45 protein-coding genes (1 of these 45 running past the window's edge) are annotated in these 57,671 nt (G+C 35.3%); 32 read left to right on the forward strand and 13 right to left on the reverse strand.

Translation table 11 applies throughout. The features are described 5' to 3' along the window. The 3 genes from dnaA (at window position 1) to PGH12_RS00015 (ending at window position 2,777) form a co-directional block, all read left to right on the forward strand. Window positions 1-1,455 (forward strand): chromosomal replication initiator protein DnaA, encoded by a 1,455-nt coding sequence (gene dnaA / locus PGH12_RS00005; RefSeq protein ID WP_267598017.1) that lies wholly within the window; start codon window positions 1-3, stop codon window positions 1,453-1,455. A gap of 108 nt (window positions 1,456-1,563) precedes the next feature. Continuing rightward, the gene (locus PGH12_RS00010) at window positions 1,564-2,037 is read left to right on the forward strand and encodes a low molecular weight protein-tyrosine-phosphatase (RefSeq protein ID WP_267598016.1); all 474 of its coding nucleotides are present in this window, start codon (window positions 1,564-1,566) and stop codon (window positions 2,035-2,037) included. A gap of 41 nt (window positions 2,038-2,078) precedes the next feature. After that, a complete protein-coding gene (locus PGH12_RS00015) occupies window positions 2,079-2,777 on the forward strand; it encodes an SAM-dependent methyltransferase (protein WP_267598014.1) in 699 nt (232 codons plus the stop codon). 106 nt (window positions 2,778-2,883) lie between these two features. On the opposite strand, the gene PGH12_RS00020 is transcribed toward PGH12_RS00015, so the two are convergent. After that, entirely contained in the window at window positions 2,884-3,045 is a 162-nt protein-coding gene (locus tag PGH12_RS00020; protein WP_420710268.1) for a GxxExxY protein, read from the reverse strand. A 170-nt stretch (window positions 3,046-3,215) separates the two neighbouring features. Between PGH12_RS00020 and PGH12_RS00025 the strand changes: the two genes are divergently transcribed. Together PGH12_RS00025 and PGH12_RS00030 are read left to right on the forward strand one after the other, a co-directional pair. Then, complete coding sequence (locus PGH12_RS00025; protein ID WP_267598013.1) at window positions 3,216-3,593, forward strand: hypothetical protein; 378 nt, start codon at window positions 3,216-3,218, stop codon at window positions 3,591-3,593. A gap of 409 nt (window positions 3,594-4,002) precedes the next feature. Beyond that, on the forward strand, window positions 4,003-5,067 hold the full coding sequence (locus PGH12_RS00030; RefSeq protein ID WP_271286780.1) for a DUF2891 domain-containing protein: 1,065 nt from the start codon (window positions 4,003-4,005) through the stop codon (window positions 5,065-5,067). Window positions 5,068-5,214: 147 nt separating this feature from the next. Here the strand turns inward: PGH12_RS00030 and PGH12_RS00035 are convergent, their stop codons facing one another. After that, the gene (locus tag PGH12_RS00035; protein ID WP_267598011.1) at window positions 5,215-5,688 is read right to left on the reverse strand and encodes an Mpo1 family 2-hydroxy fatty acid dioxygenase; all 474 of its coding nucleotides are present in this window, start codon (window positions 5,686-5,688) and stop codon (window positions 5,215-5,217) included. Between the two features lie 70 nt (window positions 5,689-5,758). Between PGH12_RS00035 and PGH12_RS00040 the strand changes: the two genes are divergently transcribed. From PGH12_RS00040 to PGH12_RS00055, 4 genes are all read left to right on the forward strand, one after another. Beyond that, window positions 5,759-6,604 (forward strand): helix-turn-helix domain-containing protein, encoded by an 846-nt coding sequence (locus PGH12_RS00040; protein ID WP_267598010.1) that lies wholly within the window; start codon window positions 5,759-5,761, stop codon window positions 6,602-6,604. Between the two features lie 88 nt (window positions 6,605-6,692). Beyond that, window positions 6,693-8,003, forward strand: coding sequence for a TolC family protein (locus PGH12_RS00045; protein WP_267598009.1), 1,311 nt, complete (start codon window positions 6,693-6,695; stop codon window positions 8,001-8,003). 26 nt (window positions 8,004-8,029) lie between these two features. Next, window positions 8,030-9,163: an HlyD family secretion protein gene (locus PGH12_RS00050; protein WP_267598008.1), complete on the forward strand. Its 1,134-nt coding sequence runs from the start codon at window positions 8,030-8,032 to the stop codon at window positions 9,161-9,163. A gap of 126 nt (window positions 9,164-9,289) precedes the next feature. Then, window positions 9,290-10,882 (forward strand): MFS transporter, encoded by a 1,593-nt coding sequence (locus PGH12_RS00055; RefSeq protein WP_267598007.1) that lies wholly within the window; start codon window positions 9,290-9,292, stop codon window positions 10,880-10,882. Window positions 10,883-11,882: 1,000 nt separating this feature from the next. Here PGH12_RS00055 and PGH12_RS00060 read toward each other — a convergent pair. The 3 genes from PGH12_RS00060 to PGH12_RS00070 all read right to left on the reverse strand — a co-directional run bounded on the left by PGH12_RS00060 (window position 11,883) and on the right by PGH12_RS00070 (window position 15,867). Further along, the gene (locus PGH12_RS00060; RefSeq protein WP_267598005.1) at window positions 11,883-13,337 is read right to left on the reverse strand and encodes a sigma 54-interacting transcriptional regulator; all 1,455 of its coding nucleotides are present in this window, start codon (window positions 13,335-13,337) and stop codon (window positions 11,883-11,885) included. Between the two features lie 203 nt (window positions 13,338-13,540). After that, on the reverse strand, window positions 13,541-14,683 hold the full coding sequence (locus tag PGH12_RS00065) for a vWA domain-containing protein (protein ID WP_267598004.1): 1,143 nt from the start codon (window positions 14,681-14,683) through the stop codon (window positions 13,541-13,543). A 110-nt stretch (window positions 14,684-14,793) separates the two neighbouring features. Further along, window positions 14,794-15,867, reverse strand: a complete 1,074-nt coding sequence (locus PGH12_RS00070) for a hypothetical protein (RefSeq protein WP_267598003.1) — start codon at window positions 15,865-15,867, stop codon at window positions 14,794-14,796. Between the two features lie 87 nt (window positions 15,868-15,954). Between PGH12_RS00070 and PGH12_RS00075 the strand changes: the two genes are divergently transcribed. Further along, window positions 15,955-16,659, forward strand: coding sequence for a class I SAM-dependent methyltransferase (locus PGH12_RS00075; protein WP_267598293.1), 705 nt, complete (start codon window positions 15,955-15,957; stop codon window positions 16,657-16,659). A gap of 115 nt (window positions 16,660-16,774) precedes the next feature. On the opposite strand, the gene PGH12_RS00080 is transcribed toward PGH12_RS00075, so the two are convergent. Both PGH12_RS00080 and metG read right to left on the reverse strand, forming a co-directional pair. Continuing rightward, entirely contained in the window at window positions 16,775-17,434 is a 660-nt protein-coding gene (locus tag PGH12_RS00080; RefSeq protein ID WP_267598002.1) for a hypothetical protein, read from the reverse strand. A gap of 57 nt (window positions 17,435-17,491) precedes the next feature. Continuing rightward, window positions 17,492-19,525 carry a methionine--tRNA ligase gene (gene metG / locus PGH12_RS00085; RefSeq protein ID WP_267598001.1) on the reverse strand — a complete coding sequence of 678 codons (2,034 nt, stop codon included), beginning with the start codon at window positions 19,523-19,525 and terminating at the stop codon, window positions 17,492-17,494. Between the two features lie 336 nt (window positions 19,526-19,861). On the opposite strand from metG, the gene PGH12_RS00090 reads away from it, so the two are divergent. The 18 genes from PGH12_RS00090 to PGH12_RS00175 all read left to right on the forward strand — a co-directional run bounded on the left by PGH12_RS00090 (window position 19,862) and on the right by PGH12_RS00175 (window position 46,112). Continuing rightward, on the forward strand, window positions 19,862-22,735 hold the full coding sequence (locus PGH12_RS00090) for a SusC/RagA family TonB-linked outer membrane protein (protein WP_267598000.1): 2,874 nt from the start codon (window positions 19,862-19,864) through the stop codon (window positions 22,733-22,735). A 9-nt stretch (window positions 22,736-22,744) separates the two neighbouring features. After that, window positions 22,745-24,313, forward strand: coding sequence for a RagB/SusD family nutrient uptake outer membrane protein (locus PGH12_RS00095; protein ID WP_267597999.1), 1,569 nt, complete (start codon window positions 22,745-22,747; stop codon window positions 24,311-24,313). Window positions 24,314-24,331: 18 nt separating this feature from the next. Then, window positions 24,332-25,444, forward strand: a complete 1,113-nt coding sequence (locus PGH12_RS00100) for a SusE domain-containing protein (protein ID WP_267597998.1) — start codon at window positions 24,332-24,334, stop codon at window positions 25,442-25,444. Window positions 25,445-25,523: 79 nt separating this feature from the next. Next, window positions 25,524-27,683 (forward strand): glycoside hydrolase family 97 protein, encoded by a 2,160-nt coding sequence (locus PGH12_RS00105; protein ID WP_267597997.1) that lies wholly within the window; start codon window positions 25,524-25,526, stop codon window positions 27,681-27,683. Window positions 27,684-27,935: 252 nt separating this feature from the next. Continuing rightward, window positions 27,936-28,922, forward strand: a complete 987-nt coding sequence (locus tag PGH12_RS00110) for a bile acid:sodium symporter family protein (RefSeq protein WP_267598292.1) — start codon at window positions 27,936-27,938, stop codon at window positions 28,920-28,922. 70 nt (window positions 28,923-28,992) lie between these two features. After that, entirely contained in the window at window positions 28,993-30,843 is a 1,851-nt protein-coding gene (locus PGH12_RS00115; protein WP_267597996.1) for a glycoside hydrolase family 13 protein, read from the forward strand. A gap of 97 nt (window positions 30,844-30,940) precedes the next feature. After that, window positions 30,941-31,459 (forward strand): nuclear transport factor 2 family protein, encoded by a 519-nt coding sequence (locus PGH12_RS00120; RefSeq protein WP_267597995.1) that lies wholly within the window; start codon window positions 30,941-30,943, stop codon window positions 31,457-31,459. Window positions 31,460-31,471: 12 nt separating this feature from the next. Then, on the forward strand, window positions 31,472-32,854 hold the full coding sequence (locus tag PGH12_RS00125; RefSeq protein ID WP_267597994.1) for an MFS transporter: 1,383 nt from the start codon (window positions 31,472-31,474) through the stop codon (window positions 32,852-32,854). A 300-nt stretch (window positions 32,855-33,154) separates the two neighbouring features. Then, window positions 33,155-33,883, forward strand: coding sequence for a pirin family protein (locus tag PGH12_RS00130; RefSeq protein ID WP_267597993.1), 729 nt, complete (start codon window positions 33,155-33,157; stop codon window positions 33,881-33,883). Between the two features lie 122 nt (window positions 33,884-34,005). Then, a complete protein-coding gene (locus PGH12_RS00135; RefSeq protein WP_267597992.1) occupies window positions 34,006-34,557 on the forward strand; it encodes an NADPH-dependent FMN reductase in 552 nt (183 codons plus the stop codon). A 253-nt stretch (window positions 34,558-34,810) separates the two neighbouring features. Then, window positions 34,811-35,803 (forward strand): phosphoribosylformylglycinamidine cyclo-ligase, encoded by a 993-nt coding sequence (purM, locus tag PGH12_RS00140; RefSeq protein WP_267597991.1) that lies wholly within the window; start codon window positions 34,811-34,813, stop codon window positions 35,801-35,803. A 152-nt stretch (window positions 35,804-35,955) separates the two neighbouring features. Beyond that, entirely contained in the window at window positions 35,956-36,522 is a 567-nt protein-coding gene (gene purN, locus PGH12_RS00145) for a phosphoribosylglycinamide formyltransferase (RefSeq protein WP_267597990.1), read from the forward strand. Window positions 36,523-37,000: 478 nt separating this feature from the next. Beyond that, on the forward strand, window positions 37,001-38,515 hold the full coding sequence (gene purH / locus PGH12_RS00150; RefSeq protein WP_267597989.1) for a bifunctional phosphoribosylaminoimidazolecarboxamide formyltransferase/IMP cyclohydrolase: 1,515 nt from the start codon (window positions 37,001-37,003) through the stop codon (window positions 38,513-38,515). An 86-nt stretch (window positions 38,516-38,601) separates the two neighbouring features. Next, window positions 38,602-39,840 carry a phosphoribosylamine--glycine ligase gene (gene purD, locus PGH12_RS00155; RefSeq protein ID WP_267597988.1) on the forward strand — a complete coding sequence of 413 codons (1,239 nt, stop codon included), beginning with the start codon at window positions 38,602-38,604 and terminating at the stop codon, window positions 39,838-39,840. Between the two features lie 152 nt (window positions 39,841-39,992). After that, on the forward strand, window positions 39,993-41,522 hold the full coding sequence (guaA, locus tag PGH12_RS00160; protein ID WP_267597987.1) for a glutamine-hydrolyzing GMP synthase: 1,530 nt from the start codon (window positions 39,993-39,995) through the stop codon (window positions 41,520-41,522). Window positions 41,523-41,915: 393 nt separating this feature from the next. After that, window positions 41,916-42,752, forward strand: a complete 837-nt coding sequence (gene pheA, locus PGH12_RS00165) for a prephenate dehydratase (RefSeq protein ID WP_267597986.1) — start codon at window positions 41,916-41,918, stop codon at window positions 42,750-42,752. A 140-nt stretch (window positions 42,753-42,892) separates the two neighbouring features. After that, window positions 42,893-44,536: an ABC1 kinase family protein gene (locus PGH12_RS00170; protein WP_267597985.1), complete on the forward strand. Its 1,644-nt coding sequence runs from the start codon at window positions 42,893-42,895 to the stop codon at window positions 44,534-44,536. Between the two features lie 223 nt (window positions 44,537-44,759). Continuing rightward, window positions 44,760-46,112 carry a DEAD/DEAH box helicase gene (locus PGH12_RS00175; protein WP_267597984.1) on the forward strand — a complete coding sequence of 451 codons (1,353 nt, stop codon included), beginning with the start codon at window positions 44,760-44,762 and terminating at the stop codon, window positions 46,110-46,112. Between the two features lie 35 nt (window positions 46,113-46,147). Here PGH12_RS00175 and PGH12_RS00180 read toward each other — a convergent pair whose 3' ends face one another. The 5 genes from PGH12_RS00180 to PGH12_RS00200 all read right to left on the reverse strand — a co-directional run bounded on the left by PGH12_RS00180 (window position 46,148) and on the right by PGH12_RS00200 (window position 50,230). Beyond that, window positions 46,148-46,579 carry a lipocalin family protein gene (locus tag PGH12_RS00180; protein ID WP_267597983.1) on the reverse strand — a complete coding sequence of 144 codons (432 nt, stop codon included), beginning with the start codon at window positions 46,577-46,579 and terminating at the stop codon, window positions 46,148-46,150. Between the two features lie 155 nt (window positions 46,580-46,734). Continuing rightward, a complete protein-coding gene (locus tag PGH12_RS00185; protein ID WP_267597982.1) occupies window positions 46,735-47,391 on the reverse strand; it encodes a GDSL-type esterase/lipase family protein in 657 nt (218 codons plus the stop codon). 66 nt (window positions 47,392-47,457) lie between these two features. Next, entirely contained in the window at window positions 47,458-47,916 is a 459-nt protein-coding gene (locus PGH12_RS00190) for a lipocalin-like domain-containing protein (RefSeq protein WP_267597981.1), read from the reverse strand. A gap of 187 nt (window positions 47,917-48,103) precedes the next feature. Beyond that, a complete protein-coding gene (locus PGH12_RS00195; protein ID WP_267597980.1) occupies window positions 48,104-49,267 on the reverse strand; it encodes an iron-containing alcohol dehydrogenase in 1,164 nt (387 codons plus the stop codon). Window positions 49,268-49,972: 705 nt separating this feature from the next. Further along, window positions 49,973-50,230, reverse strand: a complete 258-nt coding sequence (locus PGH12_RS00200; RefSeq protein WP_267597978.1) for a hypothetical protein — start codon at window positions 50,228-50,230, stop codon at window positions 49,973-49,975. A 156-nt stretch (window positions 50,231-50,386) separates the two neighbouring features. Here PGH12_RS00200 and PGH12_RS00205 point away from each other — a divergent pair, with 156 nt between their 5' ends. Continuing rightward, window positions 50,387-52,924, forward strand: coding sequence for a phosphoenolpyruvate carboxylase (locus tag PGH12_RS00205; RefSeq protein WP_267597977.1), 2,538 nt, complete (start codon window positions 50,387-50,389; stop codon window positions 52,922-52,924). An 83-nt stretch (window positions 52,925-53,007) separates the two neighbouring features. On the opposite strand, the gene PGH12_RS00210 is transcribed toward PGH12_RS00205, so the two are convergent. Beyond that, window positions 53,008-54,612 (reverse strand): S8 family serine peptidase, encoded by a 1,605-nt coding sequence (locus PGH12_RS00210; RefSeq protein ID WP_267597976.1) that lies wholly within the window; start codon window positions 54,610-54,612, stop codon window positions 53,008-53,010. A gap of 163 nt (window positions 54,613-54,775) precedes the next feature. Between PGH12_RS00210 and PGH12_RS00215 the strand changes: the two genes are divergently transcribed. From PGH12_RS00215 to PGH12_RS00225, 3 genes are all read left to right on the forward strand, one after another. Next, window positions 54,776-55,900: a DegT/DnrJ/EryC1/StrS family aminotransferase gene (locus PGH12_RS00215; protein WP_267597975.1), complete on the forward strand. Its 1,125-nt coding sequence runs from the start codon at window positions 54,776-54,778 to the stop codon at window positions 55,898-55,900. A 470-nt stretch (window positions 55,901-56,370) separates the two neighbouring features. Continuing rightward, on the forward strand, window positions 56,371-57,393 hold the full coding sequence (galE, locus tag PGH12_RS00220; protein WP_267597974.1) for a UDP-glucose 4-epimerase GalE: 1,023 nt from the start codon (window positions 56,371-56,373) through the stop codon (window positions 57,391-57,393). 26 nt (window positions 57,394-57,419) lie between these two features. Next, a protein-coding gene (locus PGH12_RS00225) for an adenylyltransferase/cytidyltransferase family protein (protein WP_050379853.1) crosses the window boundary here: on the forward strand, window positions 57,420-57,671 show its 5' portion. The gene runs 183 nt beyond the window's last position; only the first 252 of its 435 coding nucleotides appear in the window; it begins with the start codon at window positions 57,420-57,422; its stop codon lies off the right edge, out of view.

The following is a 57,671-nucleotide window of genomic DNA, read 5'->3' on the forward strand; positions in this document are numbered from 1 at the left end:
ATGGATGAAAATTTAATGATGATATGGCAGAAGTGCCTTCAGTTTATGCGAGATAATTTAAACGCGGCTGAAGACAATTCTGATCTTAAAAAACTGGAAAAATCATTCGACTTGCTGTTTGATAAAGTGCAGCCAATTTCTTTGGTTGACAACAATCTTACATTGATGGTTCCGAGTGATTTTTACAAAGAATATATCGAGGATAACTATCTGTCGTTGCTTTCTGCTGCCCTGAAGAAAAACATCGGTAAAGGCGTTAAACTTTGGTATTCTGTAATGGAAAACAAGCCTAGCGGTTTGGAAAAGCCTGTTACTATGAATATGAAAGGGAAAACAGTTCCTACACCAAAAATGCAGGAAACAATGCCTCAGGGTTTTTCATCCAATATTGTTAATCCTTTCGTAGTTCCCGGAATCAAAAAAGTAAATATTGATTCTAATCTGAAAGCTGATTTTTCGTTTGATAATTATGTGGAAGGAGAAAGCAATAAATTTGCTTCTACGGTTGCGAGATCTATCGCAAAAAGACCCGGAGCAACCGCTTTCAACCCTTTGTTTTTATATGGAGGTTATGGTGTTGGTAAAACTCACCTCGGTCAGGCAGTAGGTCTGGAAGTAAAAAGTCAGTTTCCTGATAAAGTGGTTCTTTATCTTTCATCCGAAAAATTTATCCAGCAGTTTATTTCAGCTGCTAAAGCTCATAAACAGACAGAATTTGCCAACTTCTATCAGATGGTAGATGTACTGATCATCGATGATATTCAGTTTCTTTCCGGTAAATCGGCCACTCAGGATAGTTTCTTCCATATTTTCGATTATTTGCATCAGAACGGAAAGCAGATTATTCTTACGTCAGATAAAGCTCCTGTAGATATTATGGATATTCAGGACAGAATTGTTTCCCGTTTCAAATGGGGACTTTCTGCAGAGATTAAATCTCCGGATCTTGATACCCGAAAAAGAATTATCGTTGACAAACTAAGCAGAGACGGAATTGTTTTAACAGACGACATGCTCGATTTTCTTGCTGCAGAAGCAAAAACCAACGTAAGAGAACTTATTGGGGTTATCAATTCAGTGATTGCTTATTCTACAATTTATAAATCAGATTTAAGTTTAGAATTATTAAAGGAAACCATTAATAAGATTGCCGCTAACCAGAAAAAAATCATCAATATTCCTTATATTCAGGAGGTTGTATGTGAGTATTTTGGAATTAAGAGAGAGCAGCTTTTGTCTAAAACAAGAAAAAGAGAAATTGCGTTACCGAGACAACTGGCGATGTATTTTGCAAAAGAATTTACCAATGCAACTTTTACGAAAATAGGTGAAGAAATGGGCGGTAAAGACCATTCGACCGTGATGTACGCTTGTGATACGATAAAAGATGTTTCCAAAATCGATAAGGAAGTAAAGAAATATGTAAAAGAACTTACAGAAAAAATTAAACATTAATCTGTAAACGACATCATAAAGAAATGGAGACTATTTGTTCTCCATTTTTTGTTTAATTTTGTCAGCTTAAAATCTTACTATAAATTTTTCAATATTTAAATTAAGTTAATGAAAATACTGATGGTCTGTCTCGGCAATATATGCAGAAGTCCGCTTGCAGAAGGGATTTTAAGATCCAAACTTCCTGATAGTTTTGTGGTTGATTCTGCGGGTACAATCTCTATGCACGAAGGCGAAACTCCTGATAAAAGAGCCGTAAAAACTGCTGCAAATCATCATATTGATATCTCAAAGCAAAAATCGAGACCAATTCAAATGACAGATTTTGATCAATTTGATAAGATCTATTGTATGGATTTGAAAAATCTTGAAGACGTTATCTCGCTGACTAGAACTGAAGAGCAACGTCAAAAAGTTCATCTGTTCTTAGAAGAGGCCGGAAATCATCAGAATTCTGAAGTTCCAGATCCATATTGGGGAAATCTCGATGATTTTGAAAAAGTCTATCAATTGTTGGATCGTGCTAGCAACAAGATTTCGCATCAACTTCAACAACAGGTAATTACCAATAAAATAAGATAACTAAGTTATCGCTCATATTTAAATATCAAAATAACAATACAATGCTTTTCTTAATTCCGGCTTATCTTTCAGAAAATACACCAATCACGCATTTTTCTCCTGTGATAAAAGATTATATCATGCAGACAGATTTTTTCTTTGTTGAGAATGAAAAGACGGCGAGAAAAGTTATTAAATTTTTCGCTCCTGATAAAAAGCAATCAGATTTAAAATTATTTCTTTTAGATAAGTATACAGAAAATTCTGACATTAAAGAAGCTCAAGACAGAATGCTGAATGGCCAGGATTTCGGATTATTATCAGAGGCAGGACTTCCTTGTATCGCAGATCCCGGAAATTTAGTGGTAAAATGGTGTCATGAGAAAAAAATACGAGTTATTCCTATTTCCGGGCCGTCATCGATCATCCTTGCTTTGATTTCCAGTGGTTTCAACGGGCAGGAATTTAGTTTTAACGGTTATCTTCCGATCGAAAAAGGCGAAAAGAAAAAGAGAATACAATATCTGGAAAGTGAACTTCAAAAGACAGGATACACCCAAATTTTTATGGAAACACCGTATCGAAACAATGCGCTTTTCGAAGATCTTTGTAAATTTTTATCTCCGCAAACAAAACTTTGTATTGCCGCAAACATTAATGATGCAGAGCATGAATTCATCAAAACTTTAAGCATCAAAGACTGGCAAAAACAGAAACCTGAACTTCATAAAATTCCTGCGGTATTTGTTATAGGGAAATAGAATTGAACTTTTTTTTCTCTCGCAGATTTTGCTGAGTACGCAGATTATAATTTCAAATATGTATAAAGTTGTTTATAATGAATATCTTCAATTGATTTTACTGACTTTAATTCCAAATCACCTTGTCTTCCACAAGAATATCAATCCTAAAATTTATATCAAATAATTTATTACCATATTTAACGGGTAGTAATAGTTCTGATCTTACTGTAAGACCGTTTTCTTCTAATTCATAAACTAAAATTTTCTGGTAAACAGATTCAAGCAATCCTTGTCCTAAAGAATTGTATACATTAAAAATACATTTTCTTACAATGTAAGATATTTCGTTCTCATCAATTTGTGTTATTTAATTACGAACATAGTAATTTAACAGCTGTTAACAACTCTTTAGCATCATTATTGCGAATACAAAGACATAACATTAAAAAATAAATTATGTCTGACAAAAAATTAGCAGGACTTTGGATTGATAGCCAGAAAGCAGTAGTTGTGAAAAATCATGACGCGCAAAATGCATTCAAATTTTTTCTATGCAGTCCTGTAAAAGCAGTTATCCAACATGGTAATTCTAGTGAAAATGCAGGCAATAATGCCGAGCAAACCAATAAAGTTAAATTTTTCAAAGAAGTAGAGCATCTTTTAACGAATTCCGAGGAAGTTTTAATTACTGGTCCGGGAACAATTCAGGAAGAACTGAAACATTATCTGCATGATACAGCACAATTTAAAGATTTAAAAATTACGTTAGAAACATCTCAGCAAATGTCTGATGAGCAGGTTTTAGAAACTGTGAAAACTCATTTTAATGCTTAGATAATTATTTATTGCAATGAAACATCCGAATATCTAAAGTGTTCGGATGTTTTTTTTATGAATTTACTTTTTTTATATTGTTTTTCCTTCATATCTCCCAAACTAGACTTTTAATGCATCAATTCTAAGTATAGTAATTTATTTTTCTCCTCTATCAAATGAAGTTTCCTTTTAAAAAAGTCAGTCTCATCTTTTAGTTCCCGCATATTTTCTGAGTTTATACATGTCTTTAGTGGTTTTGCACATCAGCTTATTACGATATTTTCCAGAAAAAATTTTCTTATTATTTAAGTTTTACAGAAACATCTGTATGCTCTTCTTTAACAGCAATGTGTTAAATTTTTTAGTTGAAAGTAATTAATTGATTGTAAAAACAGGACAGTTAAATATTTATTAATATTTTTATTGAATGAAAAAATGTCTTTTTGCTTTTTTGTTTTCATCATTAATTTTCGCCCAACAATCTCCAAAACTGACCAATGAAATGGCAGTTAAGTTAGCAGAAAAACCTCTGCATTGCATCAATCAGGAATATCCGAATAAGACCGCACATATCATCAATACCGAAGGCGAAGTTTCTTTGAGTCCGAAAGATCTGCATCCTAGTTTTTATGGTTGTTTTGATTGGCATTCCTCCGTACATGGTCATTGGATGTTGTTGCGTTTGCTGAAGACCAAACCCGATTTGTCAATTGCTAAAGACATTGAGAATATCTTAGATAACTCATTTAAAAAAGAAAATTTACAGACTGAAGCAGATTACTTTTCAAAATATCAGCTCACAACAACTTTTGAAAGAACGTACGGCTGGGCTTGGTTGCTAAAGTTAGATGAAGAATTAATGACATGGAATCATCCGAAAGCTAAAATCTGGCATGATAATTTAAAACCTCTAACCGATAAAATTCTTGCTTCCTGGAAAACCTATTTGCCTAAACAGACTTATCCCAACCGAACCGGAGTTCATCCGAATACTGCATTTGCAATGGTTTTTGCATTGGATTGGGCAAGAGCTGCAAAAGATAAAGATTTCGAAAATCAATTAACTGAGAAAGCGAAATATTTTTATTTAGCCAATACGAAAACGCCTGCTTATCTAGAACCGGACGGTTCAGATTTTTTCTCGCCAAGTCTTGAAATTGCCGATTTAATGCGCAGAATTCTTCCCCAAAAAGAATTTGTAAAATGGCTAGATAATTTCTATGAAAAAAGAAGCTTAGAAAATATAAAGAAAATTCCGGTCGTCAGCGATTTGAGTGATTATCAAACGGTTCATCTCGTAGGATTGTCTTTCACAAAAGCGTGGTGTATGAAGGGAATTGCAAAATCACTTCCGGATAATCATCCTTTGAAAAAGGAATTTCAGAAAACGGCAAATGTTTTTTTGAACAACGGACTTCCATTATTATTCCAGGGAAATTACGGAGGAGATCATTGGTTGGCAAGTTTTGCGGTGTATGCTTTGGAAGATTAATATTTGTTTTTACATTTTAAAAAGTGTATTATTCAAAATCTTTGTATTTCATTATTAAGTAGAACGCCATTGTTTATCTTAAAATTATGCACAAGGCTTTTAAAAAAAATCATTGTCTATCCTTGCGTTTAATCAAATAATTTAAAATCAATATCTAATCCCTAATTTCTTCAGAACAAAACTTAACAACCAGATCGGTCCGATCAAAAGAAATTGTAGATCTTTCAGAAAAGACGGTTTTTTGCCTTCAATTTTATGTCCCACAAATTGCAAAATCCATGTAATTACGAAAACTGAGAGATAGACCACCCACGATTTATTTCCGAAATGAATATTGACAGCATATGCAAAATGTTCCATTAAAAGCATAGCAAAAATCATGATGAAACCAATCAAAAGAGATAGTCTAAGATAAAATAAGGTAACTAGAATCACTGCAATTAAACTCACCAGACTCATACATCCAAAGTAAGATGCACAGAAATGTGGAGACGGAATCAAAGAAATAAATCCTAAGATTGTCCAGAAAATCAAAGGAACACAAATCCAGTGGATCATCTTGTTGGTGGAGTTTCTGTGGCTTTCTGCGTATTCTGCGAAAAGCAAATTGATCTTTCTCATATTCTCTAATTTGGGTTTACTAAAATAATAAATTTTTGCAATCGGGAGACAGATTGTTTACATTTGCTATATGTCTGCTCTAGAAAAATTCGGGGTCGAGATTTTTACACAACATAATATCTTTGAAAGAATCTCCGCCAGCAAACCTTTCCGTCCCGATAATCCTGCTTTTATCTTTATTAAAAGTGGTTCTATCAAGTTGAGGCAACATTTTAGTGATCTCGAACTTTCTGCAAATATGTTTATGGTGACAGATCCGCAAACTGTGTACGAAATGATCTCTGTAAGCGACGATTTTCAATCGAGAATGGTTTCTTATAAAAGAGAGTTTATCTCGGCTTTGTCTTTAAAATTCAATCGGTTAATTACCTATCGCTATTTTCGCCAGCAGATGAATGTGGGTGTTCCTTTTCATCAGGATGATATGGATGTGGTGTGGAAAAGTGTGAATTTCTTAAAATATATCTTAGATTCTACTACTGAAATGACTTATAAAAAAGAAATGGTGGAGCATTTGTTCTCTGTTTTCTGTTATCAAATGGCTGGTATTATTTCAAATGAAGACAGTAATTCTATGAATCAGATGTCGAGACAGGAAGAGATTGTTTTCATTTTTCTTAATGATTTGGTTTCTCATCATCATAATGACAGAACTGTTGAATTTTATGCAGAACGACAGTCGATTACAACCAGACATCTCTCTTCTGTAGTGAAAGCTATTACAGGAAAGTCTGCAAGTCATATTATTGCTTTAATGGTAATCAATGAGGCCAAGGTATTACTAAACTCGTCTAAAAAGCCTGTTTCGGAAATTTCTACCATTCTGGGTTTTAGTGATCAGTATTCGTTTTCTCACTTTTTTAAAAAGCATCTTGATGTAAGTCCATCACAATACCGCCAGCAATTCGAGGTGTAGAATCCTACATTTGAACATCTTTTTCCAAATATCAAACATTTGTTTGATATTGCGTTCGTCGTAACTTTGTCCCGTAAAACAAGGTAAAATGACAAAAAAAATAAAAACAGCGCTATCACTCATGATAGCTTTTTTTCCTACGCTGTTTTTCTCACAGGAAATAAAACAGATGACAGCGAACGAAGTCGCACAACTGGCACTTCAAAATCACTATCAGTTAAAAGTTTCTGCACAGAACATCAATATTGCCAAACAACAAACCGATATTACCAAACTTCAGAAACTTCCTTCAATAACGGCTTCTACCACCCAGTTTTATTTGGGGAATGTAGTGGCGATAGATAAGGATTTTTCAAATTCAACGGCGATTCCGATGCCTCATTATGGAAGTACGTATGGTGTGCAGGCGACTCAACTCATTTTTAAAGGTGGGCTTTTAAATAAATCGATCGAACTTGCCGGATTGCGTGAACAGCTTTCTGAACTGGATTTGGAAAAGAATCAACAAGATGTAAAATTTTTAGTCATCTCTAATTATTTGGATGTTTATAAAATTATCAATCAACAATCTGTTTTCGACAACAACAAAAAGCTGGCTCAACAACGATTGAAGAATATCAATGATTTTTACAAACAGGGAATGGTCACCAGAAATGAAGTCATCCGAGGTGAATTGGCGATAAAAAATCTTGATCAGAGTATTTTAACTTTAGCCAATAACAGGAAAATTCTTAATTATAATTTGAACATCGCTTTGGGTTTACCTGCCGACACAGAAATTATTCCTGTTGAAAATTTGGAAAATAAAGAATCTGGAATCGGAATGGATTATTATTTAAATCTTGCTCACGAAACTAATCCACAACTGAAGTCTGCACAAACCAACATTAGTATGGCCGATAAAAATATCGAAATCATCAAAACCGACAGAATGCCTACGATTTCAGGTTTTGGCGGTTACAGTTTGCAAAGACCAATTACCACCAGAAATCCTGTTTTGGATATGTATGCGAGTGGATGGCAAGGCGGAATTTCTTTAAGCTATAACATCGATAATCTCTATAAAACTAAAGAGAAAGTGAAGCTTGGCGAATTGCAGAAAACTCAGGCAAACGATGTTTTGACTTTAACGCAACAGAATATTGACATGAATGTGAATGCTTCTTATGTGAAATATCAGGAAGCAATTCAACAAGCCGATATTTTAAATGATGCAAAGAGATTAGCCGAAGAAAATTATAAAATCACCGAAGCAAAGTACCTCAATCAATTGGCTGTGCAGGCAGAAATGATTGATGCACAAAACCAGAAACTTCAGTCGGAACTGGACTTTGCCAATGCGGAAATCAATGTCCTGTATCAATATTATAATTTGTTGAAATCTACTGGGACGCTTTAATTATTTAAAACTGAAAATCAAAAACAATGGAAAACAAGGAACAAAATACTCAAGATACACAACCGCAAACAACTGCAAAACCTGTGGTTTCAAATGCTGAAGCCAAGAAAAAACAAAATAGAAAAAATAAAATCAGAGCCATCATTTCAAATGTAATCGTATTTGCATTGATAGGTTTCGGATTGTTCTGGCTAGTTCGTCAATATTTTCATATTGGTGACAAAACTTATACGGAAGCGGCCCAGGTTGAAGAATTCATTAATCCAATCAACACCAGAGTTTCGGCTTATATTAAAGAAATAACATTCATTGAGCATCAGCAGGTGAAAAAAGGAGATACGTTGGCCATTTTGGATGACCGTGAAATTATTACCCAACTCGGACAGGCAGAAGCGGCTTATCAAAATGCATTGGCTCAGCGTTCGGCGACAACTTCATCGGTAAATACCGTTTCCAACAACGTCAGCGTAATGGAATCTAATATTGCCGGAGCAAAAGCAAGATTGTGGAATGCCGATCAAAACTTAAACAGATACAAAAATCTGTTAGCTGCTGAAGCGGTGACCAGACAACAATTTGATCAGATGAAAACCGAGTACGATGCGCAAAAAGCAGTGTATCAGACTCTGATCAATCAAAAACAATCTGCCAATCTTTCTACAACAGAAGTGAAAAGCAAATTGGGAATCAATGATGCCGAAATCAAACGAACAAAAGCTGCGTTGGATATGGCAAAAATCAATCTTTCATACACTGTAATCACTGCGCCCTACGACGGAGTGATGGGTAGGAGAACAATTTCTGAAGGACAATTAATTCAGCCGGGTCAGCAGGTTGCGACCATCGTTTTAAATAATCAAAAATGGGTAACCGCTAATTTCCTAGAAAGTCAAATGCCGAACATCAAAATTGGTGAAAAACTAATGATGACCGCAGATGCATTGGGCGGAAAACAATTTGAAGGCGTGGTAACAGCAGTGTCAGCCGCGACAGGCTCGAGATATTCAAATGTTCCGACGGATAATTCAACAGGTAATTTTGTCAAAGTGCAACAGAGAATTCCCGTAAGAATAGAGTTTACAGATTCCAATAAAAAAGAAGATGTCGCAAAACTGAGCGCAGGAATGAATATGAATGTTTCTTTAAATGCAAAAAGATAGAGAATAGACGGATAGAACATAGATTTTCTTTATTATTAAATTAACTAAGATCTTTTCTATTTAAAATCTAAAAATTGTCTTTCGTCTATCAGTCTATCAGTCTATTATCTATTAGTCTAAAAAAATATGTACAACAAAGGTCTTTTCAGCGATTGGGTGCCGAAACCCGTACAGCTTCTGATGATGGTTTTACTGCTAATCGTAGTGATGCCGTTGGGAGGAGTTTACACCGGAAACATCAGTTTCATGGTGGGTGGAACCGGCGTGATGCAGGAATATTTTCTATGGGCAAACTATGCTACCACCATAGGGATGGGAGCGTGTATGCCTGTGGTTTTAAGAATGAAAATGCGGTTTAAAGTCCGTGATAAAGTCGTGATTTTATTAATACTTCTCGGAGCATTAAGTTATATCAACGCAACTACTTTTGAGCCGATGATTATCGTGATGACGTCTTTGGTGATCGGGTTTTTAAAGATGATGATTACCATCGAATTATTTTTGCCATTAATGGCAATGCTTGGTGGACGGGGGATTTTTTACGGCGTTTTCTACACATTTGTTTTAATATTAAATCAACTTGCTGCTTATTACGCGGTAGAAGTTTCGGTGCTGTATAACTTTCAGCAGTTCTTTATTTTGGCAGCTGTTTTATGTTTTGCCTTGGCATTGTTGTGCTGGGTTTTGATGCACGATAAATATTTTGCTTTAAAAGTTCCTTTGCATTACATTGATTGGCTGAGTATCATCCTGTTTGTCTCTACATTTATGTTTTCGGCATATGTTTTTTCATTTGGGAAACAGCAGGATTGGCTGAATTCAGATAAGATAATCAACGCAGGCATTGCCGCATTTGTAAGTTTTGCCTTACTGTCCATTCGTCAGATGACTTTGAAAAGACCATATATTTCCTTTCATATTTTTACGAAAAGCAACGTGCTGAACGGTCTGTTTATGCTCTTGTGGCTGGGAATGTTTTTAGGAACGACATCTATTCAAAATATTTATGCAGTTGGAGTTTTGGGCTACGATCAATTGACGAATGCAAAGCTTAATCTCATGATGACACCCGGATTATTCTTAGCCGGAGTCGTAGCTGTATTTTGGTTTAAAAAAGAAAGACCACTCAAAATGTTTATCTTTTCGGGCTTCGCTTCAATGACGGCTTATGCGATTATTATGTACTTTTCGATGGTGCTGGAATTCAATTACGAAAACTGGTACTTACCGATGTTCCTGAAAGGCTACGGAATGTGTTCACTTTTCATCTCGGTTTGGTATTACACTTTAGATAAATTGGAACTTAATGAAATGCTGGCCGCCATCGGATTGGTTTTGGTATGGCGAACCTTCCTTGCGGTAGGATTTTTTTCAGCCTTATTTTCGTGGTTTCAATATCAGTTTCAGGTTGTCAGTTTAGGAGATTTGGCGGTGTATATGGATGGGATGACCATCACGCCACAAACCGTCGCCAGTAATATGAGAAGTATTCAGCTTAATGCCATAATTTCCGCAAACAAAAAGATCTTCGGGTACTTGATTATCGCAGGTTTCGGAGTAATGCTCTACGTCATTACCCACCATTTTGGTTTGAAACGTACCGAATATTTAAGAATCGTAAGAATTCTCAAAGGAAAATCTGTGATCGCAAGACGAAGAGCTCGCGAAAGAAAAAAATTAGAAGAAGATATAAAAGGTGCAGCCGGTCCTGCACTGTAAGAAACCTTGTTTTTCACTTGTAAAGTCTCGTTTTGTTCTCAAAGCGGGGCTTTACTTTTACTAGATATTAGAATCTGGACACCAGATATCGTATAGGTTTTTAATATCTAGCTGTTTTTTTTGTTGTACTATCTGTCATTCGTCAGTTCGAGTAGCTTTTTTTTTAAAAAAAGTGTATCGAGAACCCATGAACTGCATGCTGCCATATAACCACAGACTTCTCGATATGATCTTTTTTAAAATCTACTCGAAGCGTCGGTGTTTTGTTATTGCGAAGATTAAGCTTGTAACTATCCTTTTGGAAAGCAATCTCATTCACATTACTTATCACCCATTACTCATTACTTTTATTTTCGGGAGCTTAATCCCGCTATCCACTATATCTTTTTTGGGATCGTCTCCTCTTCGTTCCGCCAATCCCAAAAAAGGATGCCGTTTCTATCGAGGCTAGGGAAGTGGTGTTCCAATGAATGTGAGTTTTAAAATTTAAGGACTGAATATTTCATGAGAAGATGCGCATTTAGACCATTCAAAATTCTCCTATAGTTTTCGACACCCATCATAGGAGTGAATTTCTGTCTTAAGAATATTTTCCAGTATATTAAAGTTTTAGGTTCTCTTCCCGAAAGGTTCCTGCACCCGTGCGACAAGCTTTACTGATTACCACGAAAGCCTCTTGCACCCCTGCAACATACTTTCCGGAAGCTGGGAAAGTCTGTCGCACGATAGTAAAGAACTTTCCGGAAGGTAAGAAAGGTTGCTGCACCTTAGCAGCATACTTTCTCAATATGAGAAAGGTGCAATGACGTTTCTCCTCATCTTAAATAATACTTGTTTTTAAGGATAATCAATCACATAATTTGAAGTAAAAGAATAAAACAATGCAAAGTAATATTCGATGACAATCTGTACTTTTCTTCCCGAAAAACTTTCTGATATGATACAAAAATCCCCTGAAACAATTCAGGGGATGATACTTTTATATGATTTTAAAATTCTATTAATTTCTTAAATACTGTCCGATATCTGCAGAATCAAAAGTATATGCATTAGAATTTTCAGATTTATCTAATTTTTTACTGATTGTCAATGCCCACAAAACCAACTCTTTGCAGAAGTTTTTGTCGTCTTCGCTCAATTCAGAAGCATTTTCTTCAATAACAGTTGCCAGAGGCGTAATGCTGTTGAGTTTGCTGTAGAATTCTTCGTCTGTATCGGTGTAGTTTAATTCTAAATGATTTTTATTAAACCATTTGATCAAATCGGTATATGGAGTTTTAATTCCTTCTTTTTCAAGTTTAGAAATACGAGGAAAAATACTCTCAAACTGTGTCATTACCGCTTTATCAATCAATATTTTAGCTACATAATCTGCACCTTCCTGTTCACCTTCGTACACCAACTCAATTTTTCCGGTAATTGAAGGAATGATAGACATAAAGTCTAACAGACGAATTGTTGTTTTAGCAGCATCGGTTTCTATTAAACGTAATTTAGCTGCCGCAACAAGATTTTCCATGGCACTAATTGTTAATCTTGCACTTACGCCACTTTTAGCATCCACATATTCGCTGTCTCGCGCTGCAAACGCGACTTCTTCCAAAAGATTTTTTGCCAAATCCGGAATTTGAATCTGTGCTTTGTCATCTGATGAAATTGCTGCTTCCTGTTCGGTAATCTGTTTTGCCAAAGCAATAGTTTTCGGATAATGCGTGAAAATCTGCGACCCGATTCTGTCTTTCAAGGGTGTCACGATACTTCCACGATTCGTATAATCTTCAGGGTTTGCGGTAAACACAAACTGAATATCCAAAGGCATTCTCAATTGAAACCCACGAATTTGAATATCACCTTCCTGTAAAATATTAAAAAGAGAAACCTGAATTCTCGCCTGCAAATCTGGGAGCTCATTCAATACAAATATAGAACGGTTGGCTCTTGGAATCATACCGTAATGCAGAACTCTCTCGTCGGAATAAGGAAGTTTCAAGGTTGCTGCTTTTATCGGGTCGATGTCGCCAATTAAATCCGCAACATTCACATCCGGAGTCGCGAGTTTTTCAAAGAAACGGTTCGAACGGTGAACCCACGAAATTGGAGTTTCGTCGCCCAATTCTGCAATCAGATCTCTCGCAAATTTTGAAATTGGCTGAAACGGACTGTCGTTAATTTCCGAGCCTTTTACAATTGGCATATATTCATCCAAAAGATTCACCATGCTTCTTGCGATTCGGGTTTTTGCCTGCCCACGCAAACCTAATAAATTGATGTGATGACCCGCCAAAATCGCCTTTTTCAGTTGCGGAACCACAGAGTCTTCATAGCCCCAAAGTCCTTCAAAAACGGATTCTTTAGCTTTTATTTTTGCAATTAAATTTGCCTGAATTTCCTGATTGATGGTTTTATCGGTATATCCTGACTGTTTTAATTCTTTGAATGTTGTATCGTTTTTCATTTTTCTAATGATGTAAATTTTATTTTAAATAGTATGTGTAAAAAATATTTTTACGCAAAGTCCGCAAAGATTTTTTTACAACTGACTGTTTTATTTTTCGTTTGCAAAGAGTTCCACTCAGCAAAGATCGCAATGTTTCTAAAGTCAAGTAATTTTTACTTGGTAAATAAAATCCTACTTTAACCTTTTACTTTTCTCTTACCCTAAATCCTTTTTATCCTGTTCTTCTCGTAATCTTCAAAAATCATTTGTCCCAAACCTGAAAGTCCGGTCAAAAAAGCTTTTCCTTTATTTTGCGCAGTAAAAGCATTCACAAATTGTCGAAGATAAGGATCCTGAGCAATCATAAAAGTGGTAATGGGAATTTTCAGTTTTCTTGCCTGTGCTGCTTTGTTTAAACATTCGGTTACGATTCTTTGGTCAAGTCCGACACTGTTCATATAATATTCTCCGTTAGGTAATTTAAGACAACTTGGTTTTCCGTCGGTAATCATGAAAATCTGCTTGTTCGTATTTCTTTTTCTGCGGAGAATATCCATCGCCAATTCGAGTCCTGCAACCGTATTGGTGTGATAGGGTCCGACTTGTAAATAGGGAAGGTCTTTGATTTTAATCGGCCAGGCTTCGTTTCCGAAAACGATAATGTCAATGGAATCTTTTGGATATTTCCGCTTAATCAATTCCACCAAAGCCATTGCCACTTTTTTTGCAGGTGTGATACGATCTTCGCCATACAAAATCATCGAGTGACTGATGTCGATCATCAACACCGTACTCATCTGAGCTTTGTGCTTGGTTTCTTCTACGATGAGGTCGTCTTCGGTCATTCGAAGGTCTGCAATACCGTTGTTAATCTGAGCATTTTTCAGACTTTCGGTCATGTTTACCGTCGATAAATCGTCGCCATATTGAAAGTTTCGGTTTTCACCATCACGTTCGTCACCGACTCCGGATTTGTTGGTTCTGTGATTTCCGATGCCGCTTTTTTTGAGCTTTCCGAAAATCTGGTCTAAAGCATATTCTCGTAAAGCTGCTTCCAGTTTGGCAGTCAGAATATTTTTGCCTTTTCCGGTTCCTGTATTTCCGTCTTCGGAATCGTCTTCTTTTTTAATGTAACCTCGCTTGATTAAATCTTTTTCAAAATCTTCGAGAGTGTATTCATCAGTGAAAATATCATATTCTTTATCAAGCATATCGAGCCACTCGAAGGCTTCCTCAATATCGCCGGAAGTGTGGGTCAGCAAATCTTTGAATACATCAAAAACCCTGTCGAAATGCGATATTTCTTCCGGAACGTGTTTGCTGAATATAAAACCCTGTTGAAAATTAAATTGTTTATCTGTCATGAGAGTAATCTCGTTTTTTAGAAAAGACAAGTTAGGGATTTTTTGTAGGAGTGAGATGGTCTAAAAATAGAAAATGTGGATGATGGTGATAGGTTTGGAATTATTACAGTTTAATATATTGTATCATCTGATAATTGTGGATTTCCATTTAAATCAAAACTGATTGACCTGTTTAAGTTAAATTTTAAATCAAGCCATGATAAATCAGTGTTAACAAATATTTCTTTAATAACTTTTTTACACTTTCTGATCTCTTTCTGATCTTGTAGAAAATCCTTTAACCCAAGAGCATCTTTCCATTTTGGTTTATCAGAACTCAGTACTAAAATCCTTTTTAAATTTCCTTTTGGTGAAAATTCGAGATGATAAGTTTCGAAACAGTTTATTTTTTCTGATCTAATATTTGTATTTTGAATCAAGCTTTTTAAGTAATTGTCAATTGTGTCCTTTTTTAATTTTAAAGATTCACGATATGGTTTATATTTTTCCCGAATTTCATTTTGTTTCTCTGTCAATTTATATATCATCCGATATCCATCATATGAGTAACTTTTCCCGAGTGGAAGATCGCTTTCAAAATTTTTATAAATTGAATCTAATTTTAGTTTACTTTGAACAAACCGAATATTTTCGGCAATAATTTTTATTGATTGTTTTTCTTCGTCTTGATACAAAGGGCAGCTGTATTCTTGTTTTTGTAGGTTGTTTAAAATTTTAAATTGAAAATTAATTCCATTACAATGCAAATAATTTCTATTCCAATTTTCAATTTGAGAATCTGTTGGTAATTTAATCTGATCAGATTGTATTAATTTGTCGATTACTTCCTTTGTTTTATCTGGTTCAATGGATGTTTTCTGGAAATATTCAACAGTATTTTTTAATTCATTTCTATCCCATTTTGAATAATTATATTGCGTTGTTTTATTAAGGACAAATCCTAAATATTGATTGTTTTTATTTTTTCGTAGTTCAATTATTTGTTGAGGAAAAAGAATTCTTATATTAATTAAATCTTCAGATTCTTCAATCGGAAAAATATTATAAATAATTCTGTTCCTTTTTTCAAAGCTTAGCTTTTGATCAAACTTTTCGTTTTTTCTAAACTGTAAATCATCATTTAATTTTTGGCTTTGAAAAAATAAAGTATGAAATATTAAACTTAACAGTAGTATTTTGGACATGGTATTAATTTGCGTTTACTATTCAAATATAATTAAAAGATCACAGAAAAGTTAAAATCCTTATCTTTGACCCCAATAAAATTCAGCATGAAAGACTTAATGGGAAGTGCAATCTGGGATTATTTTCACAACGGAAATACAGAAGATCTGCAGACTGAAACTTCAATTTCCGAACTTGATGAGCTTCCGGTAGACTATCTTTTCAGAGACTTTGAAGAAATGAATAAAATTGAACAAAAAGCTTTGAAATTTGCTTTTGGAAAAGTTCTCGATATCGGAGCAGGAGCTGGTTCGCATTCGTTGTATCTTCAGAATGAAAAGAATTTAGATGTTACTGCTTTAGATATTTCTCCTAAATCTATTGAGGTTTGCCAATTGAGAGGAATTCAGAAAGCGGTTGCTCAGAATATGCTTGAATTTTCTGGGGAAACTTTCGATACCATTCTTCTTTTAATGAATGGAACTGGAATTTTCCAAAGTCTCAATGTGATTGATATTTATCTACAAAAACTTCATTCTCTTTTAAACAAAAACGGGCAAATCCTTATCGACAGTACAGATATTTTGTATATGTTCGATACCGATGATGATGGCGGAGTTTTGATTCCGGCAAATGGATACTATGGTGAACTAGATTATGTGGTTCATTATAAAGGCGATTCTGAAGATCCTATTAAATGGTTGTATCTTGATTTTAATACTTTGCAAAATGCTGCAGTAAATAATGGTTTTAAAATTGAAATGATTCTGAAGGATGAGGATTCTTATTTGGCAAGATTGACTAAAAATTGAAGCGCTTGTCATTGTGATGCAATCTACAATGTTTTTTTTAACCATTATGATGTTTAAGGATTGAAGAAAAGTTAAGTTTAACTTCGTTTTAAGTTCAGTTACTATTTTTGAAATTCTATTCTGAAAATCTCATTAAAAAATAGCTTGAAAACAGCCCATAATAATTGTTGAAAATCAGAAACAACATAAAAGCTGCAAAAATGATAGGGAATAGGAAAGATTGAGGTCTGTAGACTATTCTTTTCGGCATTGTAGTTACCCAAATTACAATTAAAATCAAAGGACCTGCAATAATTGGTAAATTTTCTAAGCTGTATCTTGATGTTGTTGCTAAATGATTTTCAATTAAAAAATTGTATACAAAATATTGTAACGGAACATAGATCATTCCAAACACAAAAGTGAAAACGGCGGGAACGTATTTTTTTAATTTTAAGAAATTTAAACTTAATAAAACTGCTCCAAAAAATGTTCCCAAAAAAAAGCTTGAAACCAAAATCAATGTTCTGGAATATAGTTTTACAGCGGACGGATCATTTGTAATATGATCTTTCCAGTCTTCTGTTTCCTCATCCTTTTTTGCTGCTTCAGTTTCTTTTTTATGTTGAATAATATTTTGAATATTGATTTTTTCTGCCTCAGTAAAAACCCGTCCTCTTTCTTCAAGGATTTCAGACGCCATTTGAACAGCTTCAGGAACGAAGCGGTTTTCGGGGTTTAAATAATTTTCCAGTTCCTTATTGGAAAGTTTACTTAAAACATTTCTTTTTACCATTATTCAGAAAAAATGGGCATCAGAAAATGCCCATTTGTATATTTTAAGATTTAAAAATTATCCAATCTCAATGCCATTTTCTACTGTTTCATCCGGCGTCACAAAAGACAACTTTCCGTCTGCTTTTGTCGTTAATAACAACATTCCCTGAGATTCTATCCCTCTTATTTTTCTCGGAGCCAGATTTAATAAAATCATTACTTGCTTTCCGATCACTTCTTCAGGAGTAAAACTTTCTGCGATTCCGGAAACAACAGTTCTCACATCTACACCTGTATCAACTTTAAGTTTTAATAATTTATCTGCTTTTTCTACTTTTTCAGCCTCCAAAATAGTGGCTGTTCTCAAGTCGATTTTCGTAAAATCATCGAACTGTATTTCGTTTTTCATTGGGTTGGCGTTAGGATTTGTTTTTTTATTGCTTTGTTTGGTATTTTCAAGTTTCTGGATTTGAAAATCAATCACATCGTCTTCAATTTTTGAGAAAAGAAGAGACGATTCGTTGATCTGATGTCCGGTTTTAATTAAGATTTTTTCATTTTTAATGTCGCTCCAATTTAATTGTGAAACATTAAACATCTTCTGTAATTTTTCTGCACTGAAAGGTAAAAACGGTTCACAAATTTGGGCTAAACCAACTGCAATTTGTGCAGCGATGAAAAGTGAATTTGCCGCCTTCTCAGGATTGTCTTTAATGGTTTTCCAAGGTTCTTCAATTTGTAAATATTGATTTCCGAATCTTGCCAAATTCATCATTGAAGTCAAAGCATTTCTGAATTCGTAGTTTTCTAAAAAGGTTTCAACTTCTGTTGCTGCTTTTGTAATCTCGTTGAGTTCATCAGCATTTTCATTTCCTGAAGGAATAATTCCGTCATAGTATTTATGAATTAAAACAGCAACTCGGTTGATGAAGTTTCCGAAGATTCCAACTAATTCAGAATTATTCTTTGTCTGAAAATCCTTCCATGTAAAATTATTATCTTTCGTTTCCGGAGCTGAGGAAAGTAAAGCATAACGTAAAACATCTTGCTGTCCCGGGAATTCTTCAACATATTCATGAGCCCAAACCGCCCAGTTTCTTGAAGTTGAAATTTTATCGTTTTCAAGATTTAAAAATTCAAAAGCCGGAACGTTTTTAGGCATAATGTAATCGCCGTGAGCTTTCATCATCGCAGGGAAAATAATACAGTGGAAGACGATATTATCTTTTCCGATAAAATGAACCAAATCAGATTCTTCACTTTGCCAGTAATCTTTCCAGTCTTTTCCGTTTTTCTCTGCCCATTCTTTGGTGAAAGAAATATATCCGATCGGTGCATCAAACCACACATAAAGTACTTTTCCCTCTGCGTTTGGAAGCGGAACAGGAACGCCCCAGTTGAGATCTCTGGTCATGGCACGAGGTTTTAAACCGTCTGTTAACCAAGATTTTACCTGTCCATAAACATTTGGTTTCCAATCGTCTTTATGACCTTCGATAATCCATTCGTTTAGGAAATCTTCATATTCATTTAAAGGTAAATACCAGTTTTTTGTATCTTTTTTAATAGGAATATTTCCGCTCAACATTGATTTTGGATTAATCAGTTCAGAGGGAGAAAGGGTAGAACCACATCTCTCGCACTGATCTCCGTAAGCATTTTCGTTGCCGCAATTCGGGCATGTTCCTACAATATATCGGTCGGCTAAAAATTCATTTGCCTGCTCATCAAAATACTGTTCTGAAACTTCTTCAGTAAATTTTCCTTTGTCGTGTAGCGTTCTGAAAAAATCCTGGCTCGTCTGGTAATGCTTTTTAGAAGTTGTTCTGGAATATTCGTCAAAAGAAATACCCAGATCCGAAAAAGACTTTTTGATGACCTCATGGTATTGATCGACAATATTCTGTGGTGTAACACCTTCTTTTTTTGCTCTTATGGTAATAGGAATTCCGTGTTCATCTGAACCGCAGATAAAAGCAACATCTTTTCCAGATCTTCTCTGAAATCTTGCGTAAACATCTGCAGGAATATAAACACCCGCCAAATGCCCTATATGAACCGGTCCGTTTGCGTAAGGCAAAGCTGCCGTAATCATTTTTCTGTTTGACATTTATAGTATAGTTTTAAGTTTTGCAAAGATAAAGATTATTTAGTTAAATCTTTTTTTGACTTAGATGAATCTTAAATTACAAGAAAAAACACAAAAAGCCTATAATTTGTTAAACATACGTTTAATTTAATACGGTATGTTAACTATATGTTATGTAATGAATAATTTAGCGTAAAGTTTTGATAGATAAGAAACTAACTAATAATGATCTATCAATTTACATAATATTAACTTAATATTATAAAATTTTATGATAATTGTAAATTTTTTTTAAATTGCAAGACTGCTGTGGCAGTTTATTATCAAACAAAAAGAACTATATAAAAAATAATATTTGTGAAAAACTTTACGACGGTATTAAAAATTGCTCCTGCATTTTTATTGGCTAGTACAATAATGCAAGCGCAGACACAAGATTCTACAACCAAAGAGAAAGAAATTGAAGAGGTTGTATTAATCGGGTATGGGAAGCAAAAGAAATCAGACTTAACCGGAGCAATTACCTCCGTGACAGAGAAGGAATTTAATAAAGGAGCAATTGTTTCTGCAGATCAGCTGATTAATGGAAAAGCTCCTGGAGTGAGAATTACAAATTCCGGAGGTTCACCAGATTCTGCTCCAAATATTAGAATTAGGGGAGGGTCTTCAATCTCTGCACAAAACAACCCGTTAATAGTAATCGACGGTGTTCCTTTAGATTTTGTAAGTGCTGCCGGTTCAGCAAACCCTCTCAATTTAGTAAACCCAAATGATATTGAGTCTTTCTCAATATTGAAAGATGCTTCTGCTACTGCTATTTATGGTTCCAGAGCTTCAAATGGGGTAATTATAATTACTACAAAAAAAGGAGGAGGAAAATTAAAGGTTAACTTTAATACCAATGTATCAGTTGGTGAAGTAACAAAGTTTGCAGATGTAATGAATTCTAAAGATTTTGTTGATTATGTAAGTAAATATTTCCCGGAGAGTAGATGGAAACTTGGGGTTGGAGGAGTAGTAAGTTCTCCCACAACAACTGGGACAATTTACGATACTGATTGGCAAGATGCTATTTACAGAACTTCTGTATCAACTGACAATAACGTAAGTTTATCCGGAGCACTATTTGATAAAAAGTTGCCTGTTAGATTATCATTAGGATATAATAGAACTGAAGGTGTTGTTAAAACTAGTGATTACGAAAGATTTTCCGGAGCATTGAGATTTACACCTACATTATTTGACAAGCATTTAAAAATTGATGTCAACGCAAAGGGGATTATATCAGATTTAAATGCAATTGATCAAGATGCCGCTATTGGAGGAGCTATATCTATGGATCCTACTAAGCCAATCTATGTTTCTCAAACAGGCTTAAGCGGTAATCCTTACAATAGATTCGGCGGCTTTTATCAGAACACCGCTTTAGTAAGCAATCAGTATAATGCTATCGGACAATCAAATCCGCTTGCAGTTTTATTACAAAGAACCTCTCCTCAGAATATTAAAAAATTGTTAGGTAATGTAGAACTCGATTATAAAATGCATTTCTTACCTGAGTTGAGAGCGGTTGTAAATTTAGGAATAGAAACTTCAGAATCTAATTTAGAAACTGTTTTTGGTGATAACGCAATTCAGACCTACAGATTAGTAAACAAAGCATCTACACCTAATGATTATGTTTTTAATCCAGGAGTGAATTATCGTGAGAGACAAAACATTCTAAACAAGACATTAGATTCATATTTGGTATATGAAAAAAATTATTCGGGCTTTGTATCACACTTCCTTATTCAGGGAGGATATTCTTATCAAAGCTTTAGAAATGAGGGTCATAAAGATGAATTTAGATATAATAATGACACGGGAATAAGAGAAAGTTTTGTACAGTTCCCATTATTGAATCCGAACAACAACTATTATAATTTGACCAATCTTCAGTCTTTCATTGGAAGAACGAATATTGACTTGGTGAATAAGTATTTATTTACCGCCACGCTTAGAGCAGATGCTTCTTCTCTATTTAGAAAAGATATTAGATGGGGATACTTCCCTTCAGTTGCGTTTGCATGGAAAATTAATGAAGAAAGTTTCTTGAAAGACTCTAAAAGTGTAAGAGAGTTAAAACTGAGATTAGGATGGGGTCAAACAGGTCAGCAAGATATTACGCAAATTGCAGGATACTATCCATCGAGAGCTTTATTTCAGGAAGGAAATGCAGGTTCACAATATTTTCCAGGAATCGGAACTTACAGTGCAATACCATTTAATGATGAGCTTACTTGGGAGAAAGCTACAACTATGAACGCAGGTTTGGATTTCTCATTATTTAAGAATAATTTAATTACAGGTAGTTTAGATGTTTACCGCACTGAAACGAGTGATTTATTAGCTAAGGTTCCGTATCCGGCAGGGCAGTTTTTAACGAATGAATTTGTGCGAAATGTTGGAAGTACAGAAAACAATGGTGTAGAATTAAACCTAACTTTAAATCCGGTAAAAACAGACAATGTTACATGGAGTATTTCTGGTAATATGGGATATAATAAAGGTAAAGTCAAAAATTTAGATCAGTTAGAGTTGATTCAGGGTCAAGATGGTGGATTGCCAGTAGGTACTGGAAATATTTTAGCATACAACGCAGTAGGTTCTCAGCCTTTTTCTGCAAACGTTTATGAGCAAGTTTATGATAACGTCGGTAATCCTCTAGCGGGAGTTGTAGTAGACAGAAATAATGACGGAATCATTAACACAAAAGATAAGTACTTTACAGCAATAAGACCAAACTGGACGTATGGTTTCAGTACCTCTTTTAATTATAAAAAGTTTGATTTCAGTACTAGTTTAAGAGGTCAGATTGGTGGAAAAGTTTTTAATGCCAGAAAATTATCTCAAGGATACAGACAAAGTTCTGTACCACAAAATGGATTATCAGTTAATAACGCCAATTCTTATGCAGCGGTATCACCATTCGATAATATTACAGATACTGTAATTTATTCAGATTTCTTTTTAGAAGATGCTTCTTTCTTAAGAATGGATAATGCTACGTTAGGCTACTTAATCGAAAATGCTTTTAAAAATACTAATATAAGAGTTTACGCTTCGGTAAATAATGCTTTTGTAATCACAAAATACAAAGGCATGGATCCTGAAAACTTTAACGGTGTTGACAATAATTTTTATCCAAGACCACGAGTATATACTGTTGGTTTTAATCTTAACTTTTAATATACTACAATGAAAAATATAAAATTTAAATTACTTGCTTTAAGTACAGTACTATTATTAGCTACAAGTTCTTGTATTGGTGATTTGGATACAGAACCTAAATATGATTATACGTTAGAGCAACTTATTGCACAAGATCCCAATGCCGTAGAAGGTTTACTTTCTAGGTTATACGCAAGTTATGCATTATCAAGTGTAAGAGGATCTGGTGAATCAGATGTTGCAGGTGCTGATCCTGGAGAATCGCCGTTTATTAGAGGTCTCATCAATTTGGAAGATTTTACGGCAGACGGTATGAAAAACAGATGGGGAGATAATGGTCTAGATCAATTAACAACTACCTCAAACTGGACTGATAGTAATAAGTTCTTCAGATATGTTTATGATCGACTATATTACATCATTCCTCAGGCAACTAATTTGATTCTTATTTTAAACAAGGATGACGTAAATTATTCAAAGAAAGCAGAAGCAATTGGCGAACTAAAATTTTTAAGAGCTTTATCTTATTACTACATCATCGATTTATTCGGAAAAGGTGCATTAGTGACAGATGCTAATTTTGGAACAACAACTGCTCTTCCTCAGTCTTCAAGAACAGAATTGTTTAATTACGTAGAAAGCCAACTTATTGAGGCTGAGGCAGCATTACCAGAAACAAATTCTTATGGAAGAGCTAATAAAGCTACCGTTCAGTTTCTTTTAGCAAAATTATATCTAAACGCAGAAGTATATACGGGAACGAACAGATATAGTAATGCTGTTACGTACTTAAATAAAGTAATTGCGGGAGGTTACAGTCTTGAAAGTAATTTTTCTAAAAACTTTAGAACAGATAATAATACATCAAATGAAATTATATTTCCTTTGATCGCAGATGCAATTTCAAGTCAGAGTTTTGGAAATACAACTTACATTATCCAGGGTAGCCTTAGCATAGAAACAATGACACCACAAACCTATGGTTCTGTGGGTCCAGATGCAGGTGCATGGGCAGGCCACAGAGCTACTAAAGCCTGGTATGGTTTATTTGGAAACTCTGCGGCGGCGCTTACTGCAAGTACAGATCAGAGAGCAAAATTGTTTTGGACTACAGGTCACAGCTATGAAATGACTGATTACAAAGTATGGAAAGATGGATATCCATCTGTAAAATTCCAAAACGTAAATACTGCAGGCAACGGTACTTCGTCATTGTTTGTTTCTACAGATTTTCCTTTATTCAGACTAAGTGATGCATATCTAATGTATGCTGAATGTGCGGTTAGAGGTGCTGCGGGAGCAGATATGGCATTAGCTCAGACCTATTTTAATCAAGTTAGAAACAGATCAAATGCTGGGAATCTTACATTGTCACTTCAAAATATTTTGGACGAAAGAGGGAGAGAGCTTAATTTGGAAGGAGTTAGAAGACAAGATTTAATTAGATTTGGAAAATTTACCGGAGGTTCTTACTTATGGCCATGGAAAGGAGGCTCGAAAGATGGTACATCAATTTCTGATAACTACAAGCTTTTCCCTATTCCGGCAACAGCGTTGCAGTCTAATCCTAATTTGACACAAAATCCTGGTTATTAATAACTAAAATTATTCAGAATGAAAAATATATTTAAAATATTTCTTTTGGGTGTAATAGCATCTTTTATTATTTCTTGCCAACAAGATGATGATAAAGCAATGCTTAATAATACATCTCAAAGTACTTTATCAGTAAATAAAACATCTATAGTTTTAGATGAAACCATTGCAGATCAGGCGGCACTTATATTCACATATAAAAATCCTACTTTCAGTCCGGCTGTACAGTTTACGAATGCTGTTGAGTTCGCTGTTGCAGGAACTAATTTTAATCCTAGTACAACGCGGGATGTTGCTATGGATCAAAATACATTTTCTTTAACACATCTTCAACTTAATAATATTTTGGCTGATTTAAGTATTGCGCCAAATTCATTAAAAACAATTGAAGTTAGATTAAAATCAAATGTAAACACTGTTACTCCGTTTCATTCAAATGTTTTAACAGTGAGTATGACGGGTTATACGCCTAATCCAGATCTTATTTTTCCCAAAATCAATGTTCCTGGAGGATACGCTGGAGCAGCGGGCTATGCAGACTGGACGCCTGCTAATGCACCAAACTTATTCTCACCTGGAAAAAACAGTCAATATAGAGGATTTATATATGTAAATGCTTCAAATAGTGAATACAAGTTCACCATCAATCAGGATTGGGCAGGAGATAAAGGAGATGACGGCACATTGACAGGTAAGCTTGTTGAAACCGGTGAACAAAATATTAAAGCTGCCACCGCAGGTGCATATTACGTAAAAGTAGATTGGACTGCGAATACATATTCGTCCATTCTTGCAAACTTTGGAGTAATTGGAGATGCCACTCCAACAGGATGGAATTCGGATACAGATTTTGTCTACAATCCAACGACTAAGACCTACGTAATTAATTCAATTGCACTAAACAGCACCGGAGTATTCAAATTTAGAGCAAATGATGACTGGCAACTAAAATTCCAGCCAGCGAGTGTTGATCAGACTTTATCTTCAGGAACAGGAGTGCAGTCTTTCATGAGTTCAGAAGGAACTGTAACTGGTGATCCTGCTTACAAAGTTGGTGCGGCCGGTAATTATAAAATTGAATTGGATTTACACAATGCAGCTTATTATAAGCTAACTGTCACAAAATTGTAAAATATATCTTATTTAACAACAAAAACTGTTGCTTTACAGCAGCAGTTTTTTTATTTTTAAAGTTTATAATAAATCTAACATGAAGAAACTGACAACCGGAGCATTTTTGCTCTCAATGATGTTTGGAGTTGCCAATGCACAATCTATAAAATCGCCAGACGGAAAATTCGAGATGGATTTTCAGTTGAAGAATGGCGTACCTTATTACAATCTAAAATTTAACGGCAAAACGGTAGTTGAAGATTCAAAATTGGGATTAAGAATTTTTAAAGATTCTTCTATTAAATTTGCTTCAGAAATTGCAAAACCCGAAGATGCCAAATTCGATTTGAACAGCGGATTTACTAAAACAGCAGAAAAAACAGATTCAAAAAACGAAACCTGGCAGCCAATTTTAGGAGAAAAGAAAAATTATATCAATCATTATAATGAATTGGCGGTTACGCTTAATCAGGCAAGTACTGATCGAAGCATCATCGTGAAATTCAGATTGTTTAATGACGGATTAGGATTTAGATATGAATTTCCTCAACAGAAGAATTTAAACTATTTTGTAATTCGCGAAGAAGATTCTGAGATCGATTTTCCTTCAGATATGAAAGCCTGGTGGATGGTTGCAGATTACGATTCTCAGGAATATCAATATCAGGAAACAAAAGTTTCGGAAATTCCGGGAAGATGGGCAAAAGCTGCTGATGCCAATGCATCACAAACTTTAATTAAAAATGCAGTACAGTCTCCTCTGATGTTGAAAGTCGAAGGGAAAACTCCTTTGTACATAAACGTTGCAGAAGCGGCGGTACTAGATTATCCGGCTTCTCATCTTGAAGTTGATGCTCAGAATTTTAAATTTAAAACTCATCTTACAGCCGACAGACAGGGCGCAAAAGGATATATGCAGACTCCGATGGTAACGCCGTGGAGAACGATTATCGTTGCTCCTAAAGCTGAAGACGTGATGGATTCTAAGATGATTTTCAATCTTAATGAACCTACAAAATATACTGACACTTCTTACATTCACCCTACAAAATATATGGGAGTTTGGTGGGAAATGATCATCGGAAAATCTCAATGGGCTTACGGACAGCCGGAATCTAATGTACGTCTTGGCGAAACAGATTTTTCAAAGCTCAAACCCAACGGAAATCATGGAGCCAACAATACAAAAGTAAAAGATTATATCGATTTTGCTTCAGAAAATGGTTTTCAGGGGCTTCTGATTGAAGGTTGGAATGTTGGTTGGGAAGACTGGTTCGGTCGCTCAAAAGAATATGTTTTTGATTTCATTACGCCTTACCCCGATTTTGATATCAAAATGTTAAACGAATATGCTCATTCTAAGGGAATTAAACTGATTATGCACCACGAAACTTCAGGTTCTGCAACGAACTATGAAAGATGGGCAGATAAAGCTTTTCAGTTGATGAACAAATACGGATATGATGCGGTGAAAACGGGTTACGTAGGTGACGTTATTCCTAGAGGAGAGCATCACTATTCTCAGTGGATGATCAATCATTACTATAGAATTGCCGAAAAAGCAAATGAATATAAAGTGATGGTCAATTCTCATGAATCGGTTCGTCCCACAGGTGAAAGCCGTACCTATCCGAACTATATTTCTGCCGAGGCAGCTCGTGGAACAGAGTACGAAGCTTTTGGAGGTAACAATCCCGATCATCAGACAATTCTACCTTTCACAAGATGGATGGGAGGTTCTATGGACTATACTCCCGGAATTTTTCAGACCAAATTAGATTATTATTTCCCTGGAGATAAGCGTTTTGTGAAAACTACTTTGGCAAAACAGTTGGCTCTCTACGTTACGATGTACATGCCGCTTCAGATGGCTGCCGATTTACCGGAGAATTACAAAAAGCATATGGATGCTTTCCAGTTTATCAAAGATGTAGCAGCAGATTGGGACGATACCAAAATTTTATCGGCTGAGCCTGGAGATTATGTTGTTACGGCAAGAAAAGCAAAAGGAACAGAAAACTGGTTCGTAGGAGGAATTACCGATGAAAACAAACGCGAATATACCGTAGATTTCTCTTTCCTGGATAAAGGTAAAAAGTATGAAGCGACATTTTACGAAGACGGAAAAGATGCAGATTACATAGACAATCCGCAAAGCTACAATATCTATAAAAAACAGATTACAAGCAAGTCGAAAATTCCTTTTAAAATGGTACGAAGTGGCGGTTTTGCCATCACAATCAAACCTGTGAAATAAAAAAATTCCCCTTTTTTGAAAGGGTGTATTTTGAGCGCAGCGGGAAAGACGGGATAGTTTTTACGCAATTTTTTTAAGCAGCTATTTCCCGCTCTCCGCTAAATCTTTTGTTCCGCTCCGCTACACAAAAGGATGCCGCTGCGATCGGGGCTAGGTGAGACTTCCATTATATAAAACTTTGTCAGGGCTTAAAAGCTTTGGCAAAGTTTTTTTTTGTAAATTGAAATCTTAAAATTTTCACCAATGAAGTTGATGACGACGGTATTCAACAAGCAGAATATTTTTCTTCTCTTGTTGATCTTAATGGTCTTGATGGCAAAATTAGTTCCTTTTCACGTATCTTATAATCAGTACTTTAATCTTGCAGGTTTTATCGATTGGGGAATTGCGGGTATTTTCCTTCTTTACGGGTTAAAATTAAATTTAAAAGAAGTAGTTAAAGACGTTTCCAACTGGAAACTTCATCTCCTCATCCAGTCCGGAACATTCATAATTTTTCCGTTATTGGTGTTGGTTTTCTATCCTTTCATCAAACATTCTGAGTACTACAATATCTGGCTTTCCGTATTTTTTCTGGCAAGTCTGCCCTCAACGGTTTCTTCTTCTGTGGTTATGGTTTCTATTGCAAAAGGAAACGTAACTTCAGCAATTTTCAATGCATCCATTTCAGGGATTATCGGAATTTTGATGACGCCACTTTTGATGAGCTTTTTCCTTAATTCAAACTCAGAAAATGGAGATCAGAGCGAAATTATTCAGCAATTATTACTCAAAGTTTTACTTCCGATTATTCTCGGAGTGGTTTTAAATCCGTTTCTTAAAAAATGGGTAGCAAAATACTCAAATATTATAGCAGAATTTGACAGATTGATTATTCTTTTAATTGTGTATGAGAGCTTTTCTACAGCATTTATTCAAAATATTTTTGTTTCTGTTCCTTCAGTCGTTTTCCTCATTTTGGCTTTAAGTGTTGTCTTTTTATTTTTCACAGTCTACTATATCTTAAAATTCATTTCATCCAAATTAAAATTTAAACCTAAAGATATTATTACCACAACATTTTGCGGATCAAAAAAATCTCTCGTTCACGGAAGTCTTTTCCTCTTGGTTTTAGGAATTCCTGATGATCAGAAAGTACTTTTTCTGCTTCCCGTCATGATTTATCATAGTTTTCAATTGTTCTATGTCAGTTGGCTTGCCAATAAAATTGCAAAAAGATCGAGCAATGTTGAGGTGTGAAAAATATATTTGATTATCTTTAAATTTATGAATTTTATTTCCGAAAAAAATTAGCCTTAAATTTTAATAAATGAAAAAAATATACACAATTTTTGCCTTATCTGCGGCCTCAGTTGCTTTCGCCCAGATTCAGAAAGTAGAGCCTGCGTTCTGGTGGAAAGGAATGAAAAATCCGGAACTCCAGATTTTGGTTTACGGAAAAGATATTGCCAATAATGAAATCGAGCTTTCAGACGGAATCAAACCGAAAGGTATTCAAAAGGTTGAAAACCCAAATTATGTTTTTGTTATGATAAATACAGACGAAATCACGGTTCCACAATTTAAGATCAATTTAAAAAAGGGGAAGAAAAACATTGGTTCGTACACTTACGAATTGAAACAGAGAAATCCGAATTCTGCCAGCCGCGAATCTTTTTCTTCAAAAGATCTCATGTATCTCATCATGCCCGATCGTTTTGCCAATGGTGATGAAAAAAATGATTCTACGCCAGATTTAATCGAAGAAGCAAACCGCAGTCTGCCAAACGGAAGACATGGCGGAGATTTAAAAGGAATTATCAATAATCTCGATTATATTCAAAATCTGGGTGCAACCGCAGTTTGGCTGACTCCCGTAAATCAAGACAACGAAAAAGCATATACATACCACGGTTACGCACAGACTGATTTGTATAAAATCGACAGCCGTTACGGAAGCAATGAAGATTACCGTGAACTTTCCAGAAAGCTTAATGCAAGGAAAATGATGCTCGTGATGGATTATGTGACCAATCATTGGGGAGTTTCTCATTGGATGATCAAAGATTTGCCGACGAAAGACTGGATTCATACATTTAGTGATGAAAAAAATGGGTTTAAACGTTCGAATTATAAAACCACCACTCAATTTGATACCAACGCTTCTGATGAAGATAAAAAAGTAGCATTAGATGGCTGGTTTGATACTACAATGCCCGATATTAATCAGAAAAATCCTCTGGTCTTAAAATATTTAACCCAAAATGCGATCTGGTGGATCGAATATGCAGAGTTGGGAGGTTTCCGTGTAGACACTTATCCTTACAACGATAAGGAAGCAATGGCAAAGTGGGCGAAAGCCATCACTGATGAATATCCGAAATTTAATATCGTTGGAGAAACCTGGCTCAATACGGCAGGTCACATTTCTGCCTGGCAGAAAGATTCTAAAACGGGAGAAGCGGCGAATTACAATTCGAATCTTCCCTCTGTGATGGATTTTATGCTGTATGGAGATTTACCTAAAGCTTTAAACGAAAAAGAAGGTTGGGACACAGGAATGAATAGACTATACAATACAATGTCTAGCGATTTTCTTTATCCGGATATTAATAATGTAATGGTTTTCTTTGAAAATCATGATACAGAAAGATGGAACGAGATTTTTAATTCTGATCCGAAAAGTTACAAAATGGCCATGTCGATCATCTCAACCATTCGCGGAATTCCACAAATTTATTACGGAACTGAGATCGGGATGCGTGGCAACAAAAACAAAGGTGGCGATGCAGATATCCGAAGAGATTTTCCCGGCGGCTGGAAGTCTGATAAGCAAAATGCTTTGAATCCTTCGACACAGACGCCTGAGCAGAAAGAATTTTATCAGTTTACTCAGAAATTATTAAACTGGAGAAAAGGAAAGGAGGTGATTCATAGCGGAAAAACTAAAAATTTCGTTCCTCAAAATAATGTTTTTGTGTATTTTAGATACAATGAAAAAGAAACAGTTATGGTTGTCACAAACAGCAATGATAAAGAAGAGGCTTTAGATTTAAAACGTTTTTCAGAAGCGATAAAATCTTCAATAAAAGGAAAAGATGTAATTTCAGGAAAAGAGATTTCGTTACAAAACAGTTTATCAGTTCCTGCAAAAACTACGATGATTATTGAGCTCAACTAAATCAAAAAGCGCATAAATATTTTCACAAGTTTCACAACTCATTATTTTCATTTGTGTAAAAATTATGCTATTTGTCTTAATAAATATTAGATCTACTATGAAAAAGAAAACAATATTCTTTACCTTCCTGTTATTTGTATTGAGTTTTACATCATTTTCGGCTCAGTCGAAATTTGAAAATGAAAAAATTGAAATTGGAAATATGCTCGATGCTTTCAATGTCGCTGCAGCAAAAGCAGATTACAAAAATTATTTCGATTTTTTCGCCGAAGAATCCACTTTTATCGGAACAGATGCGACCGAAGTCTGGAATAAAAAAGAATTTATGATCTGGGCAAAACCACATTTCGATAAAAAGAAAACTTGGAATTTCAGTTCATTAAAAAGAAATATCTATTTCAGCGAAGATGGTAAACTGGCTTGGTTTGATGAGTTGCTTGATACTCAAATGAAAATCTGCCGCGGTTCAGGAGTTGTAGAAAAAATCAACGGAGCTTGGAAGGTGAAGCAGTATGTGCTTTCTGTGACCGTTCCCAATGATGTTGTGGATAAAGTGGTGTTGGAAAAATCGCCAATTGAAGATGCTCTCATTGAAAAATTAAAATCAAAAAAATAAACAAAAAACACAATGTCAAAAAAACTAAAACCAAATCTTTCTATGTCTCAAATCATCAATATGAGCATGGGCTTTTTGGGAATTCAGATGGCTTTCGGGCTTCAAAATGGTAACGCAAGCCGCATTCTTGGGAACTTCGGTGCAGATGTTCATGAGCTTTCCTGGTTTTGGCTGGTTGCGCCGATCACAGGTTTGATCGTTCAGCCAATCATCGGTCATATGGGCGACAACACTTGGAGTCCGCTGGGAAGAAGAAAACCTTATTTCTTAATCGGTGCAATTCTTTGCGCTATCGGATTGGTTTTACTTCCGAATGCAGCCTCTGCAACGCAAATGATGGCTGCAAATGTTTTACTTTTGGCGGTGATTTTCCTTGCAATGATGGATGCTTCTATCAACATTGCAATGGAACCTTTTCGTGCTTTGGTTGGAGATATGCTTCCGAAACATCAGGGAACATTAGGATTTTCGGTTCAGACTATTTTGATAGGAATTGGCGCTGTCATCGGATCTTATTTACCGGACTGGCTGACAAAATTAGGAGTTTCAAATGTGGCTAAAGAAGGTTTTGTCGCTGATAATGTGATTTATGCCTTTTATTGTGGCGCGGTGATCCTATTACTCACGATCATTTATACCATTGTAACTACAAAAGAATATTCACCGAAAGAGTTTGCAGAATTTGAAGGTGGAAAAGAAGTTGTAGAAGTACATTCAAAATTTTCAGATATCTTCAGTGATTTTGCTAAAATTCCAACCTTGATGAAAAAATTGGGGATTGTTCAGTTTTTCTCGTGGTTTGCTCTTTTTACGATGTGGGTTTTCACGACGAGTGCATTGGCAACACATCATTTCGGGCTTTCTCCTGAAGACACACATTCTGCTGAGTTTAACAATGCAGGTGATCTAACAAATAGATTATTTGGAATGTACAATCTTTGGGCGATTCCGTTTGCGTTTCTGCTAACGCCAATTGCAAAATGGATTGGTAAAAAGCAAACTCACGCTTTGGCACTTTTTTGTGGAGGTTTAGGCTTAATTTCGATGTATTTTATAAAAGATACTTCATTGCTTTGGATTTCAATGATCGGTTTAGGTTTCGCATGGGCAAGTATTTTGGCGATGCCTTATGCGATGTTGATTGATGCCATTCCACAACGTAAAATGGGTGTTTTTATGGGAATTTTCAACTTTTTCATCGTAATTCCTCAGATCATCAACGGACTTTTTGGTGGTCCGATTGTAAAAAGTGCTTTCGGGAATTACGCAATGGGCTACGTTGTCGTAGGTGGAATCTGTATGCTTTTAGCGTCAATTCTTACGTTGATTTTCATTAAAACCGACGATTCAGATCCAAAAGAAATTGAAGAAGAAATACAACAGGTACATTTTTAGCTTAATTAAAAATTAAAAATTAGAAATTAGAAATTATTTTTAAATTAAATTCAAAATTCTCAATAATTGAATCAATAGGAGCGGACTTTAGTCCGCTTTCTTAATATAAAGATATGTGGCTTTAGCCAAAATTATATATAACAATTAAATTAAAAACTAACGGTTTGCATTCACCTCAAAGAAAATTAACCATTTGCGATTTGACATTCCATTTCTCACCACTTCTTACCTTACATCAACATTTTCCTCTCTTGCTGTTTGTACATTTGTACCATAAATAATCAAAAAAATATCTACAATATGAAAACAGTTTATCACAAAGCAGATTCAAGAGGTCATGCAGATCACGGATGGTTAAATTCATACCATACTTTTAGTTTCGCAAATTATCAAAACAGAGAAAGATCAAATTTCGGAGTTTTACGGGTTTTAAATGACGACACCGTTTCGCAGGGCATGGGCTTTGGAACTCACCCGCACAAAAACATGGAAATCATTTCGATTCCGTTGGAAGGAAATTTAGAACATAAAGATTCTATGGGAACAACTGCCGTTATCAGAAAAGGTGAAATTCAGGTGATGAGCGCAGGGACAGGAGTGATGCACAGCGAATACAATCAAAATAAAGATGAAGCCGTAAAATTTTTGCAAATCTGGGTTTTCCCAAGGGAGGAAAATGTAGAACCAAGATACGATCAGAAAAGCATAAAAGATGGAGAGAAAATTAATGGTTTTCAACAGATTTTATCACCCGATAAAAATGATGACGGAGTTTGGATTCATCAGGACGCTTGGTTCAATCTGGCTAATTTCACCAAAGGAAATGGTAAAAATTATACACTTAATAAAAAAGAAAACGGAGTTTATGCGTTTGTTTTAAAAGGAAGTGCCAAAGTTGGTGACAGAATATTAAACGAAAAAGACGGATTAGGAATTTGGGATACTCAAAGTTTTAACATTGAAGCAGTTGAAGATACTAAAATTCTATTAATGGAAGTTCCAATGGATTTACCCGCATATTTAAAATAAACAATTAATTTTGCACCATCAAAAAACGCATTCAATTCCCCTTCGTTGGAAGGGTGGCAAAAATTTAAAGAATTTTTGACGGGTGGTGTTCAATAATCGTTATCAAAAAAATAATTACATAAATGAAAATCTTAGCAATCGCAGGAAGTAATTCCGACACATCAATCAACAGACAATTAGTAACTTATGCAGCCTCATTATTTGAAAATGCAGAAGTGGAAGTTGTAGATATGAACGATTTTGAAATGCCAATCTACAAACATCAACTCGAAACAGAAAGCGGAGTTCCTGCTCAGGCAATAGATTTTGCAGCGAAAATTGATGGTTCAGATTTATTGATTGTTTCCCTTTCAGAACATAACGGAACCTATTCCACAGCATTCAAGAACGTCTTCGACTGGACTTCAAGAATCAAAGGCAGAAAAGTTTGGAACGATATTCCAATGTTCCTGATGGCAACAGCTACAGGGCCTAGAGGAGGTTTGGGAGTTTTAGATGCAGCTTCAAAAAGATTTCCGCTGCATGCAGGAAATATTGTTGATACATTTACATTGCCACACTTCAACGACAACTTTGACAAAGAAAATCAAAAAATTTCTAACGAGGAGAAAGACAGTGAGTTAAAAGAAAAAATAACAAAGATTTCTTCTCCCGAAATAATCTTGGAAAAATAGCATTTGAATATTAACATAAAATTAATATCTTTGCAAAAAGAAAAAGTAATGAAAATTCAGACCACTTTTAAAGAATGTTTCTCCAAAAAAGGGAATGTTGTGGACTCTGAAATTCTGAGATAAGATAGCGGCCGATAATCTACCAAGATTGTCGGCTTTTTTATTTAGTAAAATTTAAAATAATTGTCCCAATTTACCTTATAACAATCTTGGTTGTTACATTGCTAAACTGATACACTGTTACATTAAAAATATGAGCAATACTTACAAATCTGCAGGTGTAGACAAAGAAGAAGGTTACAAAACCGTTGATAAAATCAAGAAAGCGGTAGGCGAAACGCACAATGCAAATGTTTTGAATCATTTGGGAAGTTTCGGAGCTTTTTACGAAATCGGAGGCTACAAAAATCCGGTTTTGGTTTCTGGAACTGATGGCGTCGGAACTAAACTTAAAGTTGCTTTAGACTCAAAAAGATATGAATCTATTGGAGTTGATTGTTTCGCAATGTGTGCAAACGATATCCTTTGTCACGGTGCAAAACCATTATTTTTTCTCGATTATTTAGCTTGCGGGAAATTAGATTCCGAGATTGCTGCAGAAATCGTTTTAGGAATGGTAGCGGCCTGTAAAGACAATAATTGTGCTTTAATTGGTGGCGAAACCGCAGAAATGCCGGGAATGTATAAGCCGGGAGATTATGATGTAGCAGGTTTCTGTGTCGGGATCGTTGAAAAAGACCAGATCATAGACGGTACAAAAATCAAAACAGGAGATAAAATTATTGCATTGCCAAGTTCAGGATTCCACTCAAACGGATTTTCTTTGGTAAGAAAAATTTTCCCGGATTTTGAAGAAGAATTTGAAGGAAAACCTTTGTACGAAACACTTTTGGTTCCTACAAGATTGTATTATAAAGACATTCACAGAGTAATTGAAGAAATCGAAGTTGCCGGAATCGCCCATATTACAGGTGGCGGTTTGTACGAAAATATTCCGAGAATCATCGGTGAAGGATTATGTGCTTCAATTGATGCCGCAAAAATCCAGATTCCGAGTGTAATGGTAGAGCTGGAGAAAAGAGGAAATATCGCACGTGAAGAAATGTTCGGAACTTTCAATATGGGTGTCGGGATGATCGTAGTTGTAGATCCTTCACACGCTGAAAAAGTGCTTCACCTTCTGGATGATGCTTACGAAATAGGAGAGATTACGGAAGGAGCAGAGAAGATCGATTTGAAATTTTAGGAGCTATTTCCCGCTGTCCACTATATCTTTTTTGAGACGGTCTCCACTTCGTTCCGCCCGCCCCAAAAAAGGATACCGTTTCCATCGGGGCTAGTAAAAACAGTAAAAGCTTTGTCAAAGTTTTAAACTTTGACAAAGCTCACAAATTAAAAATGAAAAACTTAGTTATACTCGTTTCAGGTTCAGGAACCAATCTTCAGCGAATTATTGATACCATCGTCAGCGGAGAAATCCAGAATGCAAAAGTATCTTTAGTGGTTGCTGACAGAGAATGTTACGGACTCGAAAGGGCAAAAAAACATAACATAGAAACTGCGTTGATTCCGAGAGGGAAAAACTTCAGCAGCGACTTGGTGAAAATCATTCCGGAAAATACAGACCTAATTGTATTGGCAGGTTTTTTATCTATCCTCAAACCTGAGTTTGTAGAAAGTTGGGAAGGCAAGATTATCAACATTCATCCGGCCTTACTTCCAAAATACGGAGGGAAAGGAATGTGGGGACATCACGTTCACAACGCTGTCATTGAAGCTAATGAAAAAGAAAGCGGAGCAACCGTCCATTTTGTAACGGTAGGAATCGATGAAGGAGAAGCAATCCTCCAGAAATCATTCGAAGTTACAGAAAAAGACACTCCCGAAACCTTGGCGGGAAAAGTTCATAAAATTGAGTATGAAATTTTCCCAATAGCAATAAACAAAGTATTAGGAAATAATTAAGAAGGCTAATTATTAGCGATATAAAAATTCGCCTCCTTTGGAGGGGTGGCAAAAATTCAAAGAATTTTTGCCGTGGTGGTTTAAAACATTCAAAAATTTAAGAACGTCCGTTGTAAACGGGAATTCTAAAAAATAAAAGGCTTCGACAAGCTCAGCCTGACGAAGCTACAAAATTACGATTAGTATTAGAGATGTCATGCTGAGCTTATCGAAGCATCTCTTAATAAAATATAAAGACACACTTAGATAAAAAAGAATATTTCGAAAAAATAAAAAATCTAAGTAAAAGTAAGATCGGAGGTGAAAGAACCGGTCTACAGTTTGAAATAACTGTAAAAAGTAAAAGTTGAAAAGTCCCAACGGGATGGCTTATCAAAGGATAAGATGAAATCCTATTATTTGGTAGGTGAAAAAGTAAAATGAAGGGAAAACCGCAATTGAAACTGCGGTTTCGACTTCGTAAAAAAATGAAAAATCTATGAGCAAGAGAGTTTTGATCAGTGTTTCTGACAAAAGCGGATTAACAGAATTCGCACAGTTTTTAGAATCTCAAAATTATGAATTGATCTCTACAGGAGGCACATTCAAACATTTGAAAGACGCTGGTCTGAATCCGATTCAAATTGATGAGGTTACTGATTTCCCTGAAATGCTTGACGGAAGAGTGAAAACCTTACACCCAAAAGTTCACGGCGGTTTATTGGCTGTTCGTTCAAACGAAGAGCACATGAAAACCGTTCAGGAGCATAATATCGGTTTGATCGACATGGTAATTGTAAATTTGTATCCGTTTTTTGAAAATGTAAATAAAGACATTTCATTACACGAAAAAGTAGAATTCATCGACATCGGAGGTCCGTCAATGCTTCGTTCAGCTGCTAAAAATTTCGATTCTGTAACCGTTATTACTGACGTTGAAGATTACGAAAAAGTAAAAATCGAAATGGAACAAAACGGTGATACCTTCATCGAAACCCGTAAAAGATTAGCCGGAAAAGTTTTTAACCTGACTTCAGCTTACGATGCAGCGATCTCAAGAATGCTTTTAGAAGAAGATTACCCGACTTATTTAAGTGCTTCATACAAGAAAGTTTCAGATTTAAGATACGGAGAAAACCCACACCAGACTGCAGCGTACTATGTTTCAACTTTTGAAAACGGTGCGATGAAAGATTTCGAACAATTAGGAGGTAAAGAATTATCATTCAACAACCTTCGTGATATGGATCTTTGCTGGAAAGTAGTTACAGAATTCAAAGACGAAATGGCATGTTGCGCTGTAAAACATTCTACACCTTGTGGCGTGGCGATCGGAACTTCTGCTTTGGAAACTTACAAAAAGACTTTCGAGTGCGATCCGATCTCTATTTTCGGTGGAATTGTTGCTGCCAACTTCAAAATTGATGCTGCAACAGCTGAAGAATTAAACAAAACATTCCTTGAAATCGTAATGGCTCCCGATTTTGATGATGATGCTTTGGAAGTTTTAAGAAAAAAGAAAAATTTAAGAATTATAAAAATCGTTAATCAGGTTTCAGACAAGCAAACTTGGGTAAAAGTTGACGGTGGAATCTTGGTGCAGGATAACGACAGTATTTTCTCAGATGATATTAAAGTAGTTACAGAAACTCAACCGACTGAAGAGCAGAAAAAAGCTTTATTGTTTTCTCAAAGAGTCGTAAAATATGTAAAATCAAACGCAATTGTTGTTTCAAACGGTATTCAGGCTTTCGGAATTGGCGGTGGTCAGGTAAATAGAATTTGGGCAACACAGCAGGCGATCGAAAGAGCAAAAGAGAAATTTACAGGAGAATTAGTTTTGGCTTCTGATGCATTTTTCCCTTTCCGTGATGTGGTAGATTTCTGCGCTCAGGAAGGTATTACAGCGATCATCCAACCTGGCGGAAGCGTAAAAGATCAGGAAAGTATTGATGCGGCCAACGAACACAAAATCCCAATGATGTTCACTGGTGTAAGACATTTCTTTCATTAAAATTGAATTAAAATAATAATTTGAGATTGTATATATAGCATCCAAAATTATATATTTGTAAATTAGACTAGATAATTAAATAAAGTATGAGAATATTAATCATAGGTGAGGGTGGAAGAGAGTCTGCATTGGCGGCAAAACTTCAAAAAGACGTTAGAGTCACGAAAATGTTTTTTGCAAACGGAAATGCATCTACTGATGCTATCGGGCAAAACGTTCACATGTCAGAGATCAAAGAATTAAGAGATTTTGCTATCAAAGAAAAAGTAGATCTTACAATTGTTGGTCCGGAAGCACCTTTGGTTGCTGGTCTTAAAGACGAATTTAAAAAGCATGATCTAAAGGTTTTTGGCCCGAATCAAAAAGTGGCAAGTCTGGAAGGAAGCAAGGCTTTCTCAAAGAAATTTATGCAGACCTATGATATCAAAACAGCAAAGGCAGTAGTTTTTGATTCATACAATGAGGCAAAAGATTACGTTCAGAATCACGAGTATCCTTTGGTAATAAAAGCTAGTGGTTTAGCAGGTGGAAAAGGTGTTGTTATCTGTGATACTGTTGAAGAAGCTGAAGCTACGATTCATGATTTTATGATCCGCAGACTTTATGGAGATGCGGGAATACGTTTAGTTATCGAAGAATTTTTACAGGGTTTTGAAGCGTCTATTATTGCATTCTCAAATGGTGAAAAACTATTCCCTTGTATTCCCGTAAAAGATTATAAAAAAGCCGGTAACGGTGATAAAGGTCCGAACACAGGTGGAATGGGTTCTGTGGCACCAAGTCCGGAATTTACAGCAGAACATTCTGCAGATTTTGAAAAAAATATCTTAGCGCCAACCATTACAGGTCTGAAGGCAGAAGGTTTCAGTTTCAAAGGAATTATTTTCTTCGGATTGATGGTTACCAAAAACGGAACTTATCTTTTAGAATACAACATGAGATTCGGAGATCCGGAAACTCAGGTATTGATGGCATTGATGGAAAACAATCTTCTCGATGTTATCACAGACTGTATGAACGGAAAAGATATTGATCTTAAATTTAAAGACGAAAAAGCTGTCTGCCTGGTAATGTGTTCCGGCGGATATCCTAGAAATATAGAATTAGGCTTTGAGATCGTTGGTGAAGATAAAGTAAAACATAGCCAGCTATTGTACGCAGGAGCAATCAAAAAAGGTGATAAAGTTGTTTCCAACGGAGGCAGAGTTCTTAACATTATCGCTACAGGTGCTACTTACGATGAGGCTCGAAAAAAAGTCTACGAAGATGCACTTCCTGTACAGTTTGATTACAGTTTCTACAGAGAAGACATTGGTAAATTTTAAATAAATCGTGAAAAAAGATTTGGAAATTTTCCAAGTCTTTTTTTGTAAAGAATTTCATAGCAGTAAGCTTTACGCTATAGGCGATAAGCTTTAAAATTCACAAATAGCCTACTGCCTAAAGCCTATAGCCTAAAGCATTAATAAATTTAAAAATGAACAACGGTATTATCATATTAGATTTCGGTTCTCAGTACAACCAGCTTATCGGAAGAAGAATCCGTGAGATGGGCGTGTATTCTGAAATCTTACCATTCAATACACCTTTAGAAACAATTTTAGAAAAAAAGCCAAAAGGAATCATCCTCTCTGGCGGGCCAAGTTCTGTAAATGCAGAAAATGCTCATTTAGTTGAAAAAGAATTGTACGAGCAGGGAATTCCCGTTTTAGGAATCTGCTACGGAATGCAGCTTACTGCACATCTTTTAGGCGGAACCGTGCATAAAGGTGTAAAAGGTGAATACGGTAAAGCTCATCTGGATATTGTAAAAGAATCTTCATTATTAAAAGGTGTTACGCAGAACTCGGTCGTGTGGATGAGTCACTTTGATGAGGTAGGAATGTTGCCTCCGGGTTTTGATTTAAATGCAAAATCAGGCGTAATTGCCTCAATTGGCAACGAAGAAAAGAAAATCTTTTGCGTACAGTTTCACCCGGAAGTTTCTCATACAGAAGAAGGCGGAAAAATGCTTGAAAACTTTGTGTTTGGAATCTGTAATTCTGAGAAGAACTGGAAACTGACTAATTATATCGATAAAACGGTAGAAGAGATCCGTGAGAAAGTGGGAGACAACAAGGTAATCCTCGGTCTTTCTGGCGGTGTAGATTCGTCTGTTGCTGCGGTATTAATTCATAAAGCAATCGGAGATCAACTTCACTGTATCTTTGTAGACACCGGACTTCTTAGAAAAGATGAAGACGTAAAGGTGATGAAAAATTATGGTGAAAGTTTTCATATGAACATCAAATTGGTAGATGCTAAAGAAAGATTTTTATCAAAATTAGCCGGAATTGATGATCCTGAAACTAAAAGAAAGATCATCGGGAACGAATTTATTCACGTTTTCGACGAAGAATCTCATAAAATTGAAGGTGCGAAATTTTTAGCACAGGGAACAATTTATCCTGATGTGATCGAAAGTCAGTCAGTAAACGGGCCTTCAGCGGTTATTAAATCTCACCACAACGTTGGCGGGCTTCCGGAAGAAATGGAGTTCGAATTGCTAGAGCCGTTGAGAGAATTATTCAAAGACGAAGTGAGAAAAGTAGGTGAAGAGTTGGGAATTCCGCATCATTTGGTACACAGACATCCATTCCCGGGTCCTGGTTTAGGAATTAGAATCTTAGGAGCTGTGGATGCCGAGAAAGTAAAAATTCTTCAGGAAGCTGACGATATTTTCATTGAAGAATTATACAAAAATGATCTGTACGACAAAGTTTCTCAGGCATTCGTGGTTCTTCTTCCTGTGAAATCTGTAGGTGTTATGGGTGACGAGAGAACGTACGAATACACAGCAGTTGTACGTTCTGCCAATACCATCGACTTTATGACGGCAACGTGGAGTAGACTTCCTTACGAGTTTTTAGATACCGTTTCCAGCAGAATTATCAATGAAGTGAGAGGAATCAACAGAGTAGCGTACGATATTTCAAGTAAGCCGCCAGCAACGATTGAGTGGGAATAATTTAACTTGAATTTTAATATATAAACCAGCTTTTCGAGGCTGGTTTTTTGTTTATTTTAATTTATATTATTAATAAAATTAAGGAGCTTATTTTGCGAAAAGTTAGAGTTTAACCTTGTTTTAAATTAAAATAGTTATCATTTGGTTTAAAATAATAGTGTGGATGACTTCCCGAGAACTCGGTTGGTTTCCCGCAATTTGCAGGAGACTTCCCGAGTCGTCGCGAGGTTGCAAATAACCCTGTTTTAAACCTCGCGAGTTCTCGGGAAGTCACATACACTGTTGTTTTAAACCTCCCGAATTGTTGTGCAGATTGCAAACATGCTGGTTTTAAAGTTGGCGTTTTCGTGAATACTAATCACTCATTCTCGCAATATTTTCTAAATTTGTTCAATGAAGATAGCATACCTCGGTCCGCAGGCGAGTTTCACTCAATTGGCAGCCTCACAGATTTTTCCAGATAAAGAATTGGTTCCGCAGTCGAGTATTCTCGATTGTTTCAATGCAGTGAAAAATAATGAAGTGGATAAAGCCGTAGTTCCTTTGGAAAATTCTATTGAAGGAACAGTTTCTATGACGCTCGATTATCTCTATGATTTTGATGTTTTTATAGAAACCGAATTGGTAATGCCGATCGCTCATCACCTGATGATTCATCCCGATAATGAAGTTTTTGAGAAGGTAATTTCTCATCCGCAGGCTTTAGCGCAGACTTTTCATTTCAGATATGATCATTTTAAAGATATTCCGTCTCAGGATTTCAGTTCTACAGCGGCATCTGCGAAGTTAGTTTCAGAAAACCAAAACGAAAAATGGGCTGCAATTGCCAATCGATATTCTGCCAAATTGTATGGTTTAAAAATCATTCGTGAAAATATTCAGGATTTTGAACAGAATCATACCAAGTTCATCGTCATTTCAAAACAGAAGTCAGCTTTGCAACTTCCGCTACCCAAAACTTCTGAAAAAACTTCTTTGATTATCACTCTTCCCGAAGATCACGCAGGAGGTCTTCATCAGGTACTTTCCGTCTTTGCTTGGCGAAAAATGAACCTTTCAAAAATCGAAAGCCGAACGTTGAAAACCGGTTTGGGAAATTACTTTTTCTTTATCAATGTCGAGAGTGAGTGGCACAATGTTCTTTCTCAAAATGCTATCGATGAGATTGTTTCTTTAGGCTCTCAGGTGAAATTTTTGGGACATTATGATGAATATGTTTTTGTGGAATAATTCTGTTTGATGTAAAATATTTAGATCACGACTTTTATTTGCAACTTTTACCTTTACATAAATTTGTTCTTGAAGCTACAATATCTTTCAATAGGAATAATTTTTGAACGTACTTTGCATTTCAATTCATCCTTAAAATTATGTTTGATAAACAGCAGCGAAAGCTGAAAAGATCTGCCAGATTAATATCCGTTTTAAGCAAATACGGCTTCAAAGATATGATTGCCAGAATGGGCAAAAAACCGGAAGAAAATACTGTACAGTCCGACGAAATTGTTTCAAAAGGAACGGTATACGAAAGAATACGACTGGTTTTAGAAGAATTGGGACCTACTTTTGTGAAACTCGGACAGACATTCAGCAACCGAGAAGACTTGCTTCCACCGGAACTCATTCAGGAACTTCAGAAGCTTCAGGATCGGGTAGAAGTGGTCGACATGAATGTTGAGGAAATCTTGGAAAACGAATTTAATATCGTTGTTAAAGAACATTTTTCTGAAATTATTCTAAGACCTTTGGCGACAGCTTCCATTGCTCAGGTTTACAAAGCAACTTTAATAACGGGCGAAGAAGTTATTTTAAAGATCAAAAAACCGGATGTTCTCAGTGTTATTGAAGATGATTTATTGATTATAAAAGATTTGGTTAAATTAATTTCAACCTATTCTGAAATTGGTTCCAAGTTAAATTTAAAACAGGCGATCGCAACTTTTGAAAAGTCTTTATTGGAAGAAGTTTCGTTGGTAAATGAGAGAAATAATATTAACCAGTTTGCTTTAAATTTTAAAAACAATAAAGAGACGTACGTTCCTGTTGTTTACGACGAATTTTCCAACAATAACGTCCTTTGTATGGAATTTATTGACGGAATAAAAGTCACCTACAAAGCCGAGCTTTTAAATAATAATATTGATCCTGTAACGGTTTCTGAAACAGGTTTGCGTTTATTTGTTTCTCAGATTTTAGATTATGGTTTTTTTCATGCCGATCCGCATGCCGGAAATATCTTAGTGAAAAAAGATGGTAAAGTAGTATTCATAGATTTTGGGGCAGTAGGGAAAATTCAGCCCAACGACAAAGAAATCCTTGAAAGTCTGATTGTTGCTTTCGTTGCAAAAAATTCAGGCAAAATTGTTCGTTACCTAAAGAAAATGGCAGTCAGCTACGAAATCCCCGATGAAAGAAGATTTGAAAATGACGTCGAAGAAGTGTTGAATTTTGTTCACAGTACTTCCTTAAAGAATATTGATCCTCATGTGATCATCAATAAAATGAAGGACGTTTTGAAAGATAATAAGTTGTATATGCCGGCTTATTTTTATCTTTTGTTTAAAGGAATTGGTCTGATAGAAGGTGTAGGACGAACGATAAATCCTGATCTTGATGTGGTGAAAAGTCTTCATCCTTATACAAAGAAAATTCTTTCACGAAAGATAAGTCCGAAAAAGCTTCTCAAAACCGGGATGGAGAAAATGATGAATTTCACTGACAATGTAGATGAAATTCCGAAAGAGTTGCGTTCTGTACTGCAAAAACTCGATGACAATAAATTCACTATTTCAAGTGAAATCAAGAATATTGAAAAGACCAACAATCTTATCAAATCAAGTATCATCAATCTCATTTTGGCGATGGTTTTGGCCGCCAATATTATTGCGACGGCTATCGTTTTTGTTTCAGAATCCGAACCTAGAATCGGTGAAATGTCTTTAATTGCTGTGTTGGGATTTGCATTTTCTATTATCCTTGTTATTATTCTTTTACTAAGGATTTTGAGGAAATAATTTAACTGAAGATTACTCTGATGAGCACAGATACTAATATATTTAGTTTGTCATTCAGTAGGAATCTAAGCAATTACTTTTTCTACCCTGAGATTCTTACGGAATGACAAATATTATGTAAATTTTTAGACAAAAATTAGAGATATAACTCAACATAATTCATCTTAAATCTTACAAAATTGTACAGTAATACACAACCAAATTAATTGCCTATCTTTGCAAAATGGAAAAACTCACTTTTGCAGACTTTGATCTCCCGGTTAAAGTTCTTGATGTTTTAGCAGATTTAAATTTATTTGAGCCTACTCCAATTCAGGAGAAGAGTATAGGGCCGATCCTGTCCGGAAGAGATGTGATGGGAATTGCACAGACGGGAACAGGGAAGACGTTGGCTTATCTTTTACCTGTTTTAAAGACATGGAAATACAACAAAAACGGAAATCCTACAGTTGTTGTTTTGGTGCCTACAAGAGAATTGGTTGTTCAGGTGACAGAAATCGTAGAAAAACTGACAGAAAATATCACTGCAAGAGTAATCGGTATCTATGGAGGGAAAAACATCAATACGCAAAAGCTTTTATTCAATGACGGATGTGATATTTTGGTAGGAACTCCCGGAAGAATTATGGATTTGGCGATTGATAATGCAATCTCTTTAAAAGAAGTTCAGAAGTTGATTATTGATGAGTTTGATGAAATGTTGAATTTAGGTTTCAGGCCTCAGCTGACACACATTTTTGAAATGATGAGAGATAAAAGACAAAATATTCTCTTCTCTGCAACAATGACAGAAGCTGTTGACGAAATGCTGGATCAGTATTTTGCAGGTCCGATAGAAATTTCATTGGCGAAATCCGGAACTCCGCTTGAGAAGATCGAGCAGACTGCTTATAAAGTTGAAAACTTCAACACAAAGATCAATTTGCTTGAGCATTTGCTGAAGAACAATGAAGATATGTCGAAGGTTTTGATTTTTGCCAATAACAAAAAGCATTCAGACTTACTTTTTACCCAAATTAATGAGCTTTTTCCCGATGAGTTTGATGTAATTCACTCAAACAAATCTCAAAACTACAGATTGAAAGCGATGAAACGCTTTGAAAAGGAAGAAATCAGAGGTTTGATCACTACAGATGTCATGGCGAGAGGTCTTGATATTTCTAATATTACCCACGTTATCAACTTTGAAACTCCTGAAGTTCCGGAACAGTATATTCACAGAATTGGTAGAACGGGTAGGGCAGATAAAGACGGAAAAGCGATTACATTTGTTGCTAAAAGAGAGGAAACTTTGGTTCTTGACATCGAATTGTTGATGGATAAAGAACTGACATACATTGATTTCCCGGAAGAAGTGAAGATTAATCCTAAAAAGATCGCGTCAGAAGAAGATCTGATTGTTATGAAAAATCCTGCTCAGGTAAAACTTTACGAAGGTGGCGGTGCTTTTCACGAGAAAAAGGATAAAAATAAAAAAGAAAACTGGGGAGGCCCATCAAAAAGAAAAACTCCAAAAAAATTCGGAGCCAACCGAGCCCAGCAAAAATCAATCTCGAAATCTAAGAGAAAGAAATAAAAAAACGATTCCAAATTTGGAATCGTTTTTTGTTTTTATCGTGTCAAATGCATTTCATAAATATCTTCAAATCCATCATCGTTGTAATCGTCATCAGCTTCAGGATCATTCATTACCAATTCGTGCTCTGTAAGGCTTTTTATAGAAAATGTCTCACCGTCTATAAATAATTTTTGAGCATTTTTATCATATGAATAGCCGTATTCTTCATAATAATGATTACAAGAACTGTTGTAGAATTCATAATAGTTACTTTTGAGAGTGCCGTTTTCTGTTAATTCAGTGGTGGTTTTTTGATCACAAGCATCTAAGTCGTTGTTGCTAAGAACGCTTCCATCTTTTCCTGAAATTACTTTCATTTGAGTGTGTCTCCAAGTTCCAACTATCGATATGTCTTCCTGATCATCATTTTTGCAAGAAGTGATAGAAAAGCCGGCAATAACTGCAAGCACTAAAATTTTTTTCATGATTGTTTTTTTTAAGTTCACAAAGAAATGAAAAATCTTTATACAATCAAAATAATTAATAAAATTTTGTATAAATTTAATTTCAATTAATTTTATAATACAAATGGCTGAGAATTCTCAGCCATTTGTATTATAAATTATATAAGTTAAAATTTTTATTTCATATAAGGATTCATCACTTCAGTCCACAGCCTATAACCTTCAGGCGTTATGTGAAGCATGTCTTCTACGAAAAGATCTTTTCTTACATTTCCGTTTGCGTCATTCATCGTTTTTGTAATGTCAATATAATCTGCATTTTTCTCTTTCTTCATGAATTTTGCAATTTTCTTGTTGGCTTCTTTCATTTGAGGCCATAGTTTTTCGCGGCTCGGAGAATATTTAATGGAAATAAAATCTACCTCAATATGAGGGAATTTTTCTCGAATTTTCGTGTAAAAGATCTTAAACCGATCGACTACAACATCTGATTTCAGATTAGCGTCATCAGCAAAATCATTTTCGCCACAGTAGACGATTATCTGCTTGGGTTGATAAGGATTTAGCAAGTCGTGGGCATAGTAATTTAAATCTGTAAGCCTGGAACCTCCAAAACCTCTGTTAATGATTGTTTTGCCGGGAAAATATTCTGAGACGTTCTTCCATTTTGTGAAAGATGAGCTTCCTACTAATAAAATGGCATTTTTTGGTGGAGGAGTTTTTTGATCCAGAGCTTTAAATTCCTGGATGTCGTTCCAGAACATTGGTTTTTTTTCCTGTGAAAAAATCAGGACAAAAGTCAGCAGTAAAAATGCTGAGAAAATCTTCTTCATTGTTTCTAAATTTTAATAAAGATAAATATAATGAAAAACTCCCGAAATGATCGGGAGTTAGTTGATTTATCTTTTATAACTTCTATAAACGAAGTCAATTTTCTGATCTCCGTTATAATCTATACTGTTAAACATTTCCATAAGGCGCAGTTCTGTGCTGCTTAAAATGTCTACTTTGTAAGGTCTTTCATTATCATTATTGTACTTTATGACCAAAATTTTCTTTTCAGCATCATATGTATAAGTACCTTCTGTTTTTGCGCTTGTACACGTAGCGCCAATTCCCGTAACTGCTGTATACGCTGCGTAATAATCTATTCTAAACTCTGTAGTGCTTTTCGCGCTGCAGCCTGTAGGTGTAATAGTGTTAAGAACAGTCTTATTGTCTGCGCCGGAAATTACTTCTTCTTTTGTTTCTTTCCATTCACCTTTCAGCATATCCATTTCAAAACCTTCAACATCATCATCTTCGCATGAACTAAGCGCTAAAGCTGAAAAAGCAAATAAAAGTAGGTATTTTTTCATTTTCACATATTTAAGGTGCTAAAATATAAATAAATTTCAAATATCTATAATGAAATCTAGGTTTTTTAAACTAATGTTTATAAAAAAGATAATTTCACGTTTCATTTTACTTGCAATATTAAATAATCACTTCAAAATAGTTTGAAAAAAAAGTTCACGTGACTTTCGGTTTTTTATTGCAAGAGCTTTAATAACTCATTTCCAGAATTTTATAAGCATCTTGTGGAGTAAGGTTTTTATTTTCTCCCAAACCGACCCAGTTTCTTTCTATAAATGCTTTCTCGACACGTTCCGCAGTGTTCTGAAAATCATTTGTGTAATCAGAAAGCTTTGTCTTAATTTCTAAACTGTGAAAGAAATCTTCAAGCTTTTTTATTGCCATTTCAGCCTTTTCTTCTGTGCTTCCTTCTGTAATATTCCACACTCTTTCTGCATATTGTGCCAATTTTTCTTTTTTGGTTTCAAAATTATACCGATAGTGCGAAGGCGCAATTACGGCAAGTGTTCGTGCATGATCGATTCCGAAATACGCAGTCAGTTCATGTCCCATCGCGTGTACTGCCCAATCTGTAATTACACCTTTCTGGATGAGACCATTCAGAGCCATTGTACAACACCACATGAAATTCCCTGCTGCATCGTAATCAAACTCTTCGGTCATCACTTTCGGCGCCGTTTCCTGGAGGCTAATCAAAATGCTTTCGGCAATTCGTTCCTGAAGATCAGCAGATGATGGTGCTGTCATATATTGTTCTAAAACGTGAGTGTAAGCATCGGCGATTCCGTTTGCAATCTGCTTTTTCGGAATAGATCTTACAACCTCAGGATCTAATACCGAAAATAGTGGAAACAATCCTGGTCCGCCCGACGATAATTTCTCCTTTGTTTCCCTTCTGGATATGACGTAGCCGGAATTCATCTCAGAACCGGTTGCCGGTAGAGTTAGAATGGTTCCGAAAGGCATTCCCTCACCTTCCAAAGTTCTGACAGGTTTTTTAAGGATTTCCCACGGTTCACCATCATAAGAAGCCGCAGCAGATAGAAATTTCACACCGTCAATCACGGAGCCGCCACCTACAGCGAGAAGATAAGTGATATTATTTTCTTTAATAATGTGCAAAGCTTCCAGTAAAACTTCATATTCCGGATTAGCAGGAACGCCTCCAAACTCCAAAAGATCGTGATCTTTCAAAGCATCTTTCACCTGATCATAAACACCGTTATTTTTAATACTACCGCCACCGAAAATCATTAAAATTTTTGCGTTATGTATAATCTCTTTCGAAATTTTTGCAATTTCACCTTTACCGAAAATTATTTTTGTTGGATTTTTTAATTCAAAGTTGAGCATTGTTCTAAATTTATTTTAGATCAAATTTACGGATTGGAATATAAAAATTCGACTAATAACTCTTCAAACTTTGGATGAAAGAGTTTGACATTAACTATCAGAAACGTGATTAATTTATAATAAAAGATAAGAATTAATCAGAGAAACTGTTCTTATTTATTCTCCTGCATTTTTTTTTGCATAGATATATAAGATGTTCTGGACTTGATTTCTTTCTTTACTTTTTTTAAATTGATGAGCGTATAGATGTATATTGGTATAAAAAAAAGAGGTAAAACAGTGAAAATGTTGAGATCATTCTCCAGCGTCATATAAACTGCGATACCGAGAAGAATAAGAAATGAAAGGAAGTGGAAAAGTACAATTTTATGGTATCTTTTTTCAGTAATTCGTAATTCTTCTAGAGTTTGATCCGAAAGTATTTTTTTTTGCATTAATGTGATTTAGAAGAAACAAATATAAAAAAAATTTCACCTTTGTCAAGTGAAATTCCCATTTTATTGAGTAAAAAGTATGCATAACATTTATAATTATCTGTTTTTGAATAATTTAAATTGTTATTTTTCTTCTAACATAATCGTATTAATTCAATGATTGTGGAGTTTTTTCAGCATTATTTTTTTATATCTTTAATTATATAGCAAATAAAATGCGATTTTACCTAAGTTAAATTTCAGTAAAAATATATATCGAAAAGGTTAAAAATCATTCCTTCAAATGAAGCAGTCTAGACTTTATTTCTTCTCTGATATTTTTTAATCTTACATAACATAATAAAATAGAATAGCAACAAAATAAAGGTAAAAAAGTAAATATTCCGAAGCCTTTTTCAGCTGTCACAAAAATAGAGATAGCGATAATGAAAATCATCAACACAGAATTTTTTATAAAATCATTCTTTGTTTTGTGCTCGTTATAATACAATTCGTCGATGCTCTGCTCTCTTAATGTTTTCTCTCTCATAGTTTAGCGATTGTACACTTAATGATATAAAAATAAGGCTAATAATTTAAAATAACGTATTTAAGGACAAAATGTTATGTTAAAGAAAATATAAATTTTACGGATTTTTAAAGTCAATTACTCGCGATTAAATTTAAAATCTATTACATTTGTTAGATGATACACGACCAACGCGCAGAAAAATTCAGGCAGATTGTAGAAAATAAGTTTCAAATCTACAATTCTTTATTCATGAGTCTGCCTTATGACAAAATGACGAATATCGGGATGCTTCTTCCTTTTCTTTATGAAGAAAGCAAAGACGGTTATCAGGAAGGTAAAACACCGGAGCAGATTGTTGAAGAATTCTTTACAAACCATACCGACTTGCAAACTGAAGAGCAAAAACTTGAGTTACTTTTTAAGATTATACAGTATATAGAAAGACAGGTTGTTCTTTTTGACAGTATCGAAGATGCAGCCTTTCCTAATTTGCATTCTGATAGCGACAGCGGCACGGTTACTAATCTTTTCGAGCGTTCGTTGCAGGATCATAAGCTGGAAAAAGTGCGTGAGAAATTGAGAGATTTTCAGGTAAAAGTAGTTTTTACGGCACACCCGACGCAGTTTTATCCAAGCTCGGTACAGCGGATTTTACATGATCTCAGAAAATCAATTACCGATGATTCTATCACCAATATAGATATGCTTTTGCAGCAATTAGGAAAAACTCCTTTTGTTAATAAAGAAAAACCGACTCCTATTGATGAGGCTTTGAGCATCATTCATTATCTGAGATATGTGTATTATGATACAATTGGTGAACTTTTTACAACAATCAAAAAAACTTTCGGAAACGGAAATTTTCATTTGCATGAAGATTTGATTCAGCTTGGTTTCTGGCCGGGTGGTGACAGAGACGGAAACCCTTTTGTGACGGCAGATGTCACGAAAAGAGTCTCGGAAGAACTTCGTTCGGCAATTTTAAAATCCTATTACGGAAATTTAAAAGACGTAAGACGCAGACTGAGTTTCAGAGGCGTTTCAGAGGTTTTGGGACAATTGAGCACAGAATTATATTCAGCTATTTTCCGAAATGAAAGAATTACTGCCGAAGATATTCTTAAAAGATTAAACGAAGCCGAAAAGATATTGATAGAACAGCACAATTCTTTGTTTCTGGATCATCTACAGAACTTCAAAGACCGCGTAATGATCTTCGGAACTCATTTTGCAACTTTGGATATTCGGCAGGACAGCAGAATTCACCAGCAGGTAATTGATGATGTTTACGATGCAAAATTTGGTAAAAATACTGATGTTGGCAACGAAGAAAAATTTAATCAACTGATAATGCTATCGGAAACGATTGATGCTGATCAGTTTGAAGATATCATCAAAGATACGCTATTGAATGTAGCTCAGGTAAAAGATATTCAGTTTGCTAACGGAAATCGCGGGATGAATCGATATATTATTTCAAATTCTGACGCCGTGAAAGATGTGATGAATGTTTATGCTTTTTTCAAAATTTCAGGATATAATGATGAAGAAATCAATATGGATATTGTTCCTCTTTTTGAAACGATGGAAGGCCTTGATAATGCCGAAAGCGTGATGAAAGAACTATATAAAAATCCGATTTATCAAAAACATTTGGAGAGAAGAGGAAGTCAGCAGACGATCATGCTTGGTTTTTCAGACGGAACAAAAGACGGTGGTTATCTGAAAGCTAACTGGGAAATTTATAAAGCGAAAGAAGTATTGACCAAACTTTCGGAAGAAAACGGAATCAAAGTTGTCTTTTTTGATGGTCGCGGCGGTCCGCCAGCGCGAGGTGGTGGCAAAACACACGATTTCTACGCTTCGCAGGGAAAAACAATTGCCAACAATAAAATCGAACTTACAATTCAAGGTCAAACTATAACCAGTATTTTTGGAAATAAGGAACAGGCAAAATTCAATTTTGAACAGCTTCTTACGGCTGGAGTTGAAAATGACGTGTTTAAAAACTCTAAAAAAGACCTAACGGAAGAAGAACGTGCATTAATTATTGAACTGGCAGATATCAGTTATAAAAAATATTCTGACCTAAAGGCTCATCCTATGTTTGTACCTTATCTTCAGGAGATGAGTACGCTTGAATATTACGGAAAAACCAATATCGGAAGCCGTCCGTCAAAACGAGGTGGTGGAAATGAGTTGAAATTTGAAGATCTGAGAGCGATTCCTTTTGTTGGATCTTGGTCGCAGCTAAAGCAGAATGTTCCTGGATTTTTCGGTTTTGGTTTTGCCATGCAGCAGCTGAAAGAAGAAGGAAGGTTCGATGAGCTGCGAAAACTGTACAAAGGTTCAGATTTCTTTAAAACATTGGTTTTAAACTCAATGATGAGTATGAATAAATCTTATTTTCCGCTTACCTATTATATTAAAGACAATCCGAAGTTCGGCGAATTCTGGAATGTGCTTTATAGCGAATATAATCTTTCAAAAGATATTATGCTTGAGCTTACCGGTTTCAAAATGCTGCAGGAAGAAGATCCTTTATCAAGAAAATCGGTTAAAATTCGTGAGAAAATTGTACTTCCACTGTTGAGTATTCAGCAATATGCTTTAATGAAAATTCAAAAAGGTGAAGGTAACAAGGAAGCTTACGAAAAACTGGTGACGAGATCTCTTTTTGGAAATATTAATGCGAGTAGAAATTCGGCTTAATCGTAATTAAATAAACAAATTATTTTTCAGTGTAGAAAACGGCGAGAAATTTTATCGAAAAAGTCTCGCCGTTTTTTTTATAATTAATTTTTTAGAAATTTTTCATAATAGACATGGTCTTTTACCTGAACTTTTAGATAATAAGTTCCGCTAGCAAAATCCTGAACATTAATTGATTTCTGATTTTTAGATTTTAATACCGATCTTCCCAAATTGTCAAAAACTTCGAGAGATGAAACTTCGCCTTCGGTGGCTATGCTCAAAATTGATTGTACCGGATTTGGAAATACTGAAATTTGATTTCGTTTTACCAATTCAGAAGTATTCAGAACAGAATTGTATAAGCTTCCGAAATTGAGAATTCCGTAGCCGGTCTGATTATTTGTGTTGGGATATAATGAAGCAGTCTGTCTAAGTTTAGTTTTCATCAAATCCCGGCTCATTGTAGGAAATGCCTGAATGAGACAAGCGACACCTCCCGCTGCGATGGGTGTTGCAATTGAGGTTCCGGAGACCGTCGTTACTGTACTATTATCTACCGTTGCCGATGCAGTTCCTCTTACGGCAGCATCGGGTTTTACAATTCCCGCAGAATTGGGTCCGAAAGAAGAAAATCCCGAAGGAATACCTGTAGAATCTACAGATCCTATTGTGAAAACCTGCGCATTATCGGCAGGAGTTGTAATAAAATGCCATGCTTGCTCTCCAGAATTTCCTGCGGCAATTAGTACAAAAATTCCTTTGCTGACGGCAATTTGGCTAGCTCTGGCAATAAAAGAGGTTGTACCGTTCATATTGGCATAGGTATAACTGTATTTCGGATCATCAAAGTTGTTATAGCCTAAAGAAGTAGTGATAATGTCGACACCTTTTCTGTCTGCTTCTTCAGCAGCCTCGATCCAATATAATTCTTCCTGAGGAACTTCTACCATCGCATTTTCGCTTCTGTAAAGGTAAAAATCTGCATCTGGGGCTGAACCTACAAAAGTATTTTGAATGTATCCTCCAATTGCTCCCAGAACCACAGTTCCGTGGTTATTAAGAGTTGGGTCATAGATATTTGTCGTCTTGGTCACAAAATCATAGCCGCCTTTTATTTTATTATTGGTTATCAGTCTTAAGAAGGCAGAACCTGTATTGACAGTAGGGAATCCGGTATCAATTACAGCAATGGTAACGCCAGTTCCGGTAAATCCTGCAAGATGAAGTGGTCTGAGATTAATCTGGTCAATCTGATCTGATCCCGAACCATAATTAAATACAGTCATATTCTTCTGAGCCAAGTCAAAGCTTTCCCACTTATTGATATTTTGAGTTTTCAGTACAAGTGAAGAATTTTTAGCAAAACTTTCTACAGATTGCACAAAAGGTTGGGCTTTTATGAGATTTACCTGAGTTTGATTCACGACCAAAGCAACTCCATTTAACCATTTGGAAGAGTCGGTAATGGTAAAGCCAAGGTTCTGCAAATTTTGAATGTAAGTCTGTTCGATAGGCGCATCCTGATCATTCAACGGAATTCCCAAAGTTGTTCTTCTGGTGAGTGCTTTTTGAGTTAACTCAGATAAAGGATTGGCGTAGAAAGCAGCTTTGTTGGGTTTGTCGTTAAAGTACACAAAAACCAGTTCGCTTTGAGCATTTGCACGGCCATAACCTGCTATAAGACAAAATAATAAAATTTTCTTCATCTAATTATTTTTCATAAAGATAAAACAATTTCAATAAAATTTTTGAAAGGATTTTAATTTCCTTATTTTTACGAAAATATTTGTTTTTGAAACCGTGTTTTAAACTTACAGAGAAAAGTAGGGTATCGCGGTTACATTTAACTTAGAAAAATAAAATTGACGTATGAAAAAAATACAGATGGTTGACTTGCAAAGTCAGTATTACAAAATAAAAAATGATGTAGATAATGCGGTTTTAAATGTGATGGATTCTGCGGCTTTCATTAATGGTCCCGAAGTAAAATCATTTCAGAACGAGCTGGAAACTTACCTTGATGTGAAGCATGTGATCCCATGTGCAAACGGAACAGATGCGCTGCAAATTGCATTAATGGCGTTGGATCTACAGGAAGGAGATGAGGTTGTCACTGCTGATTTTACTTTTGCGGCAACGGTAGAGGTTATTCATTTGCTTAAATTAAAATCTGTTTTGGTAGATGTAGATTACGATACTTTTACAATTTCTACTGAGCAGATAAGAAAAGCGATTACTCCAAAAACTAAGGCGATTATTCCTGTTCATATTTTCGGACAATGTGCGAATATGGAAGAGATTTTGAAGATCGCCGAAGAGCATAATTTATTTGTAATTGAAGATGATGCGCAGGCAATCGGCTCTCAGTTTACATTTTCAGATGGAACTGTAAGACATGCCGGTACAATGTCTACCGTTGGAACAACTTCTTTTTTTCCATCTAAAAATTTAGGCTGCTACGGAGACGGTGGAGCTATTTTTACGAATAATGATAATTTAGCATATAAGATCAGAGGAATCGTAAATCATGGAATGTACGAAAGATATTATCATGATGAAGTAGGTGTTAATTCCCGTTTAGACAGTATTCAGGCGGCGATTTTGAGAAAGAAACTTCCTAATCTGGATTCGTATAACGATGCAAGAAGAAAGGCTGCAGATTATTATGACGAAGCTTTTGCCGGAAATGAAAACATATTAACACCAAAAAGAGCTGAATATTCTACACATGTTTTCCATCAATATACTCTCAGAATTTTGAATGGAAAGCGTAACGAATTACAAAAATTCTTAACGGAAAAAGAGATTCCTGCAATGATTTATTATCCTGTTGCTTTGAGAAAACAAAAAGCTTATTTTCAGGAAAGTAATGATGCAGATTTTGTGAATACAGACAAACTTTTGGATCAGGTTATTTCTCTACCGATGCATACAGAATTAGACGAAGAGCAGTTGAAGTATATTACGGATGCTGTGTTGGAGTTTATGGGATAAGCTATGCTTCACGATGAAAGAATATTAAAAAATAAGTTTGCTTATTTTTTTACAATAATATTTGTTCTTGGTTGGATGATATTTTTTGCTTACAATATTTTTAAAATTTTTATAATGGCTTATGGATTTAATGAGGAATATAGTATGATTAAAGTCCCGATTTATGTATTGTATTTTATCATATTTCCATTGTTAATATTTTCATTTATAAGCATATTTAAGGAATCTAAAATGATGTTCAAGTATCTAAATACTTCTGTGGTACTAATAATCATTTTTCATCTCTTGTTTTTTTATATTAAGTGTCAAAAAATCAGCGATCCTAGTCATTTTATATATACTTTCATAATTATGAATGTTTTATTTATTTTAATACCGGTTGTATTTATAAATTATTCAAGACATTCACCTATAAATAACGAAATAGAAGAGATTGGGAAATCCTAAGATTAAAAAATATACAAAAACAAATGGCAATACTTGTAACAGGCGGACTTGGATACATTGGTTCTCACACGGTTGTGGAACTGATCAATAATAACTTTGAAGTGGTTATTGTGGATGATTTATCCAATTCGGAAAAATTTATTTTAAATAATATTGAGGAAATCACAGGTAAGCGACCTATTTTTTATCCTTTTGATTTAAAACGTAAAGAACTTCTCAATCAGGTTTTTGACGCTCACAATATTGAAGGTTGCATCAATTTTGCTGCTTTTAAAGCTGTAGGTGAAAGTCAGGAAAAGCCGATTGATTATTATGAAAACAATTTGTTTTCACTAATCAATATTTTACAGGAATTTAAAGCGAGAAAAATTTCCAACTTTATCTTCAGCTCATCTTGCACGGTTTACGGACAGGCAGATAAAATGCCAATCGATGAAAATACTCCGCTGAAAATGCCGGAAAGTGTATACGGGAAAACAAAACAGATGGGAGAAGAAATTCTTAAAGATTTTGCTCAGTCTTACAAAAGTAAAATCTGTCTGTTGAGATATTTTAATCCTATTGGTGCTCATCCTTCATCATTGTTGGGAGAATTGCCGATCGGAGTTCCCAATAATCTTGTTCCGTATGTGATGCAGACTGCAGCAGGAATCCGTGAGAAATTAAGTATTTGGGGGAATGATTATCCTACAGAAGACGGTACAGCAGTTCGTGATTATATTTATGTAGTAGATTTGGCCAAAGCTCACGTGGCCGCTTTAAAAAGTTTGATTAATAAAAATTCCGAAGAAACTGTAATTGATATTTACAATTTGGGAACAGGAAAAGGTTCTTCGGTTTTAGAAGTCGTGCAGGCTTTTGAAGCTGCGAATAATGTTGCGGTTCCTTATCAGATTTGCGACAGGAGAGAAGGTGATATTACGGTGGCATTTGCAAATGCAGACAAGGCTGAAAGAGAACTCAACTGGAAATCTGAAACATCACTTGTAGAAGCATTAAAAACGGTATGGAATTGGCAGCAATATCTAGAGTCACGAAAAAATTAGTACAATAGAACACATTTATATTTTATATGAAAACAGATAGAATTGGAATAACATTTTCCTCATTTGATTTACTTCACGCAGGTCATATCAAAATGCTTGAAGAAGCTAAAACTGTATGCGATTACCTTATTGTAGGATTACAAATCGATCCTTCGCATGATCGTCCTACGAAAAACAGACCTACGCAGACTATTGTCGAAAGATATATTCAGTTGAAAGCGGTAAACGCTGTGGACGAGATTATCCCTTACTACACAGAAGAAGATCTTGAGGATATT

The sequence above is a fragment of the Chryseobacterium sp. CY350 genome (assembly GCF_027945075.1).
GTDB lineage: Bacteria > Bacteroidota > Bacteroidia > Flavobacteriales > Weeksellaceae > Chryseobacterium.

Excerpts from the sequence above, each read along its gene's own strand:
- guaA (WP_267597987.1), top strand. The coding sequence starts at position 39,993 with ATGAACAACGGTATTATCATATTAGATTTCGGTTCTCAGTACAACCAG.
- purM (WP_267597991.1), top strand. The coding sequence starts at position 34,811 with ATGAGCAATACTTACAAATCTGCAGGTGTAGACAAAGAAGAAGGTTAC.
- PGH12_RS00030 (WP_271286780.1), top strand. The coding sequence starts at position 4,003 with ATGAAAAAATGTCTTTTTGCTTTTTTGTTTTCATCATTAATTTTCGCC.
- PGH12_RS00055 (WP_267598007.1), top strand. The coding sequence starts at position 9,290 with ATGTACAACAAAGGTCTTTTCAGCGATTGGGTGCCGAAACCCGTACAG.
- PGH12_RS00175 (WP_267597984.1), top strand. The coding sequence starts at position 44,760 with ATGGAAAAACTCACTTTTGCAGACTTTGATCTCCCGGTTAAAGTTCTT.
- PGH12_RS00215 (WP_267597975.1), top strand. The coding sequence starts at position 54,776 with ATGAAAAAAATACAGATGGTTGACTTGCAAAGTCAGTATTACAAAATA.
- PGH12_RS00070 (WP_267598003.1), bottom strand. The coding sequence starts at position 15,867 with ATGTCCAAAATACTACTGTTAAGTTTAATATTTCATACTTTATTTTTT.
- PGH12_RS00075 (WP_267598293.1), top strand. The coding sequence starts at position 15,955 with ATGAAAGACTTAATGGGAAGTGCAATCTGGGATTATTTTCACAACGGA.
- PGH12_RS00110 (WP_267598292.1), top strand. The coding sequence starts at position 27,936 with ATGACGACGGTATTCAACAAGCAGAATATTTTTCTTCTCTTGTTGATC.
- PGH12_RS00210 (WP_267597976.1), bottom strand. The coding sequence starts at position 54,612 with ATGAAGAAAATTTTATTATTTTGTCTTATAGCAGGTTATGGCCGTGCA.
- PGH12_RS00105 (WP_267597997.1), top strand. The coding sequence starts at position 25,524 with ATGAAGAAACTGACAACCGGAGCATTTTTGCTCTCAATGATGTTTGGA.
- PGH12_RS00080 (WP_267598002.1), bottom strand. The coding sequence starts at position 17,434 with ATGGTAAAAAGAAATGTTTTAAGTAAACTTTCCAATAAGGAACTGGAA.
- PGH12_RS00100 (WP_267597998.1), top strand. The coding sequence starts at position 24,332 with ATGAAAAATATATTTAAAATATTTCTTTTGGGTGTAATAGCATCTTTT.
- PGH12_RS00130 (WP_267597993.1), top strand. The coding sequence starts at position 33,155 with ATGAAAACAGTTTATCACAAAGCAGATTCAAGAGGTCATGCAGATCAC.
- PGH12_RS00060 (WP_267598005.1), bottom strand. The coding sequence starts at position 13,337 with ATGAAAAACGATACAACATTCAAAGAATTAAAACAGTCAGGATATACC.
- galE (WP_267597974.1), top strand. The coding sequence starts at position 56,371 with ATGGCAATACTTGTAACAGGCGGACTTGGATACATTGGTTCTCACACG.
- PGH12_RS00200 (WP_267597978.1), bottom strand. The coding sequence starts at position 50,230 with ATGAGAGAGAAAACATTAAGAGAGCAGAGCATCGACGAATTGTATTAT.
- PGH12_RS00095 (WP_267597999.1), top strand. The coding sequence starts at position 22,745 with ATGAAAAATATAAAATTTAAATTACTTGCTTTAAGTACAGTACTATTA.
- PGH12_RS00045 (WP_267598009.1), top strand. The coding sequence starts at position 6,693 with ATGACAAAAAAAATAAAAACAGCGCTATCACTCATGATAGCTTTTTTT.
- PGH12_RS00170 (WP_267597985.1), top strand. The coding sequence starts at position 42,893 with ATGTTTGATAAACAGCAGCGAAAGCTGAAAAGATCTGCCAGATTAATA.
- metG (WP_267598001.1), bottom strand. The coding sequence starts at position 19,525 with ATGTCAAACAGAAAAATGATTACGGCAGCTTTGCCTTACGCAAACGGA.
- PGH12_RS00125 (WP_267597994.1), top strand. The coding sequence starts at position 31,472 with ATGTCAAAAAAACTAAAACCAAATCTTTCTATGTCTCAAATCATCAAT.
- PGH12_RS00040 (WP_267598010.1), top strand. The coding sequence starts at position 5,759 with ATGTCTGCTCTAGAAAAATTCGGGGTCGAGATTTTTACACAACATAAT.
- PGH12_RS00065 (WP_267598004.1), bottom strand. The coding sequence starts at position 14,683 with ATGACAGATAAACAATTTAATTTTCAACAGGGTTTTATATTCAGCAAA.
- PGH12_RS00190 (WP_267597981.1), bottom strand. The coding sequence starts at position 47,916 with ATGAAAAAATACCTACTTTTATTTGCTTTTTCAGCTTTAGCGCTTAGT.
- purD (WP_267597988.1), top strand. The coding sequence starts at position 38,602 with ATGAGAATATTAATCATAGGTGAGGGTGGAAGAGAGTCTGCATTGGCG.
- PGH12_RS00015 (WP_267598014.1), top strand. The coding sequence starts at position 2,079 with ATGCTTTTCTTAATTCCGGCTTATCTTTCAGAAAATACACCAATCACG.
- pheA (WP_267597986.1), top strand. The coding sequence starts at position 41,916 with ATGAAGATAGCATACCTCGGTCCGCAGGCGAGTTTCACTCAATTGGCA.
- purH (WP_267597989.1), top strand. The coding sequence starts at position 37,001 with ATGAGCAAGAGAGTTTTGATCAGTGTTTCTGACAAAAGCGGATTAACA.
- dnaA (WP_267598017.1), top strand. The coding sequence starts at position 1 with ATGGATGAAAATTTAATGATGATATGGCAGAAGTGCCTTCAGTTTATG.
- PGH12_RS00025 (WP_267598013.1), top strand. The coding sequence starts at position 3,216 with ATGTCTGACAAAAAATTAGCAGGACTTTGGATTGATAGCCAGAAAGCA.
- PGH12_RS00120 (WP_267597995.1), top strand. The coding sequence starts at position 30,941 with ATGAAAAAGAAAACAATATTCTTTACCTTCCTGTTATTTGTATTGAGT.
- PGH12_RS00035 (WP_267598011.1), bottom strand. The coding sequence starts at position 5,688 with ATGAGAAAGATCAATTTGCTTTTCGCAGAATACGCAGAAAGCCACAGA.
- PGH12_RS00185 (WP_267597982.1), bottom strand. The coding sequence starts at position 47,391 with ATGAAGAAGATTTTCTCAGCATTTTTACTGCTGACTTTTGTCCTGATT.
- PGH12_RS00135 (WP_267597992.1), top strand. The coding sequence starts at position 34,006 with ATGAAAATCTTAGCAATCGCAGGAAGTAATTCCGACACATCAATCAAC.
- PGH12_RS00050 (WP_267598008.1), top strand. The coding sequence starts at position 8,030 with ATGGAAAACAAGGAACAAAATACTCAAGATACACAACCGCAAACAACT.
- PGH12_RS00195 (WP_267597980.1), bottom strand. The coding sequence starts at position 49,267 with ATGCTCAACTTTGAATTAAAAAATCCAACAAAAATAATTTTCGGTAAA.
- PGH12_RS00010 (WP_267598016.1), top strand. The coding sequence starts at position 1,564 with ATGAAAATACTGATGGTCTGTCTCGGCAATATATGCAGAAGTCCGCTT.
- PGH12_RS00180 (WP_267597983.1), bottom strand. The coding sequence starts at position 46,579 with ATGAAAAAAATTTTAGTGCTTGCAGTTATTGCCGGCTTTTCTATCACT.
- PGH12_RS00115 (WP_267597996.1), top strand. The coding sequence starts at position 28,993 with ATGAAAAAAATATACACAATTTTTGCCTTATCTGCGGCCTCAGTTGCT.
- purN (WP_267597990.1), top strand. The coding sequence starts at position 35,956 with ATGAAAAACTTAGTTATACTCGTTTCAGGTTCAGGAACCAATCTTCAG.
- PGH12_RS00205 (WP_267597977.1), top strand. The coding sequence starts at position 50,387 with ATGATACACGACCAACGCGCAGAAAAATTCAGGCAGATTGTAGAAAAT.